This is a genomic window from Acetomicrobium sp. S15 = DSM 107314 (genome assembly GCF_016125955.1).
In the GTDB taxonomy this organism is placed as follows: Bacteria; Synergistota; Synergistia; order Synergistales; family Thermosynergistaceae; genus Thermosynergistes; species Thermosynergistes pyruvativorans.
The window spans coordinates 1-48,238 of record NZ_JADEVE010000315.1 but is presented as its reverse complement, the minus strand read 5'-3'; the positions used below and the strand labels follow the sequence as shown (position 1 = coordinate 48,238).

43 protein-coding genes are annotated in these 48,238 nt (G+C 51.2%); 25 read left to right on the top strand and 18 right to left on the bottom strand.

All coding sequences use genetic code 11. The annotated features are described in order from the left end of the window. The first annotated feature begins 549 nt into the window (after window positions 1–549). Window positions 550–1,002: a pyrimidine dimer DNA glycosylase/endonuclease V gene (locus tag EZM41_RS09395; RefSeq protein WP_198470845.1), complete on the top strand. Its 453-nt coding sequence runs from the start codon at window positions 550–552 to the stop codon at window positions 1,000–1,002. A 29-nt stretch (window positions 1,003–1,031) separates the two neighbouring features. On the opposite strand, the gene EZM41_RS09390 is transcribed toward EZM41_RS09395, so the two are convergent. Further along, entirely contained in the window at window positions 1,032–1,577 is a 546-nt protein-coding gene (locus tag EZM41_RS09390) for a flavin reductase family protein (protein WP_198470844.1), read from the bottom strand. A 217-nt stretch (window positions 1,578–1,794) separates the two neighbouring features. Here EZM41_RS09390 and EZM41_RS09385 point away from each other — a divergent pair, with 217 nt between their 5' ends. Together EZM41_RS09385 and EZM41_RS09380 are read left to right on the top strand one after the other, a co-directional pair. Further along, the gene (locus EZM41_RS09385; protein ID WP_198470843.1) at window positions 1,795–2,886 is read left to right on the top strand and encodes an aminotransferase class I/II-fold pyridoxal phosphate-dependent enzyme; all 1,092 of its coding nucleotides are present in this window, start codon (window positions 1,795–1,797) and stop codon (window positions 2,884–2,886) included. A 443-nt stretch (window positions 2,887–3,329) separates the two neighbouring features. Next, window positions 3,330–4,574: a Glu/Leu/Phe/Val family dehydrogenase gene (locus tag EZM41_RS09380; RefSeq protein WP_198470842.1), complete on the top strand. Its 1,245-nt coding sequence runs from the start codon at window positions 3,330–3,332 to the stop codon at window positions 4,572–4,574. A gap of 96 nt (window positions 4,575–4,670) precedes the next feature. On the opposite strand, the gene EZM41_RS09375 is transcribed toward EZM41_RS09380, so the two are convergent. Both EZM41_RS09375 and EZM41_RS09370 read right to left on the bottom strand, forming a co-directional pair. Next, the gene (locus tag EZM41_RS09375) at window positions 4,671–6,041 is read right to left on the bottom strand and encodes an FAD-binding oxidoreductase (protein WP_198470841.1); all 1,371 of its coding nucleotides are present in this window, start codon (window positions 6,039–6,041) and stop codon (window positions 4,671–4,673) included. Between the two features lie 5 nt (window positions 6,042–6,046). Continuing rightward, complete coding sequence (locus EZM41_RS09370) at window positions 6,047–7,015, bottom strand: electron transfer flavoprotein subunit alpha/FixB family protein (protein ID WP_198470840.1); 969 nt, start codon at window positions 7,013–7,015, stop codon at window positions 6,047–6,049. 174 nt (window positions 7,016–7,189) lie between these two features. Here EZM41_RS09370 and EZM41_RS09365 point away from each other — a divergent pair, with 174 nt between their 5' ends. From EZM41_RS09365 to EZM41_RS09350, 4 genes are read left to right on the top strand one after another with little or no spacing between them, the layout of a single operon-like run. Beyond that, complete coding sequence (locus EZM41_RS09365; protein ID WP_198470839.1) at window positions 7,190–8,311, top strand: zinc-dependent alcohol dehydrogenase; 1,122 nt, start codon at window positions 7,190–7,192, stop codon at window positions 8,309–8,311. A gap of 32 nt (window positions 8,312–8,343) precedes the next feature. Continuing rightward, window positions 8,344–10,959 carry a glycosyltransferase family 39 protein gene (locus EZM41_RS09360; protein WP_198470838.1) on the top strand — a complete coding sequence of 872 codons (2,616 nt, stop codon included), beginning with the start codon at window positions 8,344–8,346 and terminating at the stop codon, window positions 10,957–10,959. A 2-nt stretch (window positions 10,960–10,961) separates the two neighbouring features. Then, window positions 10,962–11,996: a GHMP family kinase ATP-binding protein gene (locus EZM41_RS09355; protein ID WP_232619263.1), complete on the top strand. Its 1,035-nt coding sequence runs from the start codon at window positions 10,962–10,964 to the stop codon at window positions 11,994–11,996. Continuing rightward, entirely contained in the window at window positions 11,993–12,949 is a 957-nt protein-coding gene (locus EZM41_RS09350; protein ID WP_198470837.1) for a GDP-mannose 4,6-dehydratase, read from the top strand. Before EZM41_RS09355 ends, EZM41_RS09350 begins: the two co-directional genes overlap by 4 nt. On the opposite strand, the gene EZM41_RS09345 is transcribed toward EZM41_RS09350, so the two are convergent. From EZM41_RS09345 to phnD, 11 genes are read right to left on the bottom strand one after another with little or no spacing between them, the layout of a single operon-like run. After that, window positions 12,946–13,929, bottom strand: coding sequence for a sugar phosphate isomerase/epimerase family protein (locus EZM41_RS09345; RefSeq protein WP_198470836.1), 984 nt, complete (start codon window positions 13,927–13,929; stop codon window positions 12,946–12,948). The genes EZM41_RS09350 and EZM41_RS09345 overlap by 4 nt on opposite strands. Beyond that, complete coding sequence (locus tag EZM41_RS09340) at window positions 13,926–15,140, bottom strand: alpha-D-ribose 1-methylphosphonate 5-triphosphate diphosphatase (RefSeq protein ID WP_198470835.1); 1,215 nt, start codon at window positions 15,138–15,140, stop codon at window positions 13,926–13,928. The genes EZM41_RS09345 and EZM41_RS09340 overlap by 4 nt, the downstream gene beginning before the upstream one ends. Further along, entirely contained in the window at window positions 15,121–15,888 is a 768-nt protein-coding gene (gene phnL / locus EZM41_RS09335; RefSeq protein ID WP_198470834.1) for a phosphonate C-P lyase system protein PhnL, read from the bottom strand. The genes EZM41_RS09340 and phnL overlap by 20 nt, the downstream gene beginning before the upstream one ends. Window positions 15,889–15,905: 17 nt before the next feature. Next, window positions 15,906–16,808: an ATP-binding cassette domain-containing protein gene (locus tag EZM41_RS09330; RefSeq protein ID WP_198470833.1), complete on the bottom strand. Its 903-nt coding sequence runs from the start codon at window positions 16,806–16,808 to the stop codon at window positions 15,906–15,908. Beyond that, complete coding sequence (locus EZM41_RS09325; RefSeq protein WP_198470832.1) at window positions 16,805–17,674, bottom strand: alpha-D-ribose 1-methylphosphonate 5-phosphate C-P-lyase PhnJ; 870 nt, start codon at window positions 17,672–17,674, stop codon at window positions 16,805–16,807. Before EZM41_RS09325 ends, EZM41_RS09330 begins: the two co-directional genes overlap by 4 nt. After that, window positions 17,637–18,782 (bottom strand): carbon-phosphorus lyase complex subunit PhnI, encoded by a 1,146-nt coding sequence (locus tag EZM41_RS09320; RefSeq protein ID WP_198470831.1) that lies wholly within the window; start codon window positions 18,780–18,782, stop codon window positions 17,637–17,639. Before EZM41_RS09320 ends, EZM41_RS09325 begins: the two co-directional genes overlap by 38 nt. Further along, the gene (phnH, locus tag EZM41_RS09315; protein WP_198470830.1) at window positions 18,779–19,393 is read right to left on the bottom strand and encodes a phosphonate C-P lyase system protein PhnH; all 615 of its coding nucleotides are present in this window, start codon (window positions 19,391–19,393) and stop codon (window positions 18,779–18,781) included. The genes EZM41_RS09320 and phnH overlap by 4 nt, the downstream gene beginning before the upstream one ends. Before the next feature lies 1 nt (window position 19,394). Beyond that, window positions 19,395–19,814, bottom strand: coding sequence for a phosphonate C-P lyase system protein PhnG (phnG, locus tag EZM41_RS09310; RefSeq protein WP_198470829.1), 420 nt, complete (start codon window positions 19,812–19,814; stop codon window positions 19,395–19,397). A 17-nt stretch (window positions 19,815–19,831) separates the two neighbouring features. Then, the gene (phnE, locus tag EZM41_RS09305; protein WP_198470828.1) at window positions 19,832–20,644 is read right to left on the bottom strand and encodes a phosphonate ABC transporter, permease protein PhnE; all 813 of its coding nucleotides are present in this window, start codon (window positions 20,642–20,644) and stop codon (window positions 19,832–19,834) included. A 2-nt stretch (window positions 20,645–20,646) separates the two neighbouring features. Continuing rightward, window positions 20,647–21,546 (bottom strand): phosphonate ABC transporter ATP-binding protein, encoded by a 900-nt coding sequence (gene phnC / locus EZM41_RS09300; protein ID WP_198470827.1) that lies wholly within the window; start codon window positions 21,544–21,546, stop codon window positions 20,647–20,649. 28 nt (window positions 21,547–21,574) lie between these two features. Next, window positions 21,575–22,453: a phosphonate ABC transporter substrate-binding protein gene (gene phnD / locus EZM41_RS09295; protein ID WP_198470826.1), complete on the bottom strand. Its 879-nt coding sequence runs from the start codon at window positions 22,451–22,453 to the stop codon at window positions 21,575–21,577. Between the two features lie 331 nt (window positions 22,454–22,784). On the opposite strand from phnD, the gene EZM41_RS09290 reads away from it, so the two are divergent. The 6 genes from EZM41_RS09290 (at window position 22,785) to EZM41_RS09265 (ending at window position 29,286) form a co-directional block, all read left to right on the top strand. Further along, a complete protein-coding gene (locus EZM41_RS09290; RefSeq protein ID WP_198470825.1) occupies window positions 22,785–23,555 on the top strand; it encodes an IclR family transcriptional regulator in 771 nt (256 codons plus the stop codon). 19 nt (window positions 23,556–23,574) lie between these two features. Beyond that, on the top strand, window positions 23,575–24,933 hold the full coding sequence (locus EZM41_RS09285; RefSeq protein WP_198470824.1) for a dihydroorotase: 1,359 nt from the start codon (window positions 23,575–23,577) through the stop codon (window positions 24,931–24,933). Between the two features lie 207 nt (window positions 24,934–25,140). Next, a complete protein-coding gene (dctP, locus tag EZM41_RS09280; protein ID WP_198470823.1) occupies window positions 25,141–26,073 on the top strand; it encodes a TRAP transporter substrate-binding protein DctP in 933 nt (310 codons plus the stop codon). Between the two features lie 80 nt (window positions 26,074–26,153). Beyond that, window positions 26,154–26,621: a TRAP transporter small permease subunit gene (locus EZM41_RS09275; protein WP_198470822.1), complete on the top strand. Its 468-nt coding sequence runs from the start codon at window positions 26,154–26,156 to the stop codon at window positions 26,619–26,621. Window positions 26,622–26,645: 24 nt separating this feature from the next. Then, a complete protein-coding gene (locus EZM41_RS09270) occupies window positions 26,646–27,968 on the top strand; it encodes a TRAP transporter large permease (RefSeq protein WP_198470821.1) in 1,323 nt (440 codons plus the stop codon). A 40-nt stretch (window positions 27,969–28,008) separates the two neighbouring features. Then, the gene (locus EZM41_RS09265) at window positions 28,009–29,286 is read left to right on the top strand and encodes a M20 family metallo-hydrolase (RefSeq protein WP_198470820.1); all 1,278 of its coding nucleotides are present in this window, start codon (window positions 28,009–28,011) and stop codon (window positions 29,284–29,286) included. Between the two features lie 277 nt (window positions 29,287–29,563). Here EZM41_RS09265 and EZM41_RS09260 read toward each other — a convergent pair whose 3' ends face one another. Then, complete coding sequence (locus EZM41_RS09260; protein WP_342449284.1) at window positions 29,564–29,839, bottom strand: DUF5615 family PIN-like protein; 276 nt, start codon at window positions 29,837–29,839, stop codon at window positions 29,564–29,566. A gap of 81 nt (window positions 29,840–29,920) precedes the next feature. Then, window positions 29,921–30,163: a DUF433 domain-containing protein gene (locus EZM41_RS09255; protein WP_198470818.1), complete on the bottom strand. Its 243-nt coding sequence runs from the start codon at window positions 30,161–30,163 to the stop codon at window positions 29,921–29,923. Window positions 30,164–30,642: 479 nt separating this feature from the next. On the opposite strand from EZM41_RS09255, the gene EZM41_RS09250 reads away from it, so the two are divergent. The 7 genes from EZM41_RS09250 to citF all read left to right on the top strand — a co-directional run bounded on the left by EZM41_RS09250 (window position 30,643) and on the right by citF (window position 38,802). Beyond that, the gene (locus EZM41_RS09250; RefSeq protein ID WP_198470817.1) at window positions 30,643–31,569 is read left to right on the top strand and encodes an isocitrate lyase/phosphoenolpyruvate mutase family protein; all 927 of its coding nucleotides are present in this window, start codon (window positions 30,643–30,645) and stop codon (window positions 31,567–31,569) included. A gap of 42 nt (window positions 31,570–31,611) precedes the next feature. After that, entirely contained in the window at window positions 31,612–32,409 is a 798-nt protein-coding gene (locus EZM41_RS09245) for an IclR family transcriptional regulator (protein WP_342449283.1), read from the top strand. Between the two features lie 206 nt (window positions 32,410–32,615). After that, the gene (locus EZM41_RS09240) at window positions 32,616–33,566 is read left to right on the top strand and encodes a TAXI family TRAP transporter solute-binding subunit (protein ID WP_198470816.1); all 951 of its coding nucleotides are present in this window, start codon (window positions 32,616–32,618) and stop codon (window positions 33,564–33,566) included. 443 nt (window positions 33,567–34,009) lie between these two features. Further along, entirely contained in the window at window positions 34,010–35,953 is a 1,944-nt protein-coding gene (locus EZM41_RS09235; protein ID WP_198470815.1) for a TRAP transporter permease, read from the top strand. A 125-nt stretch (window positions 35,954–36,078) separates the two neighbouring features. After that, window positions 36,079–36,363, top strand: a complete 285-nt coding sequence (locus tag EZM41_RS09230; protein WP_198470814.1) for a citrate lyase acyl carrier protein — start codon at window positions 36,079–36,081, stop codon at window positions 36,361–36,363. Next, entirely contained in the window at window positions 36,347–37,240 is an 894-nt protein-coding gene (locus tag EZM41_RS09225) for an HpcH/HpaI aldolase/citrate lyase family protein (RefSeq protein WP_198470813.1), read from the top strand. Before EZM41_RS09230 ends, EZM41_RS09225 begins: the two co-directional genes overlap by 17 nt. A gap of 2 nt (window positions 37,241–37,242) precedes the next feature. Then, entirely contained in the window at window positions 37,243–38,802 is a 1,560-nt protein-coding gene (citF, locus tag EZM41_RS09220; protein ID WP_232619264.1) for a citrate lyase subunit alpha, read from the top strand. A 355-nt stretch (window positions 38,803–39,157) separates the two neighbouring features. On the opposite strand, the gene EZM41_RS09215 is transcribed toward citF, so the two are convergent. Then, on the bottom strand, window positions 39,158–39,937 hold the full coding sequence (locus EZM41_RS09215; protein WP_198470811.1) for an electron transfer flavoprotein subunit beta/FixA family protein: 780 nt from the start codon (window positions 39,935–39,937) through the stop codon (window positions 39,158–39,160). An 84-nt stretch (window positions 39,938–40,021) separates the two neighbouring features. On the opposite strand from EZM41_RS09215, the gene ilvD reads away from it, so the two are divergent. From ilvD to EZM41_RS09190, 5 genes are all read left to right on the top strand, one after another. Beyond that, window positions 40,022–41,713, top strand: a complete 1,692-nt coding sequence (ilvD, locus tag EZM41_RS09210) for a dihydroxy-acid dehydratase (protein WP_198470810.1) — start codon at window positions 40,022–40,024, stop codon at window positions 41,711–41,713. Further along, window positions 41,703–42,479 (top strand): SDR family NAD(P)-dependent oxidoreductase, encoded by a 777-nt coding sequence (locus EZM41_RS09205; protein ID WP_198470809.1) that lies wholly within the window; start codon window positions 41,703–41,705, stop codon window positions 42,477–42,479. The genes ilvD and EZM41_RS09205 overlap by 11 nt, the downstream gene beginning before the upstream one ends. A gap of 35 nt (window positions 42,480–42,514) precedes the next feature. Further along, on the top strand, window positions 42,515–44,104 hold the full coding sequence (locus EZM41_RS09200; protein ID WP_198470808.1) for an N-acyl-D-amino-acid deacylase family protein: 1,590 nt from the start codon (window positions 42,515–42,517) through the stop codon (window positions 44,102–44,104). A 63-nt stretch (window positions 44,105–44,167) separates the two neighbouring features. Then, entirely contained in the window at window positions 44,168–46,105 is a 1,938-nt protein-coding gene (locus EZM41_RS09195; RefSeq protein WP_198470807.1) for a glycosyltransferase family 39 protein, read from the top strand. 185 nt (window positions 46,106–46,290) lie between these two features. Further along, entirely contained in the window at window positions 46,291–46,845 is a 555-nt protein-coding gene (locus tag EZM41_RS09190) for a rubrerythrin family protein (protein WP_198470806.1), read from the top strand. Between the two features lie 56 nt (window positions 46,846–46,901). On the opposite strand, the gene EZM41_RS09185 is transcribed toward EZM41_RS09190, so the two are convergent. After that, window positions 46,902–47,942, bottom strand: coding sequence for an alpha-hydroxy-acid oxidizing protein (locus EZM41_RS09185; protein ID WP_198470805.1), 1,041 nt, complete (start codon window positions 47,940–47,942; stop codon window positions 46,902–46,904). Between the last annotated feature and the right edge of the window lie 296 nt (window positions 47,943–48,238).

Sequence of the window (48,238 nt, the reverse complement as noted above, 5' to 3'; positions counted from 1 at the left end):
GAAGAATGTCGCTTGATTCGATCTACGTCCTAACAAGGGCATGACCTCCTGTGCAGCTGTTAGCTTCTTGAGTATTATGATACCATAAAGTAAGGGAGATGGGTTTTTTCAGCAGACTCTTCCCTAAAATAAGCCCTGATGATATGGTTCTAGAGCATCTAGCCAGTTTTGTAGAAACATATCCTGTAGAATCCGTTAAATGCTTGAGAAAGATTGCCGAAGGAGGCCGAGAGGGTTGGACAATCGATATGGGACGTAAGCATGTTAGTCATATTCTCGAAGTTGCTTTGCGGCATGAAGTTGTCAGGGAGGAAGCTAAGCGAATTATCCACTATCTCGGCAGCCGTGGATTTTTGGAGTTTCGAAACCTCCTAAAAAGCTAAACGTAGTTGATAAAAAGTTTGTGAAATTTGCAAGGTCCTTAATTATCAGGCAACGTAAGAATGACCACCTTGGATGAGCCTGAATTAGTTTAGTTGTGCTCTTGAAAAGCTTTAATGTGCTGTGAAATAGTTTTTACCAAGATTTTATCATGTTGGTGAGGCATTTATGAGGCTGTGGTCGCTGCATCCTCGTTATTTGGACGGTAAAGGGCTGGTAGCGCTTTGGCGGGAGGGGTTGTTGGCCAAGACAGTGCTCGAGGGTGAGGCTTGTGGCTATCGCTTTCACCCGCAACTGTTGCGTTTTAGAAACCAACCCGACCCGGTCGGCGCTATAAATGCCTATTTGCAATTTGTGCTTGCCGAGTCTCGTGCTCGAAACTACCGCTTCGATAGCAGTAAGTTATTGCCCGTAAAAGAACACACGCTAATTCCCGTTACCGACGGGCAGCTTAATTATGAATGGGAGCATCTTTTGGCCAAACTTAAAGTGCGAGACATTGAGCGGTATCGCAGCCTTTGCTCTGTTACAAACGTAGACCCTCACCCGTTAATGAGGGTAGTTCCTGGCCCAATTGAACCTTGGGAAGTGGCGGCTTGGAGGAAGCCCAAAGAACCTTAAAGTTTGCGCGCTCCACTTTGGCTTGGGGGTTAAAGCGTATCCTGCCACTTGACCATCCTTTCTTTTAAGTCTATTGTCTCTCCGTCGACTACGAACGTTCCATCTCCGTTGGCGTGGCATGTCCTGCGCTCTTTGCGGTCAGGGTCGATCCATGCCCTCACCCCTTCTAAGATGGATAATCCATATTTATCGGTGAGGGTGGTATCGACCACGCGGCATTCTATGTTAGCGAGGCACTCGGCAATAAGAGGAGCCTGGACGTCTTTGGCCGGCAGGGGCGTAAGTCCAAAGCGTGCGAATTTGTCCACGTCTTTCCCAGAACAGTTTCCTATGTCCACAACCTTTTCTAACAGGTCAACAGTGGGCACAGCGATGACGCACTCTCTTGTGGCCATGAGGGCGTTATAGCTCCAATCCCAGGGGCCTATAACGCAGCCTATAAGTGGCGTAAAGTCTATTACCGTGTGCCAACTCAGCGTCATTACGTTGGCCTTTCCCTTGTGGGCGGTAGACACCAAGACCACCGGGCCCGGTTCTATAAATTGGAATGCCTTAGAAATTGGAAATTCTATCATGTCTTTTCACCTCGTCTTATTATTTTACCTAATCTTGAAACTTCCCCCTTGCTTTTGTCAATCCAGGCCCACGAACCCAATAAATGTGAACGTTTTAATTTTAGAAGTCTCAAATTGCAAAATCCTTAAATACTCAGAGTGCGTTGACAAAAAAACTGAAGGACGATATAGTTCGACCTTAAATATTACATGGTGACATTACAAGGAGGTTGTGGAAGTGACATTCAAAAGAATGGAACTTGAGGACTGGTTTGATCGATACCAATTTGAATTTGACTATGACATCGGTGAAAGCGGCATAAAATTCTTTTCTACGGGCGATCTTGGTCTTGATTTTTCCAATATAGAATTGCGATATGGTCATCATAAAGGCGCTCCTGAACTGCGCGAGCTGATTGCCAGTGATTTTCCTGGGTTGAAAATGTCCCAGGTCGCGGTAACCAACGGTGCGAGCGAATCGATCTTCGCGGTTATGGCTTCTCTGTTGGGGCGCCAAGATCACGTGGTAGTCGAGGCTCCGAATTATCCCTCCCTTTACGAAATCCCAAGCTCCCTTGAGCGGGACGTGTCCTTATATTTCCTCAGGTATGAAGAGGGTTTCCGGCTCAATCTGGAAAGGTTAAAGGAAGAGATTAAACCCAACACGAAGTTGGTATGCCTGACACATCCGAATAACCCCACGGGATCTGTGATTACGGAGAGCGAGCTGAATGAAGTCATTCGATTTGTCGAATCGAGGAACTTATATCTGTTGATGGACGAAACGTATCGAGATCTGGCATTCGATACACCTCCACCGCTGGCTGCAACGATAAGCCCCCGAGCTATTAGCGTTTCCAGTATGTCTAAAGCTTTTGGCGTTCCCGGGATAAGAATAGGCTGGGTCGCAGGCCTGGAGTCGTTGATCGATTCAGTCCGTGCCGTTCGAGAACAAATCACGATCTGCAATTCATCCGTCAGCGAAAAGATTGCTTTTGCCATATTAGAGCGAAAGCAGTCTTTCTTGGAGAAAGCAAGAAAGACGGTCTATACGAATTACAAAATTATGGACAAATGGATACGAGAGAGAAGCGACGTTGAATGGATCTCCCCAGCCGGAGGTGTAGTAGGTTTCCCGCGCCTCGTCGAAGATAAAAGTTCTGAAGATTTGTGCACATTGCTGATAGAGCGGTATAAAACGTTTGTGGTGCCAGGGTATTGTTTTAAGATGCCACGTTATTTCCGTTTGGGTTTTGGTGGCGACAGGGAGGAAATCGAGAAAGGCCTCGAAATGCTGGATAAAGCCTTGGCGGATATCGGCACCAAATAAGCTTATGTTTTTCAGAATTGAGAAAGTTATTATTTCAGAAAAAACAACATAGCGAACAGCCTTGATATAGTGCAACGATGTGGCGGTGCTGTTAAGTTTAAAGCAGGTTTGCTTTTCGGCGCCGCAGCATATCGTTGGCGCAAGGGCCAGAGCTTGAAGCAAAGGGCGCGTAAAATACACGCCACCGTGGTCGTTCGCGATGCGAAAGGGCTTTTAAAAGCGGCTTCAACATTGGCGGGTCGATGGAGTGAAATTTTGTTTACTGGGGGCTTGCAATTTTTAAGAAAGGTGATTAAAATTTACCCCATTATTTTTTAGATTCTCGGCCGCTTGATGGGGGGTGGCGATGTTGCTTTAATCGGGGCTTTGGCTGGTTATAAGGTAAGTTTCATCATAGTGCCATCATATTTTATCTTTTATCGAGCAGAGGAGGAGTTTAGGAGATGCAGCGAAATCCATATGAGATGTTCAAACAACAAATTGATGAAGCAGCGCCATTTCTTAAGATCGATCAGGAGTATTTCGATATTTTGAAAGAGCCGAAAGAGGTGTTGGAGCTTTCCCTACCGGTGCGGCTGGACGACGGGTCGGTAAAGATGTTCAAGGCGTGGCGGAGCCATTTTAACAATGCCTTAGGCCCGTATAAAGGAGGCATCCGCTATCACGTTCAGGTGAATAGGGACGAAGTGATAGCGCTCTCCGGCTGGATGACCATAAAGTGCGCGGTGGTGCGCCTTCCCTTAGGTGGAGCCAAGGGCGGCATCAGTTGTAATCCTGCCGAGCTTTCGACGGGCGAACTCGAAAAACTTACGAGGGCTTACGCTTTAGGCGTGTCTCGCTTTATAGGTACGGATTACGATATCCCAGCCCCTGACGTAAACACCAATGCCCAGACTATGGCGTGGATAGCGGATACTTATGAGAAAGTCAAGGGCTTTAGCGAGCCATCTGTCATAACGGGCAAACCCATAGAGGTGGGCGGTTCCCTCGGCCGAGGGACGGCCACGGCCCAGGGCGGTGTATTCATCCTGCGCGAGGCGCTGAAAGAATTGGGCCTTCACGGTAAAGACCTTACGTGCGCTATACAGGGATACGGCAACGCCGGCAGTTTCGTTCACCAATTGCTCCAGGGGATGGGCTTAAAAGTTGTAGCCGTATCGGACAGCAAGGGCGCTATATATAACCCCAATGGACTTTCGTACGATAAAGTAAAAGAACACAAACTGAGGACCCGCTCTGTGGTAGGTTTCCCCGGTAGTGAGACGATCTCCGGCGAAGACTTGTTGAGGGTGGATGTCGACGTGCTCATTCCCGCGGCTTTGGAAGGCATGATAACGGAGTCTAACGCCAACGATATAAAGGCAAAAGTGATGTTGGAGTTGGCCAACGGGCCTACGACTCCGGAAGCAGAGGCAATTTTGTCGGACAAGGGCGTTCTTATACTGCCCGACGTGCTGGCAAACGCCGGCGGAGTTATAGTGAGTTACTTCGAGTGGGTCCAGGGAAGGACGGGCGATTACTGGTCTGAAAAGATGGTCCAAGAAAGGCTCGAAGAGAGGATTGTGCAATCCTTCCACGATATATGGGCGATTAAGAACAATTATAAAATCAGGATGCGCCAGGCTGCCTACGTGCAAGCCATAGGAAGGATAGCCTCGGCGATGCGGTTCCGCGGCATTTGGCCTTAATTTGTGTGCCATTGGCTATGCTGCATAAAAGGCCATCAGTGGTGTTTTAACCCCTATGCGCGAAAGAGGCAGTGCTCCCCGCGTATAGGGGTGCTTTTACGAAAGGGCGCAGTCCGGGTTCAATATGCCCTTCGGGTCGAAGGCGCCCTTTATCGCCTTCATCAGTTCTATGGCCTTGGGAGGAAGGCAGAGTTGAAGGAGGTCGTTTCTGATCTTGCCCACCCCGTGCTCCGCAGTGATTTTACCCCCAAGCCTTACGCCCTCTTTGTATATGGCGAGCTTTATGGCGTCTGCGTCTTTTGGCGGGACGTCATCCATAATGTGGGCGTGGAGGTTGCCGTCGGCGGCGTGCCCGTAGAGGGGTATCTTCGTCCCGAAGCGCGATGCGATCTCGTCTATGGCATCCATGAAGTGTCCCATCTCGGCCGGCGGAACGGCTGCGTCCATGATATCGAACGTCTTTGGCTTTAAGGCGGTGTAGATCTCGCTCCTCACCTTCAAAATGTTTCCCTGCTCTTCGCGCCGCTCCGCAATTATCGCCTCAGCTGCGCCAGAATTTCCTGCGAGCTCCGCGATCTTTTCGCACTGGTCATATACAATTTCTTCGTTTTCGCCAGCCAGGGTGATCAGAAGCTGAGCAGAGCCCTCTTCGCAGGGCCAATTCAAGCCCAATGCCTGGGCCGAGAGTTTGACGAGGTCTTTTTCCACATATTCGACGGCGAGGGGGATGATGCCCATCTGCAACATCTTGGGAACGACGTCCACGGCCGCATGTCGGCTCTCGAAGGGGATTATCAGGGTGGCCGTGGATGCGAAGGCCGGATACAGCCTCAGCGTAGCCTGTGTTATCACGCCTAAGGTGCCCTCGCTTCCTATGATGAGGTGCATCAGGTCGTAACCGGAATTATCCTTGAGGAGCTTGCCGCCGAGCTGCAGGATCTCGCCGGTGGGCACGACGACTTCCAATCCCCTTACGTAATTTCTCATAATGCCATATTTTACTGCTCTGGAGCCGCCTGCGTTGCAGGCTATCATGCCGCCGAGTTGTGCTCCTTCGTCCCCAGGGTGGGGAGGGAAGAATAACCCCGACGCCTCGACGGCCTCTTCCAATTGGCCAAGTGTGACACCTGCTTCTGCTGTGACCATGAGATTGTCCCTATCTACCTCTGCGATCTTATCCATGCGCTCAAGGGAAAGGACTATGCCGCTTCTCGTGGGGACGGCGCCGCCGCACAGGCCGGTGCCGCCACCCCTCGGAAAGACCGGCACCCCGGCGTCTGTGGCCAACTTCAATATCTGCGATACCTCTTGGGCGTTCGACGGTTTTACCACCACCACATCGCTCGCAGCTTTGGGACGAACGCCTTTGGCGGTCTCGTCGGAGAGATACCTCTCTATGAGCTCATGTTTGCTCGCTACCCAATCAGGACCTACGATTTCATTTAACCGTTCCAGGATATGCTCCAATGTCATCACCTCTTCTTTAACTCCGTTATGAGCGCCGGGACGACCTCGTAAAGGTCGCCCACGATGCCATAATCGGCCACGCGAAATATCGGTGCTGAGGGGTCTGCGTTTATGGCTATGATCGTTTCAGAGCCGCGCATGCCGGCCAAATGCTGCGGGCTCCCTGAGATGCCGCATGCTACATACAGCTTTGGCCTCACGGTGTTGCCGCTGAAGCCCACCTGGTGCTCTTTGCCGATCCATCCTTGGTCTACCAAAGGTCGGCTCGAACCCACGACGCCCCCCAATAGCTCTGCCAGCTCTTTCAGCATGGCGAAGTCTCCGGGGTTTTTGAGTCCTTTCCCTCCAGAAACTATGACCTCCGCGTCGGGGAGGCTAATGTTTTCACCCACCTCCTCGCGGATCAGGCGCGATGGAGGAGGGCAGGAGACGGCTTCCATCGGCACGACCTTTCCGCGCCTGTTGCGATCGTGGGGGAGAGGCTTCATGACCCTGTAGCGCACCGTGGACATCTGAGGTCTGGTGCGGGTCTTTATGTGGGCTAAGATGTTGCCAGTGAAGGCTGGCCTGATCTGGATCAACGAGCCATCGTCGTTCGGGGCGAGTTCCGTGCAGTCGGCTGTGAGTCCCGTGCCCAGCGCCGCGGCCACGCGCGGCGCGAGCGATCTGCCCAAATGCGTGGCGCCGAAGAGGACGATCTCCGGTCTCGTCTCTCGGATCAGCTTAACCAGGTTTTCTTTGTAGGTTGTGGGGTCGAAATGGGCCAGCGTCGGTGAATTGAAGAGAAAGACGATGTCGGTGCCTCTGGATATCAACTCCTGAGCCCACTCCTCTTTTAGGTCGCATCCCAAAAGCGCTGCGTGCACATCGAGATTTAAGGCATCGGCAAGTTCCCTTCCCTTGCCCAACAGCTCGTGCGTTATGGGGTGTATGCCATCACGCCTTCGCTCGGCGAATACAAGAACGCTTCCCATTTTTCCCGATCCCCCCAGCTTTGGGCCCATGCCCGTCATCTGCGCTCAAACCTCATTATACAATGAAGACATAATGAAGCTTGCCCCTGCCCACCTTTAGCGATATTATGACCAGTGCAGGACGGTTTTTGTGCCCTGCCGTTCAACCAAAATATCACAAGGGGGCGTTGTGAAATGGCCAAGGTAAAGGCTATGGTTATGGAGAAGCCAGGGAAGTTGGAGCTCAGGGAATTTGAGAAGCCCCATGCGCCGGAAGACGGGTTGCTTCTCAAGGTGAAGGCTTGTGGTATATGCGGCACCGATAAGCATATGATGACGGGGAAGGCCACGTGGGTCAAGTTTCCCGTCATTCCGGGTCACGAATTCGTAGGCGTCGTGGAGGAGCTGGGGCCCAAGGCTAACGACACGATGAACGTCATAGGTGGCCCGCTCAAGGTAGGGGATAGGATAGCGGTAACCCCGGCTTCCAAGGCTTGCGGCCGCTGTTTTTATTGCCTCAGTATGCCGCACAGACCACAGCTCTGCTCCAATCGAAGGGTCTACGGCCTCGCCAATTGCGAAAATCCTCCATACCTTTTGGGCGGCTTTGCCGAGTATGTGGTTGTCGACGGCAGGTCCTGGGCCTTCAAAATTCCTGGCAACGTGTCGGACGAGGTTGCATCGCTCACTGAGCCCACATCTGTAGCCATGAGGGCGGTGGAGAGGGCGCTAAATCCGGGCGAAGCTTTCAGTGGCCAGGGGTTCGGCGCAGGCAAAAGCGCAATGGTCATCGGTGCAGGTCCAATAGGGGCGCTTGTCGTGGCCGCGTTGCGTTACATGGGTGCTGGCCTCGTGATAGTCACCGACTTCTTCCCTAAGAGGCTTGAAATGGCCAAAAAGCTCGGCGCCGACGTTGTGATTGAAGGGAAGCGCCCCTTGGAAGAGAAGTTAGCCGAGGTGCAGAAGCTCACATCTGGCGTTGGACCCGATGTGGTTATAGAGGCTGCGGGCAATCCCAAAGCATTTGAGGACGCCCTTACCTTCGTCAGGCGCGGAGGAAAGCTCATCGAAGTAGGGCATTATACCGATACGGGCGTGGCCGAGGTGCACCCATTTTATATCTGTCAAAAAGACGTTGACATTCACGGCTCCTGGGCGTATCCTCCCATGATGTTCAAGGACGCTTTGGATTTCTTTAGCAGGACGAGCCTGCCAGTGTCAGACCTGATCTCCAAGAGCATGTCCCTCGAGCAGCTCGAGGAAGGATTGAATCAGGTAGGCACAGAAAACGTCCATAAGATCGTGATAATTCCATAGGTGTAATTCTTATAAACGGGGGAGAGAAAATCATGCCGGAGGTTTCGGTCGTCGTTCCTACCATAAACGAAGCTGGGAATATCGATGCTCTTCTTTCTCGCATAGTAGCGCTTATCGATGAGCTTCCGTACGAGCTTGAAGTGGTGGTAGTGGACGATGGCTCCACCGACGGCACGCGCGAGCGCGTCTTGAAGTGGGGGGAGGCGCATCCTGTGCGCCTCCTCGCCAGAGACGGTGATCGGGGTGTAGCGAAGTCCGTAATAGCGGGAGCTCGCGCTGCCCGCGGCGATATCGTCGTCGTCATGGACGCCGACCTGAGTCATCCCCCTGAGGTCATTCCTGCACTGGTTGAACCTTTGCTTGAAGGCACGCATGATATGGCTATCGCGAGTCGCTATGTGCCTGGCGGCTCCACCCCTGGTTGGCCCTTCTACCGACGCGTAGCGTCCTTTGCGGCCACGGCCGTGGCGAGGATCTTTGTCGATGTGAAAGACCCCATGTCAGGGTTTTTTGCAGTGCGCCGCGACCGCCTGTGTTCGCTCGATCCTGAAGCTACGTGCTTTAAAGTGTGCATGGAGCTTTTAGTCGCCGGTGGTTCCTCTCTCAGGGTGATCGAGGTGCCCATAACGTTCAGGGATAGGGCGAGCGGCCGCTCCAAGATAAACCTTATCAGGATGGGGTGGGCTTATCTCTGCCGGTTGGCCGCATTGGCGGGGGCTAACGTGTCGGCCAAAAGCGGCTTTCGCTTCGGCGTTGTGGGACTTCTGGCCATGGCTGTGGACCTCTCCGTATTTTCGCTCTTGGCGAGCATGGGGTCGGCCATAGGGCAGGCTCACGTGGTGAGTTTTTTCTCCTCTACGTTATTTAACTTCGTCTGCAACGCCAGATGGTCCTTCGCTAAAGAGAAGCCTCATCCGACCTCGTTTGCAGGCTATATGCGCTTTCTCTTCTTGGCGCTGGCATCGCTTTTTTTGCGCGGAGGGGTGCTCGCTACGCTTAACGAAGTGTGGGGGTGGCCACCGCTTGCGGCTGTCATGGGTGGGATATTTGCTGCCGCGGCAGTGAATTATGTCGGCAATGCTTTCTTCGTATTTCCCCCCGATGGAGAAAGGCACGAAGAGCTGCGATGGCGGGCTATCTCTATCATCTTCCTCATTTATGCTGTGGTGCTGCGCCTTTCTTACATGGGAGTGATGGAGCTCATACCTGAGGAGGCCTATTATTGGAACTATGCCCAACATTTGGATATAGGTTACCTTGATCATCCTCCCATGGTAGCTTGGATAATAGCCCTTTTTACCGCCGTCTTTGGCCATACGGAATTTGCCGTGAGGTTGGGGGCAATGCTTTCTTGGGCCGTCATGGGGGCATTTCTCTTTGCCTTTGCGCGCGAGCTTTATAACAGGAGCGTGGCCTTTGTTGCCCTCTTTTTTGCAGCAGGGCTCCCCTTCTTATTCGGGGTGGGCATGCTGATGGCGCCCGATGCTCCGCTTACTGCCTGCTGGGCAGGTACGCTTTACTTTCTGGAGCGCGCTCTTCTTGGTGAAAAACGCTCGGCATGGTGGGGCGTGGGGATTTGCGCCGGCTTGGGCTTGCTTTCCAAGTACACCATAGCGCTCTTGGCGCCGGCGGCCTTGCTTTTTATGGCAGTAGACCCTGCGTCCCGTCGATGGCTCAGGCGAAAGGAGCCGTATCTGGCGGTTGCCCTTGCCCTGGCGATCTTTTCGCCAGTGATCCTGTGGAACATGGAGCATGGGTGGGCTTCTTTCACGTTTCAGGGTCCCCGAAGGTTTGCCGGTATGTTTCAGTTTTACCTGCCGCAGTTTTTAGGTCATTTGATCGCTATCCTCTCACCTACCGGTCTCTTGGCCGCTTTTTTGGCCGTTTTCGCCGCTAAGAACAGCCGTAACAGAGATCGAAGACATCGCTTTTGCGCGGTGATTGCTCTGGTTCCCGTGTGCACTTTCTTAGCCTTCAGCCTTTTCCGCGAGGTTGAGTTGAACTGGAGCGGCCCTGCGTGGCTCGCTCTCGTCCCTTTAATGGCGTATCAGGTGACGTGCGGCTTCACGGGGTCGCGGGCTGTCGCCCTGTTGCGGAAGGCGTGGGTCCCCACGGCTGTAGCCCTTTTCCTCCTCTTCGGCGTAACGCTTCATTATGCCACCTTGGGCTTGCCTCTGCTCGGCTATCCTCAGGGCGCACCCGTTTTGGGATGGAGCGATTTGGCGAGGCAGGTGGAAGAGATCGAAGATGTGCTTGAAGCGACCACAGGATATGAGCCCTTAGTGCTCGGTATGGACAAACACAGGATTGTGAGCGAACTGGCCTTTTACCGGACGAAACTCGAAGACAAAGATGACGAGGAAGGAGAGGGGATAACCTACACCGCTGGTCCCAGCTTCTTCGGGAAAGAGAGCCTCATGTATAAATACTGGTTTCCGGAGGGCAAGGGTTTGCGCGCCTACGCTAAGGTGCTCTTGCTCGTGGGCAAAAACCCAGAGGAGCTATCTTTAGATGAACTGATCAGGGATGGTTGGAGCGTGGGAGAAGTGAAGAAACTGACCGTTTGCAAAGACGGCACCCCTGTAGGGCATTATTATTACACCATCGCGCGAGTGCCGTGTGTCCATTCCGAGGGTGTTCTGAAATAAAGATGGGCGGCATGATCACGCGATCCAGGGTGCCTTTGAGGATAAGCTTCGGCGGAGGCGGGACCGACGTGTCCCCCTATTGCGATGAATATGGCGGTGCTGTCATGAACGCTACCATCGATCGTTATGCCACCGTAAGCCTTTTCCCGTTTGACGACAAAACCATAGAGATAGAGAGCATAGATTACGATACAGCTCTGAAGTATGACGTGGATCAATTTCTGGCTTACGATGGCCATCTGGACCTCATAAAAGGCGTTGTCAACTACATGAGGAAAAACTACGGTATCGGCCAGGGTTTCAGGCTCAGGATTCATAACGATGCTCCTCCTGGTTCGGGGTTAGGCTCTTCTTCAGCGGTGTGCGTAGCCCTGATAGGCGCATTTAAGCATTGGCTCAACATGCCCCTCACGCCGTATGAGGTGGCCGAGCTCGCCTACCGCATAGAGAGGGAAGAGCTCAATATTCGCGGCGGCAAACAAGACCAGTATGCCGCCGCCTTCGGGGGCTTCAATTTTATAGAGTTCAACGGGGCAAATACGATAGTCAATCCTTTGAGGTTGCGTAGCGATGTGGTTTACGAGCTTCATCATAGGCTGATCTTGGCCTATGTGGGAGGGTCCCATGATTCGTCCAGGATATTGAGCTCTCAAATAAGAGACATGACCTCCGGCAGGAGGGAGACGCTTCAGTCGCTTCATGAGGCCAAAGAGCTCGCTGTGGCCATGAAGGCGGCCTTGGTGACCGGCAATTTGGACGATTTCGGCCTTCTCCTCGATAGGGCGTGGGAATCGAAGAAGCGCTTTACGGAAGGCATTACGAACCAGAGGATAGATGCCTTGTATGAAAGGGCTAAATCAGCCGGTGCTTTGGGTGGGAAGGTCTCAGGAGCGGGTGGCGGAGGGTTTATGTTCTTCTTTGCGGAGGCTGACAAGAGATATGCCGTGGCTGAGGCGCTTCAGGAAGAGGGTGCCCAGATAGCCAATTATTCGTTCACAGAGATAGGGTTACATACTTGGGGGGTGCGACATCCGTGATCTTGATCACAGGAGCTGGGGGAATGATAGGGAGCCATCTCATAGAAAGGCTCTCCTGCAACGAAAAGAAAGAAAACGTCATCGCTTCTTACTATAAACCCACGATCGACATGAAGGAGATAGAGGGAAAGGCCACGTTTGTCGAGACGGACGTGCGTTACTTCCAAAACGTCTATACCCTGGTCGAACAATATAAACCGCAGGTCATCTATCACTTGGCGGCTCAGAGTTTCCCTGGCGTCTCGTGGGAAAAACCTCAAGAGACGCTTGAGACGAACGTGATAGGCACGGCGAATTTGTTTGAGGCGATAAAACTCCTGAGGACCAAAGAGTCCTATGACCCAACGGTTGTCGTAGCATGTTCGAGCGCCGCTTACGGCTACGTGAGCGAGGAAGAGGTCCCCATATCGGAGGATCATGCGATGCTTCCCTTGCATCCCTACGGCGTCAGCAAGGTTGCCCAGGACCTCTTGACCCACCAATATTGGGCTACCTTCGGTATCAAGGGTATAAGAGTGAGAATCTTCAACACTACCGGCCCCAGGAAGATAGGTGACGTGTGTGCCGACCTCACCTTTAGGGCTATTCAGATAGAAAAGGGATATATACCGCCAGCGCTGCGGGTGGGAAACATGGAGAATCGCAGAGCTATACTCGATGTAAGAGATTTAGTCTCTGCCCTCATCCTGCTCGCAAAAAAAGGTGCGCCGGGCGAGGTGTATAACGCCAGCGCTCAAAGGGTATATGCCGTCTATGAAATAGTAGAAATTATAAAGAAAAAGCTCGGTCTTCCTTTTGAAGTAACAGTAGATCCAGCGCTGTTCAGGCTCAAAGATGAGCCTATCATATTCGGCGATTCTTCCAAACTCGCCTCTGCCACCGGTTGGAAGCCCGAATACGACCTCGCTACCACCGTCAGGGACATGCTGCAATATTGGCGCGAAAAGCTTTAGCTCGGCAACGCGCTCTCTTTTGTGATGTTTAAAAGCCTCTTGCAGAGATCGAGCGCATCGCTAGCCCAGGCGAGGTAGCGGTGCCTTATCTCGTTGATCAGCAAGCCGGAGTAATTGCAATCGCACAGGACCGAAAAGACTTCTTCTACGGGGATCTCTCCCTTGCCGATGGGAAGGTGCATGTCGCCTCTGCCCAAGGCGGAGAGCTCAACCTGTTTCTTCTCCAGCGAGCTGCAAACTCGACCAAAGTTGTCGTGCAGATGCACATGTTTGGTGAAAGGAGCGACGCTTCTGACGGCTTCTAGGAAGTCGAAGCCATAGCGTTTTGCCGATAGATAGGCGTGCCCAATGTCCAAAGTGATGCCTATGCGAGGATGATTCAGGTCGCGAACGCGCTCGGCTAATCTGAAGGGATCCTCGGCGTAGCAATAGAAGCCTCCATCGAGGTAAGGCCGGGCATTCTCTAAACATAGCGTTACGCCCAGGCGTTCTCCCTCCTTGGCCAGCGATAAAAGCGCCTCCTTTTCTCGTCGGTTCATCGACCTTCGCCTTTCAGTTTCAGGCGTCGCCCTTCCTGCTGCTTGCCATGGTATGTGAAAGTGTTCCTCTGGGATATATCTGCCACTATGATAGACCAATATTTTAGAATTTATAGTGGCGGAGAATCTAATACTTTCTAATAATGCCTCTTTGTGCAGCTCAGGTTCATCGGCATCCATAAGGTTTATCGGGTTTGGCGCATGCACGGAGTAATGGAAGTGGTAGCGCTTCAATATTCGCGAAACCTCGTCAACCCTTTCTGATATAAGTTTGCCGCCCAACATTGCTCCTGTGGCGTGCAAGGGGACCTCTACACATTCGACTTCCATTTCGGCGTACTCGTCGAGCAGCTCGATCAGCCGTCTTAGATCCCCGTCCACATATGCTGCATCAACGTTAATCCCGATACTTTTGATGAACACGTTATCCTCGTTTCTCATTGAGCAATTGCCTCCTTTTCTGAAGCCAAAACTCCTTCTAAATGCGAAGGGTCATGGTAGTTGTAGGTTAAAACTATCTTTCCCTCTGTAACTGTAGTTATTACTAAGGGGTCGTTTTCTTCCAGGCGCACCAGAATAAAGTCCGCTTTTTTCCCCACCTCGAGTGATCCGATCTCATCGTCCAACCCCAAGGCTATTGCCGGATTTAGCGATGCCAGGTTTACGGCGCGGGAAATGTCCATACCGTTATCAGCGAGTTTGAAGATTCCCTTCAGAAGGGCCGGAGGGTAATAGTCGGAGCAGAGGATATCGGCCGCACCATCTTCTACGGCGACTTGGGCGCTCAGGTTACCGTTGTGGGAACGCCCCTGGAGCAGATTTGGGGCGCCGACGCATACGTGGAGTCCGAGGTTCCTGGCGTATTTGGCCGTCTCTAAGTTCATCGGGAATTCCATGACGTCGACTCCCATCGCGCTGGCCACCTCCACGCGCTCTGGGCTATCGTCATCGTGGGAAGCCAAAGGAATACCTGCATCCTTGGCCGAGCGTGCCAGATTGCTGAGAGCCCTGAAGTCCACTCGTTGTCTGGCCTGGATCTTCTCTTCGATCAGCCTCTGGCAGTCTTTATCCTCGAGCCAAAACGTCTTCTTTATATAATGATGGTACTGACTTACATCACGATATTGCCCTTGCCCCGGCGTGTGATCCATGAAAGACACGAGATCACAAGCACCTTCTTCCAAAAGCTCGTATATCAGCTCTAAGGCTTTGGTATTGCCTATTTCATATCGCAGGTGGACGAGATTGCGGATCAGATGTTCTTGGTCTGCGCGCCTCCTTATAAACCGCGCGCATTCTGCGGCCAGGGCATTGGAGCGGATCCCTTCGCCTCCAGAGAACGATAATGAATGAAAGATAGTCGTAATCCCGACAGCGGCCAGTTTGCGCTCAAGCTCTCTACAGGATGAAGGGATGGGGATTGTCACATTGGGGCGAGGCTGTACTTCTTTTTCTACGGCGTCGCTATGTATGTCGATCAAGCCTGGCAATATATACAGGCCTGAAGCATCTATGTAGGAAATGCCTTTTTCGGGTGAAGGCCTCCCCGCGCCCACGTCGATTATGATGCCGTCCTCGATGCGCAGATAGCCTTCTTCAAGCATTCCATTTGGGAGAACTATATTGGCTCCGTCAATCATCAACTTGTGCATATTCCATTTCTACCTCCCCGGAGTTTTGTGCTTTGCCCTTGCTCAGACAGAAAATCCTGTCCGAGACTCGCTTAAGGGCATTCATATCGTGGGAAACCAAGATAAACGCTGTTCTTCTTGCTTTTAATTCCAAAAACAGCTCTATCATCATCTCCTTGGAATCGGCGTCCAGGGAAGCGGTGGGCTCATCGAGCAAAATGAGCCTCGGTTCGGCTGCTATGGCACGAGCCACGTTGACCCGCTGCTGTTCTCCTCCGCTGAATGTGGACGGGAAAGCGCTCCACAAGGAAGGAGGGATTCCCAGGCGCGAAAGGAGCAGCCTTGCCCGGTTTAAAGCCTCCTCTTTGGGATGTCCTTTTCTTCTGAGGCCTTGAGATACCACATCGAGGGCTGACACCCTGGGGATAACACGGAGGAATTGGGAGACATAGGATATCTCTTCCCTTCGTAGCATCAAAATACTTCTCTCGTCTATTCTGGCGAGATCCACCGTTCCGCGATTTGAGCGGTAGAGCATCTCGCCCGAGGTGGGAAGGTAAGTGCGGTAGATGCACCTTAGGATTGTGGATTTGCCTGACCCGCTGGGTCCCTGAATGCCCAAGGCCTCGCCGGCCCTTATGAAAAACGTTATTCCTTGGCATGCCGTAACCGTCATGCCGCCCAACAGATGGACACTAAATGTCTTGCTCAAGTTTGAGACCTTGAGTAAGACATTCTCCTCCTCGCTTTTTGCGAAACCATATGCCACAATGTCACCTCCTAACTTTATAGAAGCGAGCTGACGAGGAGTTGTGTGTAAGGGTGTTGCGGATCTTCCAAGATCTGGTCGGTTAGACCGGATTCCACAACGTGGCCGTTTTTCATGACCATCGTCCTCTCGGCGAGCAGCCGGATTACTCCCAGATCGTGAGATACGATGATCATGGCTACGCCCAACTCCTCCTGCAACCCCTTTATCAGATCGAGCACTTTGGCCTGCACCGAGACGTCGAGGCCCGTTGTGACCTCATCCAAGAGGACCAGAGGAGGGTTGTTGGCCAAAGCCTTGGCGATCTGCACTCTCTGTTGCATTCCTCCACTGAAGTATCTGGGAAGGTGGTCCATCCTATCCAGCGGTACCTCGGTGCGCTCCAAGAGCTCGCCGGCCCGTGCCCTTATGTTGTCGAAGTGAAAGAAGCCGGCTGTCAGAAGTTTTTCAGCCACGTTGCCTCCGGCCGTGAAGTGCATCTTCAATCCAATTTGCGGGTTTTGATACACCATGCCCAGCATATGATTGCGGATGCGGCGCTTCTCTTGAGAGGATAGCGATAAAATGTTAGCCTCTCCCCTTTTGTATGGAAGGAAGAAAGCCTTGCCAGCGGTGGCCTCCACGTCGAAGTAAAGGCATTGGACGAGGGTGCTCTTGCCGGAGCCACTCTCTCCCACCACGCCCAAGATCTCTCCCTTGTGAAGGTCGAAGCTCACCTCGTTGCAAGCGACCACAGAATGACAGTGCGGGCAGGTATTGCAATTTACCTCTGAGCCGGTCAGGTCAAGGCAGCGAGGACAACCCGTGCCATATATCTTTACCAGGCCGCGCACAGAAAGGAGCGGCTTTTCTTTCGTTAGGACGTCATCCGCTTTTTCGCTAAAATAAAGTGCCTGCGAGTCTGCCGTTGAGGTCTTCATACCTTCACCTCTTTCGTCTGTCTGACTTTCAGGCAATACGAGGTATCGGAGCACATATATCGTCGCTCGCCTGCGACATCGTCGATTATTTCGTCCAGGTATGTATCTGTGCTGCCGCAGAGGGAGCACCGTTTTCCTGTGAAGTCCTCGACTCTAAAGGGATGATCGTCGAACTCCAGAGGCTTAACCGAAGTATATGGAGGCACGGCGTATATACGCTTCTCTCTCCCTGCTCCGAAGAGGTAGAGCGTTTTGGCCATGTGAAGTTTAGGTATGTCCCAGCGCGGGATCGGAGAAGGATCCATTATGTAGCGGTCGTTGATCATAACCGGGTATCGTGATCCGATGGCGACCTCGCCCCAGCGAACGATCTCTTCATATAGGTGAACCCAGAGGCGGCTATAATCTCCCTCCGCATGCATCTGCCTCGTTTTAGTCTCGCTCGGTTCAACCAGCCTGAGTGGCTCAGGGTAGGGAACTTGGAATACCAAGATCTGGTCTTCCCTTAATGGTTCTTCGGGAATGCGATGGCGGGTCTGGATTATCGTCGCCTCCGTCGTGTCTATCGTCGTGTCTACCCCTGTCGTCTTTGCCAAGAGCTTTCTAATGTTCACCGCATTTACTACTTCGTCGCATCCCTGGTCTATCACCTTGAGGATGTCGTCCGGGCCTATAAGAGACATGGTAAGCTGCAATCCCCCCGTTCCCCATCCCTTGGCCAAAGGCAGCTCCCTGGAGGCGAAAGGAACCTGATAGCCGGGTATTGCAACCGCTTTGAGCATGCGGCGCCTGAATTCGCGCTTACTGCCTTCGTCGAGAAAGGCGAAGTTATACTTGTTGCGGCTGGTCGTATTCTGGAGTTCCATCGGGCATGACCTCCTCTCTTTTCTTGATTTGTTGTGTGCGCCGCAGCCGGTCTAAAGCCGATTGGAAGGTGACGTAATGGGGAAGCTTCCAATGGGCCGTGAAGCCCGACGAGTCTATGCCGTCGATGTGACATAGGACGAACTCGTCATCCTCGCCTGGAGCTCCGGCCTCTTTGGCCTGCATTGCCCGATCTAAAACGGCCATAGAGATGGCCTTGATCTCGTCCTGGCCGAAGCACAGGCCGTAACCCAGCGTGAAGCGCGGCGTGCCTTGCGCGTCGTCCATACTGGTTATCACCTCCGCTTCGGTCACCAATAACCACCCCACGGTCACCTTTATGTCTTTTCTTATCGGATTGTCCATTACGAGGGGAACATACCCGACTCTCAATTCGCCCAACGTCGGGTGGACATTGCCGTAACCTCGCATGGTGCTGTAGGCTAAAGCCATAATGCTTCCCTTCTCGGCTCGAGCCATGGCCTGCAAGCGGATTTGTCGAGCTGCTGGGAAGGTCAACGGCTCCCTGGTCAAGTCTGGGACGGATCCTTCTTTCGTATTGCGAGGCCGCGCCTTTTCTAATAATCCCTCTGCCCTGAGGATTTCGATCACCTTGGGGAAGCGCAGCGGCAGTCTTTGGGTTGAGAGTCCATCGCCCTTTGAGAGGAAGTCGCTAATGAAGCTTTTTGCTTTTTCGGAGTCCTCCTCGGCCAAGTCGAAATTTAGGAGGCGCAGGGAGTAGTCGCGGGTTGGTCCCAGTATTTGGCCGCCTGGGATGTCTTTGAAGGCGGCGGATATGCGCCTTATGACCAACATGCGGCTTATGTCGGTTACGATGGAATAACCCAAGCGCTCCAGAGTCGAGCGGTATGCCCTTAATAAAAACGAGGCCTCGATGGTATCTCCCTCGGCCTGTTTTAGGGCCAATGCGGCGTGATATGGGGCGTAAAGTGAGCCTTCTCCCATGACCTGGTCCACAGCCAATCGCATTTGATCCATAATCTGCCTCACTTCAAGGGGACGTGAGTTGCCCTTCAAACGGAAGAAGTGGACCAGCTCCTCGGCAGCGTCGATGGCCCTTTCTCCGCCTTTGATGGCTGTATAACTCAAGCGCGACACCTCCCGTAGCTTGCGGAGAGCGATTCAAACCTGACCGACCTAGGCAGGCATGTCACCCTATTTGACCTCGAGACGAGGATCACATCGACGCCGAGGGGAAATTCCTCGTTTGCCTCTTGAACGAGAGCGAGGTTCTCGGGGAAAAGCCCGCAGATAGCAAAGCCTCTTTTCTCTGGCACCCCCGGTCCCTCTACAACGACATAGGTATCTACATCCATTCCGTCGGCCAGGAGCTCTTCTACCTCCAGAATTATCGTGGCGCCGCCCTCCGGAAAGAGGAGGGTTCCCCTCTTTGCGCACGAGATTTCGGTGGCGGGATAAAGGCCGTCGGATAGCAGAAAGTCCGCCTCTTCCGGTTCTGCGACTCGACTTTCCGTCATGAGGGAGATGTGCGGAGCGAGCTCCTTCATCTTGTCACCCAGTGGCGCAAACGTTACCTCCGAATCGAGAAGCGTGCCCGCCACCGCCATCACAGCCAGATGCTCCTCAGGGAAATTCCCTTTGCATGAAATATGTTGGCGTAGCTCGTTGATCTTCCCAGGCCTGGCCATGCTGTCTAAGAGGCGTCTGAATACGTACTGAGATTCGAATGGCGATAACACCTCAAATCACCTCGAAATCCACACGGGAGCGCAACACGGCCGCAAAGAGCTCTTCTTTTTTGGCCTCTTGGTCTTTCTGCTCTTTTTCCGCCACGGCTACGATTTTGGAAGCGACCGGCAGAGACGCCTCGAAGGCTAGGTCTATCAGAGCCAAGTTGGAGGCCTTTTTAAGGTTTTCACCCATGCAGATTCCCCATCCAATGAAGTTTCCCGACGTTACGGCGCACTCCGATACCAAAACTTCACCGAGGTTGAAGATTTCGTCCTCTACAGACTCTTTGGCTTGCATCATTACGAGGCCCACGCGGGGACCCTTTATGGTCTCAACATCTGGCGCCTCCTCCAGGACGAGCTTGGCCACGTCTTCTATGGTTTCGTCGCTCGCCATGGAGAGGATATCGAAGAGTTTCTCCCTTTCCATTCGCGCACCCCCCGTTTTCATATGATGGCGCTTCTGATTTTGTTAGACGTGTGATCCACCAAAATTACTGCAGCCAAAATGACGAGGAGGATCATTGACGTATCGCGATATTGAAAGAGACGCATGCTGGTCATGAGCTCAAAGCCGATCCCGCCAGCGCCTACGAGGCCGAGGACGGTAGCTGCTCGCACGTTTACCTCCCAGCGGTAGAGGGTGTACGTGACGAACTCGGGTATGATCTGGGGGATTATCGCATAGGCGATGACCTGAAGCTTATGAGCCCCTGTGGCCTCCAGCGCTTCGACGGGACCTGGGTCGATATTCTCTATTGCCTCAGCATAGAACTTACCCAACTGACCTGCAGAGTGCACCGCCAAGGCCAGCACCCCCGGAAACGGACCCAATCCCACGGCAGCGACGAAGATGAGGGCGAACACGATCTCAGAAATGGCTCGCAGTGCATTGAGGATGAGGCGGGAGGCGCTATAAAGCAGCGGGTTTGGCGTTAAGTTCTTTGCGGCAAGCATACCCAAGGGCATCGATAAGAGCACGGCCAGCGTCGTCCCCCATATGGCCATTTCGATGGTCTGGAATGTCGGCTTTACGAGCGAACCCAAGATGGAGAAGTTGGGCGGCAGCATCCTCCCCACAATGTCGAATATATTGGGGATCCCATCTATGAGCATTACAACACTCAGCTCGCTATCCGCGGCGCTCTTCCAATATATAGCCACCAATACGGCGACGATTAACAGCCGTTGCCACTGGAGAAACCAAGATAGGGGAGAGGGGGTGGCTTGAAGTACCCCCTCATCCTTACGCCCTTCCAAAATCAAATCACCTCCAGCAGGGCTTCTTCCTGCCTCTGCTGCTCGTACAGGTATTCCAGGTCTTCGTCGCGGATGCCTTCCACAGGGCTATCGAGGACAACCCTGCCGGCTTGGAGACCGATGACCCGATGCGCGTATGTCAAGGCGAGCTCAACATCGTGAAGGCTTGCTATTACGGTGATATGATCTGTATCGTTGATCTGCTGCAGGATCTCCATGATGTTGCGGGAAGTTTTCGGGTCCAAGCTCGAAACCGGTTCGTCCGCCAAGATTGCCTGTGGTTGTTGCACTAACGCCCTCGCTATCCCTACGCGCTGCTGCTGCCCACCGGAGAGCTGATCTGCCCTTACGTTGGCTTTATCCGTCAGGTGCACCCTTTCTAACGCCTCGAAAGCTATATGCAAATCTGCTCTGGAAAAGAAGCGACAACAACTCGACAATGGGTTGCAATACGAGAGCCGACCGCACAGGACATTTTCCAAGACGGTGAGTCGCTTTACGAGGTTGAATTGCTGGAATATCATGCTCAACTGCCTTCTGAGCGCTCTCAGATCTGCACCGGCGTCGCCCACCGGTGTGTCATTTATCCATACCTCACCTTTTGTAGGCTTGATCAGGCCGTTTATGCAGCGCAGAAGGGTCGATTTGCCGGCCCCGCTTAAGCCCAAGAGCGCCACGAACTCTCCTCTTTCCACCTCAAAGCTCACGCCCTGTAGGGCCTGAACGCCGTTTGGAAATTCTTTCCATAAATCCTGCGCCTTTATCATGGTTTTACTAGCCTTAGTGCTCCTTTCGGTTTGAGGCTTCACCATGCTTGGCGTGTCGTGCAGATTCTTGACCTCCTGGGCTTGAACTTCTGCCGTTAGGACGGCCGGGATATATGAGGAAATTTGTCCTTTCATGATGGGTTCTCTTTCGAGGCTGGCCATCTCAATTTAAGCTCTTGAGGTCGAGGTTTAGGATTTTGGCCGTTTCCCTGATCACGTTGTAGTCAGCGTCCTTAGCCTCAGCGTAGCCTGCTATTCCGCCCGACATCTTCGCTAAGATGTCGGGCCTCTTTGTGCCCACTTCCAGTATGGCAGCCTTGAACTTACCCTTGAGGTCGTCGGGGAGGTCCCTTCTCCATGCCCAGGGCGAGCCCGGGATGGGATCGGATTTGGCGATGATTATGTTTACCTTAGGGTCAATGAGGCCATCTTTTACCATGCGATCGTACGTCTTGTCGCTGTCCGCTCCTGCGTCCACCTTGCGGTTCTTGACGGCCAGCTCTACAGCGTCATGCCCGCCGGCGAAGACCATGCTGGAGAAATCCTTTTCGGGGTCGATGCCCGCCTTTTGTAGCATTGCCCTGGGGAAGAGGTGTCCCGAGGTCGACGCTGGATCCACGAAGGCGAAAGTCTTCCCTTTTAAATCCGATATGGATTTTATGCCGGTTTCGGCATGTGCAATTATGATGCTGTTGTAGGTAGTCCTGCCATCGCTCCTCATCGGCACTGCAAAGGCCTCGACGTTTGCCACATCGGCGGCCAAGACGTAAGAGAAGGGGCCGAAGTAGGCGATGTCCAATTTGCCCGAACGCATGGCCTCGATAACACCTGAGTAGTCTGTGGCCACAAAAGGCTTGATCTCCATCCCCACCGATTCTTCGAGATATTCTATAATCCCTTCATATTGCTTGAGCATCTCCCTTTGGTCTTCTGCGGGTATAAGACCTATCCGTAAAGCCTCTGCTGCCTCCGATGAAATGCATCCTGCGGCTAAGGCCAAAACCGCGATTCCCAAGACGACCCACACTTTTGCCTTGCTCAATTTACTTCACCCCTTTTGAAATTGTTTTTATTTACTATCCTTTTCTTGTTTCTCGGACGAGGCAAATCTATCACGGCCTCTGTTATGAATGCATCACGAGTGGGTTACAAGTTGGTAACGCTCGGCACCTGTGTATATGTCCACGCACGCCAATGTGAGAGCACATCCCTGTCGGATACATAAGCAACCTTGTGGGCTAAGTGTCGCCGCTTTTAGCACTAAAATAGAATAATGTCAGTTTTGCTCATATTCTTGACAGAGTCATGGACAGGTAGTATGTTTATCGTGACAAATTTGCGATACATTGTCTCTCTTATCGAGACGGAGGAAGATGGAACGAGATAGCTATATCAACCAATCGATTTCAAGGGCCATTAAAGTTCTCGAAGCTTTGTGTCAAGGAAAGGGCGAAGCTGGCATTTCTGAGCTCAGCAGGAAGGTGGGCTTGCACAAAAGCGTCGTCCACAGGATTCTCATTACCTTGGAAGAAAATGAGTGGGTAGAGAAAGACAAAAACAGCGGCAAATACCGCTTGGGTTTAGGAATACTTTCGATCAGATCCTCACTGATGCGTCACCCCCTAATTGCTGTATCCCGACCGATCATGATGAAACTCTTGGAGCTCACAGACGAAACGATAGTACTGGCCGTTGAAAACAAGATTGGTGCGATATGCATAGAGAAGTTCGAGACGCCGCGAAGCGTGAAGTTGACCTCTGAAGTAGGGCGATACTTCCCTCTCCATGCCGGCGCTACCGGAATAGCGATATTGATAGGCATGCCGGAAAGCAGGATAAGATCTCACCTATTCTCTAAGCCTTTGGAAAGGTATACGGAAAGGACGTGGACCGATCCTCACAAGGTGTTGGAGAGGGTTTTAAAGCTCAAGGAGCTCGGATACGCCACTATAACGGGTGAAGTGGACGAAGGGGCAACCGCCATAGCTGTTCCCTTAGTTGCCAGGCATGGAGAGATCTATGGGAGTCTAACTATCGGTATGCCAGAATATAGATTCAGTGAAGAAAAAGAAAGGAAATTTGTGCCGCTACTTTTTGAAGCGGCTAAAGAAATCACTAAAGCGTTAGATGCGTCGGTTATATAAACTGCGAGGAGGAGTGGGAATGCCGATCGATCTCGTTATTAAGGGTGATGTCGTGACATCGGGCGATGTCGTGCGGGATGGGTTTGTGGCTGTTTCCGGAGGCCAAATTGCAGCCATTGGGTTAGAAAAAGAAGCCCCATCTGCAGGGCAGGTTCTGGACGCGAGGGGCAAATTGATCTTACCGGGTGCCATCGATGCCCATGTACACTCGGCGAGCGTCAAAGACAAACCCGAAAGACTCATTAATACAACTCGCGCAGCCGCTGCAGGCGGTGTCACGACGGTGATTGACATGCCTTTCGATGCAGCTGGCCCCGTGATGAATCGATCTCGCCTTAAAGAAAAGATATCAGAAGCCAATAACGAAGCTGTAGTAGATGTTGCTCTTTATGGCACGATAGCCAAGAGTGGCGGCACTGGAGAAATAAAAGGATTAATAGAAGAGGGCGCCTGTGCCTTCAAGATGTCGACTTATGAGACTGACCCTTATCGCTTCCCCAGGATCACGGATCGGGAGTTGATGAAAGCCTTTTCAGAGCTAAATAAATACGGAGTAGTTACCAGTTTTCACGCCGAGAACGAAGAGTTGGTCAGGACTTTGGTGGACGAGCTGAAAAGTTGCGGCTACGGTGACCCGTTAGACCATTGTCGCAGTCGGCCTCCTGTTACTGAGACGACTGCCATAGCGCATTTGCTTGAGCTTGCGCTTGCGTGCGACGCCAAAGTCCACATAGCTCACATCAGCGTACCTCGTGGTTTTGATATTGTCAGAAGTTACAAAAATTGGGGGCTCGACGTGACTGCTGAAACGTGCATACATTACCTTGTCCTTGCCGAGGAAGACATGCCGAGGCTTAAAGCCTTTGGCAAAATAAATCCCCCCTTGAGACCCCGCACCATGGTTGAAGAGTTATGGCAGAAACTTATGAGTGAAGAAATAGATTTCATCACATCTGATCACGCCCCCTGGCCTTTGGAAAATAAGACCCATCCTAACATTTTCGATAATGGCTCTGGCGTCCCAGGTGTAGAGCTGCTTTTGCCGCTCATCTACAGCGAGGGTGCGGCTAAGCGAGGTATGGACGTCACGATGGTTACGCAGTTAGTTAGTGAAGCACCTGCACGCCGTTTCGGACTCTATCCCAAAAAAGGAGTTATCCGCGTAGGCGCCGATGCAGACATAGTTGTGTTGGATCCAAAAGACAAGTGGAGATTTAGCGCTGATAAAAGCTATAGCAGCGCCAAATGGAGTCCTTACGACGGAATGGAGCTGACCGGGCGCGTAATAGCTACGATCGTGCGGGGGCAGGTGGTCTACGATGGGAAGGAGGTGGTCGGCAAACCTGGATGGGGAAGGTTTATAGGGCGTGTCGTTTAGAGGGTTTGACAGGTTTGGCTCTATGAGTGAAGCGGTGTAAAAAGCGATGCGTTGTATTAAAGAAGGGAGGTTCAGCCATGGGGTAGAAAGTTATTTGTTAGGGTTATAGGGATGATTGCAGTCGTATCTTTCTTGTTCTTTACGGGAATAACCTGTGAGGCTCAAACAATTACCATAAAATACTCAAATCACGATCCGCCAGGAGGGATGCGGCCCAAATTCCTAAGCGAAGTGTGGTTCCCCGAGATCATAAAGCAGACCGAAGGCAAGGTGAAAATTCAGGATTTCTGGGGCGGTGCGCTGCTTTCCTCCCAAGAAGCGCTTAAAGGCATAGGTTCTGGAGTGACCCACATGGGTTTTATTTACCCCGGACACTATCCTGGCCAACTCGTTTCTTTTACCGCCCTTAAACTTTTCCCTCGTGGTCCCAGCAAGTTCGAGAATATGGTGTGGCTCTACCGCAAAGCCTTTGAGGAGATCCCCGAGCTGAAAGAGGAGCTCGCCAAGGCTAACGTAAAGCCGTTGCTCTTTACAGCCGGGTTGCCTGGCGCCTTTTGTAGCACAAAACCTATTAAGAGCATAGACGATATAAAGGGACAAAAATGGAGAGCCGGCGACAAGTGGGCTTTTAGGTTCCTGGAAAACGCGGGGGCTGTTCCGGTCTCTGTCGCATGGGACGACGTGTATATGGCACTGCAGACTGGCACGATAACAGGATGCTTTACCAATTATGACGGATTGCATCTGATGAAGTTCCATGAAGCAGCGCCCAACCTTTTGGTTTCTAAGGAATTGTGGTATGCCCAACCGTTCCTTCATCTTGTAAATATCGACTTTTGGAACAAACTGCCAAAGGATGTCCAAGATGGGATGCTCAAGGCAAGTGAGATTGCCGAAGCGGCATTCTCCAGGGTTTATGACGAAACCTTCGACAAGATCGTTGAAGAGCAGCGTGCTGCAGGTTGCACCGTCACGTTCATGTCGAAAGAGGACATAGCGAAGTGGGAGAATGCGGATAGACTACAAGATCTTCAGAAACAGTGGATCGAGGAAGCTAAAGAAGCCGGTCTTGAAACCGCGCCTTCAGTAATGGAAAAACTGAGAGCCCTTGTTCAGGAAGCCATAAAGCGAGAGCAGTAGGTAAAATGTGGGGCACAGTGTCTTTAAGGGCACGATGCCCCACGTTTTGCTCTTTGTATGGGGATGGGAGGGCTTAAAAAATGAAACATTTTTTTCATAAGACAAATGAAGCGCTATCTGCATTCTGCGGGTGGCTTATGCTTGTAATGATGGTGTTATTGGTAATGGATGTTTGCAGTCGCAATGTAGGTAAGCCTATTCAGGGGATGGCAGAACTTTCAGTCTTTGTCATGATGATCGTAATATACCTTGGGATGGCCCGTTGTGAAGAACATAAGGAGCATGTAAGCCTGGAAATAGTGAAAAATGCCTTCTCTCCTCGAATAAAGCGTGTCATAGAACTGTCGGCCTACATTTTGGCTCTCATATCCATCGGCATTTTTTTCTATGCTCTGCTTCAGGATGCCATTGCCTCTTATGTTAGCCGTGAAGCGCTTGCGGGGGTTGTGGAATTGCGCCTTTGGCCGGTGAAAGTCGTGATGGTTGTAGGTATTGCCTTTTTCTGGATTCAGATGCTGATAAACGCTGTGAATGATTTTAGCGCTTGAGCCGCGGGGGGAGGTGGTGGGCCAATGGACTTCGTGACGGGCGGTACCTTGTGCGTATTATTGCTTTTGGCATTGATGGCCACAGGCTTACAGATAGGGTTAGCGTTCATCCTAAGTGGCTTTTTAATATCCACTTTGTTGATCGGTGTCGACAGCGCGCTATCTCTTCTTGGCCAGGCGGCTTATTTTTCTATCGCTACGCCCACGTGGACTTGTATTCCGTTATTTACGTTAATGGGGGCGTTTGCTGCTTATGGCGGCTATGCCCAGAGGGCTTACAACGGCGTATATGCCCTCGCCAGAAGGTTAAAGGGTTCACTTGCCATCGCCACGTGCTTTGGTTGTGCGATGTTTGGACTTCTCTCCGGCTCCTCCATTGCCGCAACGGCGATCTTTGGCAAAATGGTCTTTTCTGAGATGCAGCGCATCGGCTACGACAAGAGGCTCTCTACAGCGTGTATTGCCTCCGCTGGGACATTTGCTTCCATGATTCCGCCGAGCATGATGATGATCATCTATGCCATGTTTACGCAGCAATCGGTGGGTAAACTCTTTGCGGCCGGTGTCATTCCTGGTTTCATTACCGCATCTGTCTACTCGATATACATCATTTATGCCGTTAAGAGGAATCCCCGGCTGGCGCCTGAAGCCTCAAAAAGTTCCTTTACCCCTGAGCAGAGGAGAAAAGCGGTCTGGAATATGTGGCCAGTTATCATAATAGCGTTCGCCGTCCTCGGAGGCATCTACGCAGGAGTATTTACGCCCACGGAGGCTGCAGCCGTAGGTGCCATTTTAACCCTGGTATTTGGCTACTTTCAGGGAAGCATCCGAAAATTTAGCATTGTTAACACTGCCATGAAAGAATCCGCCAATACCACGGCCATGCTTTTTCTGATTAATATCGGCGCCCTTTTCTATAGCCGCGTCTTGGCTTTGACGAGGCTCCCCACGGAAATGGCCATGTTTTTGCTAAATCTCAATATCCCAAGGGTCTTTATCATGCTAGGAATTTTAGGGATCATGTTTCTCTTGGGGATGATTATGGTGCCCGTAGGTATATATGCTCTAACCCTGCCGGTCGTTTTCCCGCTCGTTGTGAGATTGGGTTACGATCCGATCTGGTTCGGCGTAATAGCCCTCAAGCTGACCGAAATAGGTGGAGTAACACCTCCGGTTGGCTTGAACATCTACGCTATGAAAGGCGTGATACCGCATGAATATAGCGTATCGTTGGAGGATATCTTCAGCGGTGTGTGGCCTTTTGTGTTGTGCGACATAATTGTGCTGGTGGCACTCTTTATGTTCCCGCAGATCGCTACATGGCTTCCAAACTTACTGTTAGGATAGCTCTTTAAATTTTTTAACTCATGCGATAGAGGTGTTGATATTGACAGGCCGAATAGATGGTAAAGCTTTAATTAGGGCTATTGAAAAGATGGCCACCCTTACAGATCAAAGTGCTCCTCCCTTTACGAGGCGTGCCTTTACAGAAACTTACTTAAGGGGAAGAGAATGGCTCAAAAGCCACTTTGAGACATCTGGTTTGGATGTAAAGCTTGATGCGGCGGCAAACTTAATTGGACGCATGGAAGGACTTGATCGCGACAGGCCGCCCATAATGATAGGGTCTCATACAGACACAGTTACCGGTGGCGGGCGATATGACGGTATCTTAGGGGTATTGACCGGTGCGGCGGTGGCATCTTACCTTCATCGCTCTGGCCAATCTTTGCGATTCCCCTTGGAGGTAGTGGACTTCTTATCGGAAGAAGTGAGCGACTACGGCGCCGTTTCCTGTGTGGGAAGCCGCGCTATAGTTGGGACCCTATCTCAAGAAATGCTGCTGCGCAACAATCCCAACGGCGAAACGCTTAAAGATGCCATAAAGCGCATGGGGGGCAATCCAGACCTTTTAAACGCACCTCTAAAGAAACGCGGCGATATCGCTGCATATATGGAACTGCATATAGAGCAGGGCCCCGTACTGGATACGGCTGGCATTCCTATAGGAGTGGTTTCGGGCATCGTGGCGATCCGCCGCGTAAAGATTACCGTAAGGGGACAGGCTAATCACGCAGGCACCACTCCAATGAAGGCCAGAAATGATGCGCTGGTAGGAGCTTCTCAGATGATTTCGCTCGTCCACGACTTGGCTTTAGATTGGCAGGGCAGTTTTCCCTTGGTGGCCACAGTTGGCCGCATAGAGATTTTCCCCAATTCTCCCAATGTGATCCCCGGTTTATGCATCATGGACTTAGAGGTGAGAAGCATATCGGAAGAAGAAATCGATACATTCTTGGATCAAGTCGAGAAGGCTGCATCAGATACAAGTGCAAAATGCCATGTTTCCGTATCCTTCGAAACTGCAAGCGACGCCTATCCCGCCCTATGTTCGGAAAATATTATAGCTACCATAAAAGAGGCGTGTTCCAATCTTGGATACGAGTATTTAGAAATGCCAAGCGGAGCAGGGCACGACGCTATGCACGTAGCTTCAATCGCGCCTATAGGCATGATCTTCGTCCCAAGCGTTAAGGGTTTAAGCCACTGTTCTGAGGAGTTCACGAAGGAGGAGCACATCATAGCAGGAGCGGAGGTCCTTTTAGAGAGCCTCCTTCTCTTAAACGAGAAACTCGACGTATCATATGCTAAACTGTTAAAATAAAGATATGACGGATTCACTCAAATGAGCAGAGGGCAAAAATTCAAAGCCCAATTGCATGGCAAAAAGCAACCGCATTCTAAAAGAAGCAGCTGGGCGAAACTATCGCCTGCTCAGATGGCCGAAGGTGAAGAACTAACAATACAATATCCAACCACGAACCCCGCAGAAAAAGCAAAAATGTGAGATGTAAGACGTGAGAGGATGGACCTGGAGGCAAAAAGTTAGGTAGTCTAAAAACACAAAAAGTAGAGACCTGGCCCCAAGGGTTATGTGACCGTCAACGGATTCGCACCCCGCCAGGCCACAGAGTAATCAAGCGCCCATCATATTCCTCTTTTAATTTATGGGCAGTCAAGAAACTCATCACCAGCTCTGCTTCTTTCTCGGAGCTCAAGTTGGCCCGACGGAGATAGATTACAGCTCCAACTTCCTGAGTCCTGAAGCGTACCGGGTTAGCGAAGCCGTAGTCCCTGGTAATAAGGATTGCCTGTCGTGCCTTTGCTAATTTCCACACCTCAGCATCGACCATGCCTCTCTCAGCAGTCTCAGCTATAGCAATATAACCTCATAGCCCGCTTGCCGAAGCGCAGAAGCCAAAGTTAGACTGACATTCTCATCGAGGACGATGACCATTTCATACCGGTACCACCTTTTCTGTCGCTAAATAGCTCGCATATTCCAGGCAGGCCAGGATGTCCTCTCTGCTTAGGCGAGGGAGGTTGCGCAGGATGGTTTCGATATCCTCACCGGAAGCCAGATGGCTTAATATCACCCATACAGGTATTCTTGTGCCGGCCACACAGGGCTCGCCGCTGCAGATTTCCGGATCAGAAACGATTCGATGACTTAGCTCCATGACCGTTTTCCCCTTCTCCATCTCGATTCCTCCATAACAAATATATTTGTTAGTTGGGCAGGCTCGATCTTAGGGCCTTTTGCCGAGCTGCCCTCAAGGGCGAATTGATTGAATATGCGTATGGTCTCTTATAAGGACCTCGTTCTAAGTAAGACCTATTATAGCAGCCCTAAGGGCAGGCTTTAATATCCGATCTATTCGAGACGGATGCACATAACAAGCGAGGTGCAATTCTAAAAAGAGAATCGGTTTTAGTCTCACCTCCTTTTATCACATCGTTGCCAATGCTGTTTAAGCTAAAGAGGAAAGAGCTAGGGAGAATAATGGGCAAGAACATAAAAAGTAAAGGCCCGACCTAACCTGACTCTGGTGCGAAAGGAAATTTTCAAACAGCCTCTCGGCCTATTGACAAAATCGTCCGTATAATTTAAGCTTTCAACAGGTCTTCAATATATATGAACGATATTCAATAATACTGAACATAGAGGGGAGATAAAGCAGTGCGCAAAACTACATTATTAAAAAAACTGATAAATGATCCTGAAATTCTTGTGATGCCGGGAGCATACGATGTGCTTTCAGCTCGTTTGATAGAAGTGTCAGGCTTTAAAGCGGTACAGTGTTCTGGATTTGGTTTCGCCGCCTCTTATTTGGGGCTACCCGATATTGGCATTTTAAGTGGGACTCAAATGTTAGACATCACACGCAATATATGCAGTGCAGTTGATATACCCGTCATGGCCGATGGCGATAATGGATTCGGTAACGCGGTTAATACTTATTATACTGTCCGCGAGTTTGAAGCAGCAGGGGCTGCGGGAATTAATTTGGAAGACCAGATAAGTCCCAAAAGGTGTGGACATATTACGGGAAAACAGTGCATATCCGCTGATGAAATGGTGCTTAAAATCAAAGCAGCACGTGAGGCTGCTAAAGACCCTGATTTTGTGATCAACGCCCGAACTGATGCATATACAGTTTATGGGATTGACGAAGCAATTCGTCGTGGCAACATGTATGCAAAATCAGGGGCCGACTTGATATTTGTTGAGGCTGTCGATTCAGTAGAGGGGATTAAGCGCGTGATAAAAGAAATAGACGCCCCTGTCTCGATTAATTTACTTCAAGGCGGCAGAACCCCACTTGTGACAATCCAAGAGCTTCAAGAGTGGGGCGCGGCAAGGGTTAGCATTCCTGTAACTGCTGTTATGGCTGCTGCCTGTGGTGTAAAGCAAGCGCTTGAGTATATCAAGGCGAAGGGAACCATCAAAGACATCCCCAACGTTCTGACTTTTGAGGAGTTTACTGAATTGGTTAGGCTTGACAAAATTCGCGACCTCGAGTCTCGTTATTTGACTGAGGATGAGATAGCATTTCGCTATAGAGATCGTGGAGGCTTGGAAAAAGCGAAGGCCGAGCGCCATTAATTTCAGTCAGTTTGGGCGCAGGATATTTGAGGGAGCAATTAGATGGGGGAGCAAAATACGAGACTGGTAGGTATGCCAATACGTAGAGCTTTGCGAGTGCTTTCTTCGTTTTCGCTCGAGGCGTCCGTCTTGGGAGTCAGCGAAATTGCGAGAAAGACCGGTTTGCCTAAGAGCACGGTGCATTGGTTATTGCGAATACTCGAACAAGAAGGTTTCGTATGTCAGGACACAAAAACGCTCAAGTATCGCTTAGGTATTAAACTTTTTCATCTAGGCACCGTGGCAAAAAGTGCCATAAATTTGGATTATGTTTCACAATCTGTAATGGAGAGGTTGCGTGACACGACTCAGGAAACGGTGAACCTTTACGTTCTTGATGGTTACGATCGTGTCTGTATAAAACAAGCTGAAGGATTACACCTGGTGCGGCAGGCTGTTCGCGTGGGACAAAAAGTTCCTGCATATTGCGGCGCTGCGAGCAAAGTGCTCTTAGCGTGGCAGCCTGAAGAATTTATAGAGGAAATTATTGCCATCACAAAACTTAAACCCCTTACTAAAAATACTATAAGCGATCCTTATTTGTTTAGGACTGAATTAGCAAAAGTTCGTAGGCAAGGATACGCAGTAAGCTTTGGCGAGCGGGATGTTGACGTTGTGGCAGTCGCTGCGCCTATATTTGATGAAGAAGATAAAATAATAGCTGCGTTAAGTGTAAGTGGACCAGCATCGCGATTTGAGATAACACAAGAAACAATAGAAGAAGCAAAAAACGCTGCTGTTGAAATCTCACACCATATAGGTGCAACCATGGATGACATGAGGGCAGTGTCTCTAAGCTAAGGGCTACAATTGAGTTTTCGAGAGAGAAGAAGGAAGAGGGAAAGATGCAAAAGATAGGTTTTCGGCATACTGAAATTGAAAAGGCTCGTTAGGGCAGTTTGATGACTTTTAAATAAGCTTGCTATGTGCAAGGCTAAAAGAGTTGTTGTTGGGTAATTGTAATTTCAGGCAAACAGCACAACTTTAAGAACAAAGGGGGTATAGGTATGATTCGCAAAAGCATGGTGGGGATTCTGTTGGCAGCAACGCTTGTGTTTGCGGTTGCAGGGATTTCGTGTGCGTCTGAGTTTGCTCGCATTGGGACCAGTACCGTAGGCGGTGGCTTTTATTTGATCGGTAATACCATCGCCCAGTTGGGAAATTCTGTAAAAAATGGCATTAATTATACGGCCGTTACTGGTGGCTCAGCAAAAAATTTGGTTGCTCTTGAGAAAAAAGATATGGAATTTGGCCTGTCTCAATCTGCAACAACATATGAGGCGTGGAACGGCATCGGTAGTTTTGAGGGGCGCCCCCTCAAACAGATTCGTTTTGTAACGGCAATTTATCCTATGCCTGCTCATATTCTTGTCAATGGTGACGACATCAAAAGCATTGCCGATTTGAAAGGCAAGCGGGTTGACTATGGTTCTATCGGTCAGGGCATCGAAACTAACTGCCGCATCATCCTCGGCGCTTATGGAATAAAAGACGAAGATATAAAGATTGATCGTTATGGCCGTTCTGAAGTTGTGGAGGCTCTCCAGACTGGTGCTGTGCAAGGCCACGTCTGGCTTACCACTTATCCCAACGCGCAGGTTGAGGATATGCTCACTAAAAACGTGCGTCTTTTACCCATTGATCCAGAGCAACGCGCCATGATCTTAGAACAAAATCCCTTCTTTATTCCCTCAGTCATTCCTGCAGGCACCTATAAGGGTTACGATCAGGACATTCCTACAATTGCAGCGGTAGGAGCCTTGTTTACTTACGCAGATATGAAGGAAGATGTAGTTTACAAGACCGTTAAGATGATGTATGAGAATGTACAGTTTTTAAAAGACCGGCTTCCCAATTACTTTGCTGAATTCAGCATTGAGAACGCCCTTAATGGTTGTATCATGGATATTCATCCCGGTGCTTTGAGATATTATAAAGAAGTTGGTCTGCTTAAGTAGTTTGTATTTTTAATGGCTTGGGGGGCCGTGCCCCCCAATTTATGCTCAGGATGCTACCTCTGGGAAAAGGTCTACTGGTAGGCGAGACAGTGCAGCCTGTTATCCAAGATGAGAGTCTTCACAGTAAGGTGAAATCCGAAGGGGCAGTTGTAGCGGAAATAAATGCTTATGCTCTAAGGATTACATTATCAAGCTAAATTGTTATGACGAGTTAGCGTAAACGTAGTCTCAGGCTCTCAAAGGACAGCAAATGCGTGAGGATGAACACGGGGTTAAATTAGCGCTCCTGTCTGGCAAAAACGGTGCGGATAGGTTAGACACAATTGGCAGCTCGGATCGATGGGCACAATTGAATGTCTAAGGCGCATGTCGGGTGATGTTTAAAAACGAGGGTCTAAATGTTCTATCCTACTGCTTTGTATCTATAATCAGAGGTGATTTTTATGAGTTCTCCTGTTTCCATTATTACGCCATCTAATACCACCAATAGAACTACTGCTACCCAAGCAGGAAAGCAGCGCCTTTTAATGGGCCCTGTAGGCAAGCTCATTACGGTGTTGGCGGTTTCCCTTGCAGTTTTTCAACTCTATACAGCTTTTTTTGGGCTCTTGCCTACCATGCAGCAGCGTAGCTTTCACGTGGCTTTTGTATTATTTATGATCTTTTTGTTGTATCCAGCTTCGAAAAATTCGCCACGAAATCGAGCGTCTCTCTTGGATTGGTTTTTGGCTATAGCTTCAGCTGGTTGTGCCCTTTATGTCTTTTTTGGCTACGAGAGCATAGCCTTGCGTGCAGGTATAACCTATGGCTATGAAATAGTCCTTGGTGGAATCTTCACGGCTTTAGTTTTTGAGGCTGGACGCCGAGTCTTAGGTTATATTCTCCCCTGTTTCTGTTCTTTATTTTTACTCTTTGCCTATTTTGGACGTTCTATGCCCGGCCCGCTTCAGCACTTTGGGCTGTCGGTACCCCGTATTATTGAAGAACTCTATCTTACCACCGATGGCCTTTTTGGTTTGGTAACAGGTGTTTCTGCCACTTACATTTATCTGTTTATTTTGTTTGGAGCCTTTTTGAAGGTAACCAATACAGCGGATTTTTTCAATGACATCGCCATGGCTCTTACGGGACATCGTAAAGGTGGGCCGGCAAAGATTGCTGTGGTGTCTAGCGCCCTTATGGGAACCATTAGCGGTAGTACCTCGGCTAATGTGGCTACTACTGGCACTTTTACAATTCCGCTGATGAAACAAATTGGATATCCGTCTCACTTTGCTGCAGCCGTAGAGGCAGCAGCTTCATCTGGTGGTCAAATCATGCCTCCTGTCATGGGTGCCGCGGCGTTCATAATTGCAGATGCCCTCAGTATCTCCTATACTAAGGTCATTTTGGCTGCGATTATTCCTGCCTTTCTTTATTTCTGGGGTATTTGGTGTTCTCTCAGTCTTGAGGCTTCTCGACTTGGACTCCAAGGCCTTTCCAAGGATACATTACCCAAGGCTGGCAAAGTGTTCTTAAATAGCGGTTATAAAGCAATTCCTCTGTTTATCATAGTTTACTTTCTTGTAAAAGGGTATAATCCGCTTTATTCAGGATGCTGGGGCATTATCAGCTGCGTGCTCCTTAGTTTTGTGAAGAAATCTGATCGTCTGAGCGTGAAGGCACTGATATCTGCTTTAGAGAGTGGTTCCAAGGTAGCTCTTTCAGTTGCTATGGCTTGTATTATTGTCGGAGTAGCAGTTGGCATGATGGGAGCTACCGGCATTGCCTTGCGTATCGGTGACGCCATTCTTGCCTTAACTCAGGGACATTTGATATTTACACTGATAATGGCAATGATTCTTTCCGTACTTCTTGGTATGGGAATGCCCTCAACGGCCAGCTATGTCATGGCTAGTGTAGTAGCAGCCCCTGCTATGGTCTTGTTAGGTGTTAATCCTTTGGATGCCCATATGTTTGTATTCTTTTATGCTGTGTTGTCTACGGTAACTCCTCCGGTTTGCGTGGGAGCCTATACTGCTGCTGGCATTGCCGGATCAGATCCAAACAGGACAGCCTTTACTGCTGTAAAGTTAGCACTGCCTGGTTTTATTGTTCCTTTTATTTTTGTCTTGGCTCCTGAGATCTTGTTGACCAACGTTACCAGCTGGATTACTACGACACAGGCCGTGGTCACAGCCATTATCGGTGTGTTTTTGTTAGCCTCCGCCTCGGAAAACTACATGATGGCTCCTCTACATTGGTATGAACGTTTGTTAGCTTTGACAGGTTCGTTGGTATTGCTTTATCCTGGTATACTTTCGGATATTTGCGGGTTAATAATTTTGCTTCTCCTTTATCTACTCACAAAGCAACGAGCGCGGATATCGTCATATTCTCTACAATAATATTTTTAAGGCGCATGTTCAGAGAAGCATATCTATACCCATGGTTCGTATGAGCCCTAAATGATGAGATTGTCGTTAAAAAATGATTTCTGTGAATGATTAAATAGCAACGGAGGAGGTAGGGGATGGTTTTACATACAGTGCAGGCTGGTTCCAGCGAAAAGTGCGACTGCCTCGTTATGGTCGAGCCGGCTGAAAGGACAGAGTGGATTTATAGGGGTGAAAACAGTCAGCTTTTTGCTACTCGTACTGATACACTGATTCGAGAAATTTTAGCGCGTTATGGCATGCCGAAGGTTCGTTTGGCGGTAGAAGATTTTGGCGCCTTGACTTTTGTGATTTGTGCCAGGATAGAGGTAGCACTTGAGCGAGCGCTGGAAGGAAAGATGCCAGATGGCATTAAAGCTTAAGCGTTCATTGCTTTTTGTCCCAGGTAATAACCCAGCCATGCTACAAAGTTGTGCTTCTCTGGGCGCTGATTGTGTAATTCTTGACTTGGAGGATGCCGTGGCCCCAAGGCATAAAGATGAAGCTCGACGCCTTGTAACCTATGCGCTGCGTTGTCTTTCTTTTGGCGATGTTGGGAAAGTGGTTAGAATTAACGATGTGTCTACTCCATGGTGGGAGGCGGATTTGATAGAGGTTGTTCCGGCAAATCCTGATGTGATTCGCTTGCCGAAAGTTGAGTCTACAGATGACATATGTACGGTTGATAGAAAAATATCAGAGCTCGAGAGGGCTAATGGGTTGCCTGAGGGCGGTATTGGCCTTCACATCCTGCTGGAATCGGCACGAGCCGTAGAGAATGTAGCAAATTTAGTGCGCAGTTGTTCTCGCGTAAAAGGTATTGGATTGGGTGAACAGGACTTAATGGCTGATATGGGCATTCGAAGGACATTGTCTGGTGAAGAATTAGCTTATGTAAAAAGTCGTGTAGTTTTAGCAGCAAAAGCAGCGAGGATCGATTGTTTTGACTCCGTTTACACGGACATTGACAATATGGAAGGTCTACTGGCCAGCACCAAGTTGGCTGCAGCGATGGGTTTTGCTGGCAAGTCAGCAATTCATCCTTCTCAGATTCGAGTTATTAACGAAGGTTTTTATCCTCCTGAGGAGATTTTGTTCCACGCTATGGATGTGATTGCCGCGGCGAAGGTAGCTCGTGCAGAAGGGCGTGGCGTCTTCAGCGTTAACGGAAAGATGGTAGATGGTCCAGTTATCCGTCAAGCTATACACGTGTTGGCGCAAGCTGGCATTCCTTGTGATCCCGAGGAGGTATTGCCGTGAATATGGTAAAAAACGCAGCCGGACGCTTAGTCCCTACTGAGCTGTCAGGGATAGGTAGCGTTCGTCCGTTCGCTGGAGTAACAGGAGTTACTACGTCTCCTACCTTCAATGCTATTGCGGCAGTCAAGCGTGATGTGATTCCAATTAACACAAATAAAGTAGCGCCTGACCTGCGAGCAGCTATTGAGCGTTCTGGTCTTCGCGACGGAATGACTATCAGTTTTCATCATCATCTAAGAAATGGCGATAGAGTGATTTCTCAAGTACTGGCAGAGCTTGACAATATGGGATTTAAGGATCTTACGCTGGTAAGTTCAGCGTTATTAGAGTGTCATGACTTTGTAGTGGATTATATCAACTCTGGTTTGATCCGACAGATTTGTGCCTCCATTCGAGGTGCTGTGGGTGACTATTATCAGACTAAGAATGAATATCTCCCACCCGTTGTTATCCGAACCCATGGCGGCCGCGCTCGAGCTGTAGAGGAGGGATCCATATCTATCGATGTGGCTTTTGTGGCCGCCTCTGCATGTGATAAGTGCGGCAACATGACTGGCATAAGTGGCCCCTCGGCGTTTGGTTCTTTAGGTTATGGCATTCATGACGCCCGTTTTGCCAGACATGTAATCGCAGTTACTGATAATTTAGTCGAATTCCCCCTGACTCCCCGTATTTCCATCCCACAATATTTAGTACACCAAGTGGTAGTGTTGGATTCTATCGGTGACCCTCGAGAGTTGGCTACTGGATCGATACGCGTCACCAAAAGCCCTACACAGTTGGCATTGGCTTATCATGCCTATGAACTAATCGTTGCCTCTGGCGCCATTCGTCCTGGTTTTTCCTATCAGGCCGGTGGAGGGGGGATCTCCATGGCAGTGACGCAATATGTGCGTGCATATATGCAGCAAAAAGGGGTTGCAGGCAGTTTTGCTCTTGGTGGCATCACTGCCGATATGGTTCCCTTACTGGAAGAAGGTCTATTTAAGGCTCTTTACGATGTTCAGAGTTTCGACCCAGCTATGGGGGCTTCTATGCTTCGAAATTCTACCCATTATGAAATTGATGCCTCTTGGTATGCGAATCCCTTCAATGCCGGATGCATGACCCATCAACTCGACGTAGCCGTTTTAGGTGCCCTTGATGTCGACGTGGATTTTAACGTCAACCTTTTGACTGGTCATAATGGGCGTTTGCGTAGCGGGATGGGGGGCCATCCCGATGCAGCAGCTGGTGCGGCGTTAACTGTAGTAGTCTTGCCTAGCTTCCGTAAGGGATTGCCTTCTATCAAAAAGAATGTCCAAACCATCTGTACCCCCGGCGCGTGCGTAGATGCGATTGTTACCGAACGAGGCGTATGTATCAGCCCACGCAGGGAGGACCTTCTGAAGTTAGCCCTTAAAGGTGGCGTTCGCGTGATCGATATTGAAAAACTACGTATGGAAACAGAAACTCTTACTGGCTGTATGGATCCAATTGGATTTGACGAATCGCGGATTGCTGCGATAGTGGAGTATCGTGATGGCTCAATCCTCGATGTTATATATGGACTGAAATGCTGACGCCTGTTACCAAAAACAATACCCTGCCTTTTATATCAATCTAAAGAAAAACTTAATCGATTTTTCAGCTGGCATATCAGTATCTTTGCTGTGTTATTGGGAGTAAAGTCGGTTGCAGGCCACAGCGCAGGCAAAACTTCGGGCAGCCTCTTACTCAATTAGAAGTGTTGGTTATGAGGTCAGAGTGGTTCTGCTTTTAGATATGAGAGATACGGTTCAAAAGAGGTAAATGAGATGAGTCAAGTCATCGCCTGCGCGGGTGAGCTAAGGTAGATGTAGAAGTGAGGGAGAACAAGAGTTAGAAGGGGTAAAAATACAAAAGAAAAGACCTGACCTTGAGGTTACGCGTAGGTGGTTAAGCCTTAAAAAACGTGAGGGCTTTGGCTATTCCTTTGACTCCCTCGTTTGTGTCTTTGAAAATAAGGCCTTTTCTTCCTTCTTCGGTGGGAAACGTTACCTTGTAAACCATCGTGGGAGAGCCCGGGAAACCAAGCTTAGTTTCGTCTGCTCCTATGTCAACGGCGGACCATACCTCTACCTCCTTTTTGCGGGAAGCGAGCTTGCTTTTAAGCGATGGCAGCCGGGGGGTGTTTATGTCTTTGGTCACGGAGACTAACATTGGCAGAGGAAATTCCATGACGAGGAGCCTGTCTTCCATCTCTGAATGCACGACGGCTTTTTCTCCTTCGATGGAAAGGAGCGAGACGTAATAGGCGTGGGGAATGCCCAAATGCTCCGCTGTTTCGGCCCCCACTTGGCCCGTGTCGCCGTCTGTGGCCTTTTCGCCGCACAATATCAGGTCGAATTCGCCCAGCTTTTTTATGGCGCTGGAGAGCGCGTATGAGGTGGCAAGGGTGTCAGAGCCGGCCAGCTTCTTGTCCGAAAGCAAAATCGCCCTGTCGGCGCCCCTCGCCAGGGCATCTTTGAGGGCCTCCTTCGCTTCGGGAGGTCCCATACACACGGCTGTCACCCTTCCACCGACCTTTTCTTTGATCTTTACCGCCTCTTCGAGGGCGTTCAGGTCGAAGGGGTTGACCTCCTGAGGTGCGGAAGCCCTGTCCACCGTGCCGTTTTCCACGTTGAACGTGACTTTTTCTATATCGGGCACGATCTTTACCAGAACGACAATATTCATGGCCTTTCACGCTCGCTGCATTTTTGGCATTTATAGTTTAGACTAATATATCATAACGCCTAAAGATCTTGCGGGGGTGGAGAAATGACGAGTCGAAAACATCAGGTTCTTGAAGGAGTCACCGGAGCTTATCCGCGGCAGATGTTCAGGGCTGCCGGATATACGGACGAGGATATAAACAAGCCCGTAATAGCCGTAGTGAGCGCCTATAGCGAGATTCACCCTGGGTGCATGCATTTAAAGACCTTGGCCGAGCACGTGAAAGCCGGTGTGTGGAGCGCCGGTGGCGTGCCTGTCGAGTTTCACACGATTTCTATCTGTGACGGATGGGCTCAAGGGGCAGGAATGCATTATGTCCTACCCAGCCGAGAGCTCATGGCCGCGGAAATAGAGACTATGATAGGTGGCCACATAGACCTCTTTGACGGGGCGGTGTTTTTGGCCTCCTGCGACAAGTCCCCTGCGGCCATGCTTATGGCCGCCGCGCGAATAAACCTCCCCTCTATATTCTTGCCCGCCGGCCCCATGGTGCCGGGGAAATTTTTGGGCAAGGAATGGGTGATGTGCGACATAAAAGAGGGCATGGGAAAGGTCAGCGTGGGAGCCATGAGCGATGAAGAGTTCATCCAGGTCGAGTCTGAAAGTTGCCCCACTGCCGGCGTATGCGCCATGATGGGAACGGGCAGCACCATGGGATGTGTCATAGAGGCCTTAGGTATGGCCCTCCCCGGGGCTGCTACTGTGCCGGCTGTCTCTTCGGGTCGCCTGAGGCTCGCAAAATACACCGGCAGGCGCGCCGTAGCGTTGGTTGAGGAAGGCGTAAGGCCGAGGGATATAATGACAGCAAAGGCCTTCGAGAACGCCATTAAGTTTGTATTAGCCACGGGCGGTTCATCGAACGCCGTGTTGCATCTGCCAGCTATTGCCGCGGAGGCTGGCATATCTATACCGCTTGAAATGTTCGACAGTTTAAGCCGTAAGACGCCGTGCATAGCGAAGTTTAAGCCCGCAGCGCAGTTTAACGTCAAGGACTTACACGAAGCGGGCGGCGTAGGCGCGGTGATGAAGGAGCTTTCCCCTCTTCTCAATCTCGAGGTGCTCACCGTTACCGGCATGTGCCTCGGCGAGCTCCTGGAAAAGGCCAAAATCGTGAGGAGAGATGTGATTCGTCCGTTGGACGATCCCATAAGCCACGAAGGAGGACTTGCTGTACTTAAGGGAAACCTCGCCCCTGAAGGCGCCATCGTAAAACAAAGCGGGGTTGACCCCAAAATGATGGTCCACACCGGGCCGGCCAAGGTGTTTGACAGCGAGGAGGACGTGAGGGAGTCGCTTCTGGGCAAGACGGTAAAGCCAGGCGACGTACTCGTGGTGCGGTACGAAGGTCCCAAGGGAGGGCCTGGCATGAGGGAGCTTTCCATACCTGCCGCGCTCATCGTCGGCATGGGTCTGGGTGACTCGGTCGCCATGATTACGGATGGCAGGTTTTCCGGCGCCACGAGGGGGCCGTGTATCGGCCATGTGTCCCCAGAGGCTGCGGATGGTGGTCCCATAGCTGCCCTCAGGGATGGCGACGTGATCGACATAGACATCCCGAACAGGAAGCTCAATGTGCGACTTTCGGATACCGAAATAGAAGAGCGCCTCAAATGCGCCACGCCGCGCAGGCCCTATAGGCGTTTCCCAGGCGGATATCTCGATATCTACAGGGCAATGGTGGGGTCTTCTTCCCAAGGTGCCGTTATGAGAGGGAAGGAAGATAAGGATGCTCTCTAAAGATTACAGAGGCCTCTTTGACCTCACGGACAAGATAGCAGCCGTCACTGGTGGAGCCGGCGGCTTAGGCAGAGAAGCAGTTTTGGCCTTGGGGCAGCACGGCTGCCATGTGACGGTTGTGGACTTGGACACATCGAAGGTGCGGCATCTCGAGAGCGACTTCGGTGCCATGGGAAGGGATATATCGTTTTTCGATGCCGATATCACCCGTTCGGGTCAGGTTTCACAGGTTTTCGACGACATAATGAAGACTTACGGCAAGTTGGATATCTTAGTCAACATGGCCGGGATCAACAAGAGGCTTCCCGTAGTGGAGTTCCCGGAAGAAGATTGGGACAAGATCATGAACGTAAACCTGAAGGGGACCTTCTTGTGCTGCAAAGAAGCGGCCAAGATTATGAAGGCTCAGGGGCACGGCAAAATCATAAACATGGGCTCCGTGTCGTCGGTGCTTGGGCATCCCAACCATTCGGCGTATGCGGCAAGCAAAGCCGGTGTTTTGCTTTTGACCAAGGTACTCGCCATGGAACTCGCCCCCTGTGGCGTCAACGTGAACGCCATAGGGCCGGCCTATGTAGAGACCGACCTGACGCGCGATTATCTCAAGGTGGGCGATCATTATGAAAGCATAGCGAGGAGCATACCCATGGGGAGGCTCGGGACCCCCGAGGACGTGGCGGGAGCGATCGTATACCTCGCCTCGAAAGCCTCTGACTTCGTCACGGGTACGCTTCTTTTAGTAGACGGCGGCAGATGTGCCGACTAAGAGCCTATCACTAAGATCTAAGGAGGGATCTCGTCATGTATGACGTGCTGATCAAGGGCGGCACCGTAATAGACGGCACAGGTGCCCCGGGCTTTATCTCCGACGTGGCTATTTCAGGCAGCAAGATCGCCTCGATTGCCAGACGCATAGAGGAAGGAGCCAAAACCGTCATCGATGCTGGTGGGCTCTGTGTAACTCCTGGGTTTATCGACACGCATAGCCACAGTGACTTAATGCTTCTCGACAATCCCCATTTGGAGGAAAAGGTAAGGCAGGGGGTTACCACGGAAATATTGGGCCAAGACGGCCTGGGTTTAGCTCCTCTCACTTCCGCTGGTGCGAAGGAGATGCTTCAAGAGCATTTGGCAGGGCTTTTGGGCACGCCAAATATCGAATGGGATTGGAGTTCTTTTGCCGAATACCTAAAACAGTATAGCAGGAAGGGGATCATCAATAACATAGGAGCACTTGCGAGCCACGGCGCCGTGCGCATAGCTGTCATGGGCATGGAAGATCGTCATGCCTCTCGAGACGAGTTAAACAGGATGAAAGAAATCTTGGATGAGTGCATGTGTTCTGGTGCGCTCGGGCTTTCTACGGGTCTCATATATCCTCCCTGCTGCTATGCCGCCTTTGATGAGCTCGTAGAGTTGTGCAAGGTTGTGGCAGGACGCTCCGGCGCCCTGGTAGTTCACGTCCGTAACGAAGCCGACAGCATAATGGACGCCCATCGCGAGATGCTTGATGTATCCCGCGCGTCCGGTGTACACCTCCACATATCGCATCTGAAGACCATCGGCAAAAACAATTGGGGGAGAGCAAAGGAAATTTTGGACAATCTGGAAAATCATAAGAAAGAAGGGTTAGCGATAACAGCCGACCAATATCCATATATAGCCGGCTCCACAGCCCTTTCGGCCTGTCTGCCGCCATGGGTACACGCCGGCGGCGCTCATATGCTCCTGTCACGCTTGAGCGATCCAGCAGAGAGGGAAAAGATCAAGGAATCGTTCGCTCACCCTACGCCTTCCTGGGAGGACCGGGGAAAGAGAGAAGGATGGGAGAACGTGATCGTATCCTCCGTGGGAAGCAACAACCCCGCGATCGTGGGCAAGAGCATAGCTGCTATCGCTGCAGAACGCGGCTGTGATCCCATCGCCGCCGTCATAGACATCGTATTGGAGGAAAAGAACAAGGCTACCATGGTCGTCTTCCAGAACTGCGAGGAAAGCCTCATCGAGGTCATGAAGAGGCCCTGGGTTATGGTTGGAACAGACGGCATATACGGCTCGGGGAAGCCTCACCCGAGACTTTTCGGGACGTTCCCGAGGATATTAGGCAAATACGTCCGGGAGGAGAAGGTGCTTTTCATCGAAGAAGCCGTCAAAAAGATGACGGGCCTTCCTGCTGCTGCCTTTCGCCTGACAGACCGCGGCGTGCTAAAAGAAGGACTTGCCGCCGATGTTGTGGTTTTTGACCCCCTTCGTGTTGCCGATCGCGCCACCTTCGAGGAGCCGCGGCAATATCCGGATGGCATCGCGCATGTCCTGGTAAACGGCATTCCAGTCATATCCGATGGAAAGCCCACAGGCGATCTACCCGGCCAAGTGCTAACCGCGAAATGATAATGGCGTGGGATAATTGATGGCGGTGCTATTTTTCGAGCCTTGACAGAGAGGGGAAGGTGTATGATCAAAGGAGGAAGCGTAAGGGGCGGCGTTTACGCGTCAGTAGTGGGGATCTCCGGCATGGTCTTCGATTTTCTGCTCTTTTGGGCTGCGTTTTCCCTGGGCTTTCCTCCAGGCCAAGCTCATGTGGTGAGCTTCATACCCGCAGCCTTCCTCAATTTCTATAATGCCAAGGCCGCCTTCGGAAGGGGACAATTTCACCTTTCGCCCAGGAGGGAATGCGTGGCGTTTTTTGCCGTGGCCGGGGCGGCCCTTTTCCTGCGCGGAGGGGTTCTGGCCACAGCGGCTTGTTCTTGGGAATGGCCGCCGCTTGCGGCCGTAACGTTGGCGATTGCGGTGTCAGCTGCAGTTACATATTTGGGATCGGCATTCTTCGTTTTCCCTGTGACCAGCCTGAGGCGTAGCGAAAAGGTATATTGGGGTATGGTGACAGTATTAGTCGTATCCTATGCGGCCTTGTTGCGCCTCTTTTTCATGGGCACCATGGAGCTCATACCGCAGGAAGCATATTATTGGAACTACGCTCAGCACTTGGATATCGGTTACTTGGATCACCCTCCTATGGTGGCTTGGATTATAGCGCTCTTCACTGGCATCTTCGGCCATACGGAGTTTTTCGTCAGGATCGGCGCTTTCCTCTCGTGGGTAATTGCCGCCTTCTTCATCTACGGCTTGGCGAGAAATTGTTTTGAAAAGTCTGTGGCTTGGCCTGCTCTGCTGCTCTTTTCGACCATACCGTTCTTCTTCGGCATCGGCATGATCATGACGCCAGATGCACCGCTCGTGACTTTTTGGGCCGGGACGTTGTATTTTTTGGAACGGGCCCTCCTCGGAGAGGAGCGTGCGGCCTGGTGGGGCGTAGGTATTTGTGCCGGGTTGGGGCTCTTGTCTAAGTATACTATCGCACTGTTAGGGGCCGGGACCCTCCTTTTTATGCTCGTTGATCCGATCTCCCGTAAGAAGTTGTTGAGCGTCAGGCCATATCTGGCCCTCCTCATAGCCTTCGCCATATTCTCTCCCGCAATAATATGGAACGCCCAACACAACTGGATCTCCTTCAGTTTTCAAGGCCCGCGCAGATTGCTGGGTCCTACGCGATTTTCCCTTCTCGATACGGTGGCGTATCTATTGTTGCTCCTTTCGCCCACCGGCGTGGCAGCAGCCGTAGCGGCCATATCCCCAAAGACGATGGCGTCGTTGGGGAGGCGGAAGTTCCTGTTTTTGACCCTTACGGCTCTCTTTCCAGTCGCTGTCTTTACGCTTTTTAGCCTTTTTCGAGAGGTCAAGCTCAACTGGACGGGCCCCGCTTGGCTTTCTCTCATTCCTATAATGGCATGGCATATGGTCAGCGGTGAGGGCAAGCTGGTCGCCTTCTTGAGGAGGGCATGGTTTCCCACTATAGCTGTTGTGTTGCTGGTCTTCGGCTTCGCGCTACATTATGCGACTTTGGGCTTCCCGATCTTAGCGTATCCAAAAAATGCGCCTATGGTTGGTTGGGAGGATCTGGCGCGGCAGGTGGAGGGGTTGGAAGACCAGTGGGAAAAGGCCCTGGGGGAAGAGCCCCTTATAGTTGGCATGGACAAACACAAGGTCACGAGCGAGCTTGCCTTTTACCGCACAAAGCTCTTCGGCAAAAACGACTCCGAGAGAGAGGGAGTGGCCTATACCGCCGGTCCCAACCTCGTAGGGGAAGAGAGTCTCATATATAAGCAATGGTTCCCTGAGACTAAAGGGCTTCAAGGGTATGCCAGGGCAGTTTTATTTGTGGGCAGGAGCCCTGAAGGGTTGCCCTTGCAGGAGCTGACCGAGGACGGTTGGCGGGTGGAAGAGACGGGAAGGATCGTTGCGAGGGATTACGGAATCCCGCTGGCAGAGTTTGATTATGTCCTAATGAGGAAAACATCCGGCGCAAGCGCCTCTAACTTCAAGTCTCCATAGTTGGGATTGCGAAAGCCGATATCCAACGACCGGCATTTGTCTTCAAAGGGAATAGCGGCTCTGTTTCGATCTCCAAGCGCAATGTTACTCTTAAGTAAGCGAGGCATTTCGAGGGCTTGACGCTTCGAAGCTCTATGGATTATAGTTTAAAAGCAATACAAATTCTTGTGAGGGGGGTTTAGAGTATGGCTGTTAAAAATGCGATGACTGCCGATTTCTTGCGTTCCGCCTATGGCGGCGAGAGCATGGCGCATATGCGCTATTTGACGTGGAGCGAGGCAGCGAAGAAGGAAGGCTTTCCCAATATAGCGAGGCTCTTCAATGCTATATCCTACGCTGAGTGGGTCCATGCGAATAACCACTTTACCGTCCTTGACGGCGATATAGGGGATCATCCTGTGACGGCAGGCGGCGTCTTCGGCCTCAAAAAGACCGCTGAGAATTTGAGCGGCGCTATAATGGGCGAAGTCTTCGAAGTAGAGCAGATGTATCCCGTATATTTAGAGACAGCCAAATTTCAGGGCGAGAAAGAGGCTGCAAGGTCCTTCACCTTTGCGCTCGAGGCCGAGAAGCTCCACGCAGAGTTGTATCGTAAGGCTCAGGAAGCAGCCAAGGCTGGCAAAGACCTGGAGGTGGGCAAGGTTTATATCTGCTCTGTGTGCGGTCACACCATAACCGAGGCTGCCCCTGACAAGTGCCCGGTCTGCGGTGCAGCGAAGAGCGCCTATAAGGAGTTTTAAATACGCACACCCTTTAATAAGGCTCCTCGCAATCTTCAAGAGGAGCCTTAACTATACTATTTAGTTGTATATATGATGGATTTATCTGCCACCTCAGGCGATCGACAGCCGGTGAGGATCATGGCGATTTCGAGTTCCGAGGCTAGCCTTTTGTAGAGCAGGCAAACCCCTTCAACCCCGCCTCCCATTAAGGCCCACACTACGGGCCTTCCGATGAGGACGGCGTCAGCCCCGAGCGCCAAGAATTTGAGCACGTCCGTGCCGCTCCTTGCGCCACCGTCGGCCATCACGGTTATTTTGCTTTTTACGGCATCAGCTATCTCGGGAAGGACTTCGGCCGTGCCCGGCGTGTGGTCGAGCACTCTGCCGCCGTGGTTTGAGACCACTATCCCCGCTGCGCCGGCTTCATAGGCTACAATTGCCTCGTCTTTTGTCATGATGCCCTTTACTACCACGGGCAGCTTCGTCGAGGAGCAGATTTTCTCTAAGGTCGAAGGGCTTAAAGGCCCTACGAACTGCCCCGACCTCCTCATATTGATTAACCCTGCCGCGTCTACGTCTATTCCCACCGCCACAGGTTCGACCTCTTCGGCCAGGCGGATGCGCTCTATTATCTCTTCGGGTTTTCTCGGTTTTATGATCGGCATGCCCGCGCCACCGGCCTTTTTAATAGCTTCGAGCCCCATGGCGTATTCTTCTGCTTGGGGGCCGTCTCCCGTCAGCGCGATCGTGCCGGCTTTATGAGCTCCCTCCACTTGAGCCCAGGTGAGGTCCCATGTGCTTATGCAGCCTTGGAAGTTGACCTTTGCGCCGGCGACGGCACCTCCCAAGATCGGCATGGAAATCCTGTGCCCGAATATCGTGCTTTCGAGGGCTGGCTCCGCTACGCTGTGGAGCGTCCGCATATTGAGTCTTATGGCGCCCAGCGCAGATACGTTGTTGATGAACGAGCTCCCTGTGCCAACCCCGCCTATGCCTGGAATTTGTCCCGCGCAAGCCCTGCCGTCGCAAACCTTGCACAGGAAACAGATCCCTTGAAGGCGCTCCCTTGCGCGCACCGATATCGATTCCCACGTTAAGACGATTTCTTCACTCATTTAATTGCACCTCGCTTTGTGAGGACGCGTTTTGGTTAAATTAAACCTTCGCAGACATGGGGTCAAGGGTTGGCACAAGACCGGTTTTGTCGTAAGATTTATCGGGCGGGAACGATTTAGAAGAAGGATAGATTGAAGCGTTTTCATTAATCGTTTAGGCTGGTCGTTAAAAACTCATGAGGGGTGGTAACGAAGATGACTGAATCAAGGACTCGTAGCGGTCTTTCTTTGACGTTTCAGGTGTTGTTGGCCGCGGGGTTGGTGACGGTAGGCATAATAGTCGCCGCGTTTTTGGG

What these genes read in the sequence shown, in the direction of transcription:
- EZM41_RS09370 (WP_198470840.1), bottom strand. Translation starts at nt 7,015, where the DNA reads ATGGGAAGCGTTCTTGTATTCGCCGAGCGAAGGCGTGATGGCATACAC.
- phnG (WP_198470829.1), bottom strand. Translation starts at nt 19,814, where the DNA reads ATGGAAAGGGAGAAACTCTTCGATATCCTCTCCATGGCGAGCGACGAA.
- EZM41_RS09190 (WP_198470806.1), top strand. Translation starts at nt 46,291, where the DNA reads ATGGCTGTTAAAAATGCGATGACTGCCGATTTCTTGCGTTCCGCCTAT.
- EZM41_RS09195 (WP_198470807.1), top strand. Translation starts at nt 44,168, where the DNA reads ATGATCAAAGGAGGAAGCGTAAGGGGCGGCGTTTACGCGTCAGTAGTG.
- EZM41_RS09205 (WP_198470809.1), top strand. Translation starts at nt 41,703, where the DNA reads ATGCTCTCTAAAGATTACAGAGGCCTCTTTGACCTCACGGACAAGATA.
- dctP (WP_198470823.1), top strand. Translation starts at nt 25,141, where the DNA reads ATGCGGCCCAAATTCCTAAGCGAAGTGTGGTTCCCCGAGATCATAAAG.
- EZM41_RS09285 (WP_198470824.1), top strand. Translation starts at nt 23,575, where the DNA reads ATGCCGATCGATCTCGTTATTAAGGGTGATGTCGTGACATCGGGCGAT.
- EZM41_RS09330 (WP_198470833.1), bottom strand. Translation starts at nt 16,808, where the DNA reads ATGAAGACCTCAACGGCAGACTCGCAGGCACTTTATTTTAGCGAAAAA.
- EZM41_RS09270 (WP_198470821.1), top strand. Translation starts at nt 26,646, where the DNA reads ATGGACTTCGTGACGGGCGGTACCTTGTGCGTATTATTGCTTTTGGCA.
- EZM41_RS09245 (WP_342449283.1), top strand. Translation starts at nt 31,612, where the DNA reads ATGGGGGAGCAAAATACGAGACTGGTAGGTATGCCAATACGTAGAGCT.
- EZM41_RS09230 (WP_198470814.1), top strand. Translation starts at nt 36,079, where the DNA reads ATGGTTTTACATACAGTGCAGGCTGGTTCCAGCGAAAAGTGCGACTGC.
- EZM41_RS09290 (WP_198470825.1), top strand. Translation starts at nt 22,785, where the DNA reads ATGGAACGAGATAGCTATATCAACCAATCGATTTCAAGGGCCATTAAA.
- citF (WP_232619264.1), top strand. Translation starts at nt 37,243, where the DNA reads ATGGTAAAAAACGCAGCCGGACGCTTAGTCCCTACTGAGCTGTCAGGG.
- EZM41_RS09255 (WP_198470818.1), bottom strand. Translation starts at nt 30,163, where the DNA reads ATGGAGAAGGGGAAAACGGTCATGGAGCTAAGTCATCGAATCGTTTCT.
- EZM41_RS09340 (WP_198470835.1), bottom strand. Translation starts at nt 15,140, where the DNA reads ATGCACAAGTTGATGATTGACGGAGCCAATATAGTTCTCCCAAATGGA.
- EZM41_RS09200 (WP_198470808.1), top strand. Translation starts at nt 42,515, where the DNA reads ATGTATGACGTGCTGATCAAGGGCGGCACCGTAATAGACGGCACAGGT.
- EZM41_RS09360 (WP_198470838.1), top strand. Translation starts at nt 8,344, where the DNA reads ATGCCGGAGGTTTCGGTCGTCGTTCCTACCATAAACGAAGCTGGGAAT.
- EZM41_RS09240 (WP_198470816.1), top strand. Translation starts at nt 32,616, where the DNA reads ATGATTCGCAAAAGCATGGTGGGGATTCTGTTGGCAGCAACGCTTGTG.
- EZM41_RS09380 (WP_198470842.1), top strand. Translation starts at nt 3,330, where the DNA reads ATGCAGCGAAATCCATATGAGATGTTCAAACAACAAATTGATGAAGCA.
- EZM41_RS09365 (WP_198470839.1), top strand. Translation starts at nt 7,190, where the DNA reads ATGGCCAAGGTAAAGGCTATGGTTATGGAGAAGCCAGGGAAGTTGGAG.
- EZM41_RS09345 (WP_198470836.1), bottom strand. Translation starts at nt 13,929, where the DNA reads ATGAGAAACGAGGATAACGTGTTCATCAAAAGTATCGGGATTAACGTT.
- EZM41_RS09225 (WP_198470813.1), top strand. Translation starts at nt 36,347, where the DNA reads ATGGCATTAAAGCTTAAGCGTTCATTGCTTTTTGTCCCAGGTAATAAC.
- EZM41_RS09355 (WP_232619263.1), top strand. Translation starts at nt 10,962, where the DNA reads ATGGGCGGCATGATCACGCGATCCAGGGTGCCTTTGAGGATAAGCTTC.
- EZM41_RS09390 (WP_198470844.1), bottom strand. Translation starts at nt 1,577, where the DNA reads ATGATAGAATTTCCAATTTCTAAGGCATTCCAATTTATAGAACCGGGC.
- ilvD (WP_198470810.1), top strand. Translation starts at nt 40,022, where the DNA reads ATGACGAGTCGAAAACATCAGGTTCTTGAAGGAGTCACCGGAGCTTAT.
- EZM41_RS09235 (WP_198470815.1), top strand. Translation starts at nt 34,010, where the DNA reads ATGAGTTCTCCTGTTTCCATTATTACGCCATCTAATACCACCAATAGA.
- EZM41_RS09325 (WP_198470832.1), bottom strand. Translation starts at nt 17,674, where the DNA reads ATGGAACTCCAGAATACGACCAGCCGCAACAAGTATAACTTCGCCTTT.
- EZM41_RS09185 (WP_198470805.1), bottom strand. Translation starts at nt 47,942, where the DNA reads ATGAGTGAAGAAATCGTCTTAACGTGGGAATCGATATCGGTGCGCGCA.
- EZM41_RS09395 (WP_198470845.1), top strand. Translation starts at nt 550, where the DNA reads ATGAGGCTGTGGTCGCTGCATCCTCGTTATTTGGACGGTAAAGGGCTG.
- EZM41_RS09215 (WP_198470811.1), bottom strand. Translation starts at nt 39,937, where the DNA reads ATGAATATTGTCGTTCTGGTAAAGATCGTGCCCGATATAGAAAAAGTC.
- EZM41_RS09275 (WP_198470822.1), top strand. Translation starts at nt 26,154, where the DNA reads ATGAAACATTTTTTTCATAAGACAAATGAAGCGCTATCTGCATTCTGC.
- phnC (WP_198470827.1), bottom strand. Translation starts at nt 21,546, where the DNA reads ATGAAAGGACAAATTTCCTCATATATCCCGGCCGTCCTAACGGCAGAA.